Below are 55964 nucleotides of genomic sequence, written 5' to 3' on the forward strand. Positions count from 1 at the left end.
CGATCCCGGAAGCTAAGCCTGCCAGCGCCAATGATACTGCCCAACCCGGGCGGAAAAGTAGGACACCGCCGAACACAAATTAAGCCCTGTGGCCCCCAATTCGATTGGGGGCCACAGGCATTTGTACGGCACAACCCGTGTCCGGGCGCTTGCGAATTCGGATTGTGAGTTGGCGCCGGCGCTCGAAATTTGTGGTGGCCCGGCAGCCGGTTCAGTCGAACAAGGTCAACGCCGGCGAGACGCGACTCTTCTCCATGTCGAGTAGCGCCCGCTTCCTGTTGAGGCCGCCGCCGTATCCCGTGAGGCTGCCGTTGGCGCCGATGACCCGATGGCACGGCACGATGATGCCGATCGGGTTGTGTCCGTTGGCCAAACCCACCGCACGGAATGCACCGGCTGCGCCGATCTGGCGGGCGATCTCACCATACGAGCGGGTCTCACCGTAGGGAATGGTCAGCAGTGCCGACCAGACCTTCCGCTGGAACGGCGTACCGACCAATTCCAGGTCCAAGTCGAATTCGGTGAGCTCACCGGCGAAGTAGGCCTCGAGCTGCCCGACAGCCTCGGGGAAGGCGTCATCGTCGGGTATCCAGCCTTCGCGACTGGGCTCATATGTCTGGTCGACCATCCGTAGGTGCCTCAACCGCCTATCCGTACCCGCCAACGTGAGCGGGCCAACGGGGCTGTCGACGACACGGAAGTGTAGGGCTTTCATCGCTTCTCCTTCGGCAGCCGCCGTTCGTGTGGCATATGACCGCCGATGTTCGCCACGGGTCGTTGCCGAACCGGACAGGCTTGTCGTGGTCGACTCACCACCGCGGATCTCGTGCACTCTCTCACGATGGCACGCGTCCACCGATCGAGCTGGCGGAAATCCGACATCGTCGTCACGCCGGCTCGTGGAGTCACCGGGCGACGGTGTGGCGCCGCGATGAATTCTGCGGTCCGGTGCAGTCTGATCAGCGTGGGCAGACTCATCTATGGCTTCAACGTCTCGATAGACGGATACATCGCTGACGCGCACGGCAACATCGACTGGTCGGCTCCGAGCGATGAACTGCATCAGTACTGGAACGACTTCGAGCGCGAGACCGCCTTGTCGTTCTACGGGCGGCGGCTCTACGAACTGATGTCCGCCTACTGGCCGACCGCCGACGAGGCCCCGGATGCCACCCCGTTGATCGTCGACTACGCCCGCGTCTGGCGCGATATGCCCAAAGTCGTGTTCTCGCACACCCTGGAGTTCGTCGAATGGAACGCCCGACTGGAACGCGGCGACCCGGTCGAGGTCGTAAGGAAGCTGAAGGCCCAAACCGACGGCAATCTGGAGGTCGCCGGTGCCACGCTGGCCGCACCGATCGTGCAGGCCGGCTTGGTGGACGAGTATCGGCTCGTGGTGGCGCCCACCGCTGTCGGCGGCGGCACTCCGTTCTTTCCGAAGCTGCCGGGACGGATCTCGTTGCAGTTGTTGGAGAACCGCACCTTCCCATGCGGCACGGTCCTGCTGCGATACGGGGCCGAACGCGACTGACCGAAGGACAGCTCCGATCGGCGACACCCGTATCGCCACACGCGCCATCGCCCTGAAATCTGAAGTCGGCCAATCGAACACCCACCACTCACGTCCCGCGTGAGCGGCTAAACAGTTCGGCGCGGAGCTAGCCCGCGGCGACCGCATCCTTAGGAGGCCAGTCGTTGACCGCATGATCGAGCGCGGTCCACAGATGCTGCGTCACATACGACCGCCACGGTCGCCAACGGACGCTGTGTTCGGTGAGCGACCGCACATCAGCGGGCAGGCCCAGCTGCTCGGCCGCCACCCGCACGCCAAGGTCGGTCACCGGGAACGCGTCGGGGTCTCCCAACCCGCGCATGGCGATGATCTCCGCGGTCCACGGCCCGATTCCCGGCAACGTCTGCAGTTGCTCACGTGCGTTATTCCAATCGCAGCCCGCATCCAGCACCACGTCACCGTCGGCCAGCGCGCGGATCAGCGACGTCAGGGACCGTTGTCTGGATTTCGGAAATGCCAAATGGGCGGGGTCGATCTCGGCGAGATGCTCGACCGTTGGAAAGACATGCGTCAGACCGCCGTTGACATCGGCGATCGGTTGACCGTACGCGGACGCGAGGCGGCCGGCATGGGTGCGCGCCGCCTTTACCGACACCTGTTGGCCGAGTACCGCTCGCACGGCCAGTTCCTGTTCGTCGACGGTGCGGGGAATGCGCTGCCCCGGAGCCTTGGCGACCAGGGCGCTCAAGCCGGCGTCGGCGCAAAGCGCATCGATGACCGCTTCGGGGTCGGCATCGAGGTCGAGGAGCCGTCGGCAGCGGGCGATGGCCGTGGCGAGGTCGCGGAAATCCTCGAGTGCGACGCGGCACTGCACATGGTCCGGCTGCGGTGTGAGACAGACGATTCCGTTGCCGTTGGGCAATCGCAGTGTGCGCCGATAAGTGCCGTCGCGCACCTCTTCGACGCCCGGCACCGCACTGGCCGCCAAGTGGCCGAACAATCCCTCGTACGCAAACGGGGTGCGGACCGGCAGTCGCAGCGATATGGCTCCGACACCGTCGTCGTTGCGGCCCAGGCGTGTTCGCGCGCGCTGGCGGAGTGCGGTCGGAGGAAGGTCATACACCGTTCGGACGGTGTCGTTGAACTGACGGATGCTGGAGAAGCCTGATGCGAATGCGACGTCGCTGAAGGGCAATTCGGTAGTCTCGATGAGCACACGTGCCGTTTGCGAACGCTGTGCCCGCGCCAACGCGAGCGGATTGGCGCCGACCTCTGCCTGTAGGAGCCGCTCGACCTGGCGGGTCGTGTATCCGAGTCTGGCGGCCAGTCCGGTGACACCATCGCGGTCGACGACGCCATCGGCGATCAGCCGCATGGCCCGCGCGACGACATCGCCACGGACGTTCCATTCCGGTGACCCGGGGGAGGCGTCGGGTCGGCACCGCTTGCAGGCGCGAAATCCGGCCTTCTGCGCGGCTGCCGCGGTCGGATAGAACCGCATATTGCGGGCGTACGGCGGGCGGACCGGACAGCTCGGCCGGCAATAGATTCCGGTGGTGAGCACCGCGGTGACGAACCAACCGTCGAACCGAGCGTCCTTGGACTGGACGGCCCGGTAGCAGCGGTCGAAATCGTCGTACATGTCTCTCACCTTTACACGCGACCACCGACAGAACTGGCGGAAAACCGACATGGTCATTGGGGGCCGAAGTGGGTACCGGCCATGCGGTCGCGAAACGGGATGCTTGACGGTGGAGCCGCACCCGCCGTACGTTGATCCAAATAGTCGAACATTCGAGAACCGACGGAGACCGATGACGGGCGCGCAGCGGGTCGCAATGATCACGGGGGCGGCTCGCGGGCAGGGCAGGGCTCACGCCGTGCGCCTGGCCGCCGACGGCATCGACGTGATCGCGGTCGACATCTGCGCCGATATCGAGACCATTCCCTACCCCATGGGTACACGGGACGAACTCGAGGAAACCCGCCGACTGGTGGAGAAGGCCGGGCAGCGGGCCAGCCTCCAGATCGCCGATGTCCGCGAATTCGACCAAGTCCGACAAGCCTTTTCGGCCGGTACCCATGAACTCGGGGTCGACTGCGCCGACATCGTGATCGCCAACGCCGGCGGGTGCGCCTACCCCTCCGACGTCGACGAGGCCCGCGCCTTCAAGGACGCGATCGACATCATGCTTGCCGGCGTATGGAACACCGTGAAGGCCACCACCCCAGCACTCGTCGAGGCCGGTCGTCCCGGATCGGTGGTACTGACGAGCTCCACGGCCGCGGTCAAGGGTTTCACCGGCGGTTGGGGTGGCCTCGACGGCTACACCGCCGCGAAGTCGGGCATCCTCGGTTTGATGCGGGTGTTCGCGAACACACTTGGGCCGCACAACATTCGCGTCAACGCCATACTGCCCACCGGTGTTGACTCCGGGATGACCCGCAACGAGGCGTTCTCCAGTTGGATCGCAACCGTCGCCGAGCGGCCACTGGCCAACCTTCGCAACGTTCTGCCGGACGTCAACATCCTTCAGCCCGAGGACATCGCCGACGCGGTGGCCTGGTTGGTCTCCGAGCGGGGCCGCTACATCACCGGCGTGTGCCTGCCCGTCGATGCCGGATTCTGCAACGTGTGAAGCGCGGCCCGACCCACGGGCCCGTCACTGCCAGTCGACAAGGTTGTCGGCCAAGTCCGGCGCAACCTCGAAGATCGCCTGCGACGCAGTGGTCATGTGCTCACGCATGAGTTCGCGCGCCGCGTCCGGATCGCCGGCTTCGATGGCATCGGCAATGCGGATGTGATCGAAGTGCAGGCGGGTTCTCGTCATGTCACTGAAGAGGTTGGCGCCACCTTGCGCGGTGCGGCTGGAGAAGATGTGGCTCACCGACTCGGTGAGAAGGTCGAGCGCCGGGTTCGGGCAGATGTCGCGGACCACGATGTGGAAGCGGCTGCCCGAGTCCACGTAGTCGTGGCTGGACAGATTCTGCTCGGTCACTCGGGCCATCCCGCGGCGGCTCTCCTCGACCATCTGCGCGACGAGGTGCGGATCGGCCGAGCCCTCACGAACTCGCAGTGCGGCCCGTTCGGCCGCCAGCGGCTCGAGATAGATCATTGACTCGTTGACGTCGCGCATCGTCGCGTGGGCCAGCTGCAGATGCATCGTCATCGTCTCGCCGAAGCGTTGCGGGCCGCGGTGGCCGACAACCGGACCGCCGCCGTTGCCCCGGCGGATCTCGACGATTCCCTGTAATTCGAGCACCCGCAGGGCTTCGCGGATCGAGGCCCGGCCGACGCCGAACTCGGCGGCCATCGCCTGTTCGGTGGGAAGCGGGCTCCCGGCCGACAGCTGATCCAGTGCGATGCGCCGAACGATGTCCTGGGCGATACCCAACGAGAGCTTGCCGCGACGGATCCGGGCAACCAGCTCCTGACGGGGACCGTCGGCCCGCCAGTCGTCAACCGTCATCCCTCATACCGCCTTGCCCGCAAGAACGCGTGAATACTCGCACATTCAGCGTACTCGTCGCGGCTCGGAAAGCTTGTACGTAGACCAAATATAGGTATATTTGAGCAGTCGCCGTCACGACGGACATGGACGCCGTCGACGCCGGCATCAGGAGGATGCCATGCCGCTACAGGAACAGCACCAGATCATCTCCGTCGACGACCATCTGGTGGAGCACCCCCGTGTGTGGGTGGATCGCCTGCCCACGCGGTGGCACGAGGACGCACCGCAGATCAGGGACGTCAACGGCAGCCAGTTGTGGCATTACAACGGCGAGCGGTTCCCCACCATCGGACTCAACGCCGTGGCCGGTAAGCCTCGCGAGGAGTGGGGTGTGGACCCCGTGCGCTACGAGGACATGATCCCCGGGTGCTACGACCCCGCGATGCGGGTCAAGGACATGGACGTCGACGGCGTCCATGCCGCCCTGTGCTTCCCCTCATTTCCCGGTTTCGCGGGAAGCACGTTTTTTCGTGGCAAGGACAAAGAGCTTGCGCGGCTGTGTATTCAAGCGTGGAACGACTTCTACATCGACGAATGGTGCGCCACGGCGCCGGACCGGTACATCCCGCTGGGGATGGTGCCGTTCTGGGATATCGACGCGGCGGTGGCCGAAGCCGAACGCCTCGTCTCGAAGGGCGCGCGGACACTTTCGTTCCCCGACACCACATCGGTTTTCGGTCTCCCGTCATTCCACACCGATCACTGGGATCCGCTGTGGCAGCTGTGTTCGGACGCCGAGCTTCCGGTGTCGCTGCACTTCGGTGCCGGCGGCTATGTGCCCGGCTTCTCGTTTTCCGGTGCGCCGTTCGCGCCCAAGACCATGAAAAGCAAGGCGGCCCCCTTCGCTGTGGCGATCGCCGTGTTCGCCACGAACTCCTGGTGGACGACGGTCGATCTGCTGTTGTCCGGCAAGCTCCAGCAGTTCCCGAACCTGAAGTTCTCCCTGGCCGAGGGAGGCATCGGCTGGGTTCCCTACATGCTCGAACGAACCGATTTCACCTGGGAACGGCACCGCTACTACCAGGACATCGACTTCGACGCCCGCCCCTCGGAGTTGTTCCACCAACACTTCTGGACCTGCTTCATCGATGACGACCACGGTGTGGAAAGCCGGCACAAGATCGGGGTCGACCGCATCATGCTGGAAAGCGATTTCCCGCACTCGGATTCCAACTGGCCGAACTGCCGTAAACGCGCCGCTGAAGCCCTGGCCGCCGTGCCCGACGACGAGGTGGCGATGATTGCCGAAACCAACGCGCGCAACCTGTTTCACTTTCCGCGTTCGGCCTGAGCCGATACCACCGGGGTCAGGTGATGGCGCCGCCGATCTTCAGGTTCATGATCGTCTCATCGTCGTATCCGCACGCGCGGAGCAAATCGTCGGTGTGCTCCCCGTGTCCGGGTGCGGGGCGCAGATCTCCCGGCGCCTCGTCGAACTGGACGGGGGCGGGCACCAACGGCAACCGCGCGCCGTTGTCGTAGTTCACCATGGTGAAGAAGCCGTTGTCCCAAGCCTGCTGGTCGCTGAGCGTCTCGCGGGGTGACTGCACGACGCTCCACTGCCCTTCCTGGCTGTCGAGCACAGTCTTCCAATGCTCCAGTGGTTGTTCGGCGAACAACTCGTCCAGGAGTGCGACGCAGCGCTCGATGTTCTTGCGCCGGCACGAGGCGGTCGCGAATTGCGGATCGTCGATCCACTCGGGCCGACCGACGGCGCGGCAGAATCCCGGCCAGTACCGGTCGGCTTCGAGCATGGCGAGGAAGACGAAACGGCCATCAGCGGTCCGGTATACGTTGGCCAGGGGATTGCCGGGACGGCGCCGGTCACCCTTGACCAGTTGGTCGCGATCGGTGACATAGCTGCCAGCGATGCTGGATTGCATGGCCCACAGGCCCGCCGACAACAGCGACGCATCGACGACGGCACCCTCACCCGTGCGCTCACGGTGATACAGCGCCCCACAGATGCCGCCCGCCAGGTTCAGTCCGGCCTGGATGTCTCCAACGGCCGGGCCCGGCAGATTGATCGGGTAGTCGTAATCGGCCGGCATGGCCGCGGTCGCCAAACCGGCGCGCGCCCAGTAGGAAATACCGTCGAAGCCGCCGCGGTCGGCGTCGGGACCCCGGACGCCGTGACCGGTTCCCCTGGCGTAGATGATGCGCGGGTTTCGTGCCCGGATGTGTTCGGCGTCGATGTGCAGGCGCTGGCGGGCCGGCCCCAGGAAGTTCGTCAGGAAGACATCGGCCTGGTCGACGAGCGCCATCAGCGCTTCGTACCCGTCTGGATGGGCGATGTCGATTCCCGCGCAACGCTTTCCGCGATTGAGTACCTCCCACAGCATGGTCACCCCGCCGTCGCCGGGCTTGACCCCGAACGCTGCCAGGCCGCGAATCGGGTCACCGGTCTCGGGATGCTCGACCTTGATCACGTCGGCTCCCCAGTCGGACAACGCGCTGGCCGCCGCCGGTACGAAGCCGTACAGGGCCACCTCCAGCACCCGCACACCCTGCAGCACCTTGGTCACGTCAATCCCCTTCCCCGCTCTCGGTGATGGGCGCCCACTGCGGCAGCAGCGCTCCGCTGGTATCGGGGCGCGTGAAGAACCGCATGCGCTGCCCCTCGTGCAGGGGCGGTGCCCCGTCGAGGTGCGCGATGAGTCGGACCGCGGGGTGTGCGGCGAGAGCGACCAGCACGACGGTGTATGGAACCGAGAACGCGCGATGGACCGGATGATGTACCACCGCCCAGGAATACACGGTCGCCTCACCGTCGACCTCGCGCCAGGCCAGGGTCTCCGAAGCACACCGAGGGCACTGTGGCCGCGGAAGGTGGACCGGTTGATCGCATGCGTCACACCACTGGACCGCGAGTGTTCCGCGTTGTGCTGCTTGCCAGAATCCACCGGTGTCCGGGTCATCGACGACGGGGGAGGGTGCATCGGTCATGGAAGTCCTATCGGGCGGCGGTGAGCATCAGGGCGCCGGTGGCGGTCGGTAGTCCCGACGTCACCAGGCACACCTCGGCGCCGGGTACCTGACTGGTCGAATGCCCTCGGATTTGCCGCACTCCTTCGACCACGTGGTTGAGTCCGTGGATGTAACCCTCCGACAGGTTTCCGCCTGCCGTGTTGATGGGCAGGGTGCCTCCGGCGCGCAGTGCGCCGCTCGCGGCGAAATGACCCCCCTCACCCTTGGCGGCGAAGCCGTAGTCCTCCAACTGAAGCAGCACGGTGATGGTGAAGCAGTCGTACAGCTGCGCGACGTCGACCTCCTCCGGTCCCAAACCGGCTCTGCGATACAGGGTTTCGGCCGTCCGTCGCGACGGTTGCTCGACCAGGCTTTCTCGCATCAGCGCCGGGAAGACCAACCCGGGTTGTTGGTAGGCGTCGGCGCCCTGGGCCACCGCGCGGATCGACACCGGCGTGGAGGCGGTATCGCGCGCCCGTTCGCTGGAGGTCACCACGACGGCGCACGCACCGTCTGTTTCCAGGCAGTAGTCGTAGAGGCGCAGCGGTTCGGTCACCGGCCGGGAGTCCAGATAGTCGGCCATGGTCATCGGTTTGCCGTGCATCTGCGCGGCGGGATTGGCGTTGGCGTGCTCGCGACAGGCGAGTGCGATCGCACCCAGATGCTCGGGCTCGGTGCCGAATTCGATCATGTGCCGACGGGCGATCAACGCGAACATCTGACCGGGGGCCATCAGGCCGTAGGGCAGGAAGAACTCGTCGTACGAGCCGTTCCCGCCGACGGGTGCGTTCTGGCGCCGCCCCCGGCCGAAACGAGCGCCCGAACGCCCGTTGAGCGAGCGGAACACCAACACGGACCGCGCCAGCCCGGCGGCGATGGCCGCGCAAGCCTGCGCCACCATCCCGGCCGGGGCCGAACCCCCCGTGCCGGTCGATCCCCAGTAGGTCAACGAAGGCAGGCCCAGAACGTCGGCCACGTCGTTGTGGCGCACCGCGTCTTGTTCGCAGCGCACGATGCCGTCGACGTCGGCCGGTGCCAGGCCCGCGTCGGCGATCGCGGCGGTACACGCCTGCGCGGCCAGCGCCAGTTCGGTCCGTCCGGACTTCCTGCTGAAATCGGTGGCGCCGATCCCGACGATCGCGCAGCGGTCACGCAACGGGTGCGTTGACGGCGCGGACATGAAAAGCACCCTAGCGTCAAACACCTCAAATATGACAGTATTCGGGCTTGGCCGCCGGACGTGGGCGCGGTTCGCGACGCATGCCGGTGGCAGGTACAGACCCGGAGGTTGTAGATGACCGACACACTTGACGCCGCCGCGCCGGAGATCCCCATCGATCTGTACTCGGCGAAGTCGTTCAGCAACGGCCACCCCTTCGAGCAATACCGATGGCTGCGGGCCAATGCGCCCGTCTACAAGCACCCTGCCCCGGACGGCGGCTTTTTCTGGGCGGTGACGCGCAACGCCGATATCCGCCACATAGAGCACCATCCCGAGCTGTTCCAGTCCTCACCGTCGGTCGGCATCGTGGACGCGGAGATCGAGGTCGGGTTCCTGTCGATGGACGCACCACGACACGCACACTTTCGCAAAGTGATTGCGCCGCGCCTGATCCCGGCGCGGGTCAAACACATGATCCCGGACCTGCAGCGGTTGGCCTCCGGCATCGTCGACGAGGTGGCCGGTCTCGGCGAGTGCGACGTCGTCGAGCTGGCCGGTCAGATGGCCGGCTACACGGCGGCGGCCCTGCTTGGCATACCCCGCGAACACGGTCACCGCCTGCACGAGCTGTTCATGATCACGCACAGCTCCCCGGACATCGTGGGGGAGGAGGCGTTTCATGCGGCGTTCATCGAGATGGCGGGCATGGGCTTCGAGGCGTTCGCCGCGAAGAAGGCCAACCCTGCCGATGACGTGTTGAGCGCCTACGCGAACATGGAAGTCGACGGTCGCCCGATCACCGACATGGAGTTCATCGGCAACTTCATACTTCTCACCGACGGCAGCCTCGACACGTCGCGCAACCTCATCTCGGGCGGGATGAAGCTGTTGTTCGATCATCCTGACGTCCGTCGACGTCTGGTCGAGGATCTCGACGCGCTCCTGCCCGGTGCGATCGAGGAGATGCTGCGTCTGCTCTCGCCGGTCGTCTACATCCGCCGCCTGGCCACCGAGGACACCCAGCTAGCCGGCCAGCCGATCGCCAAGGGGGATCGCGTGGTCATGTACTACGGCTCCGGCAATCGCGACGAGCGGGTCTACGACGACCCCGAAGCCTTCGACATCGACCGCAAACGCAGCGAACACATCGCGTTCGGTGGCGGCGGCCCGCACTTCTGCGTCGGCTCGCATCTGGGCCGGGCGGAAGGCACGGTGATGATCCGTGAGTTGCTCACGCGCCTACCCGACATCGAGCAGGCCGGCCCGGAGACATGGGCGGCGACCAGTCTCACCTCCGGTCTGTCGTCCCTTCCGGTGCGGTTCACGCCGAGGTCCAGCTAACGGGCCGGTTGCGGCGTGCTAACGATTCGGGCCAGTCGGCCTTTGTCAGGTGCGCAGATGCCGATGTCGTGGTGTCGTGGAAGCAATGTCGAATCGAGGATGGTTTCTGATCGGTGCCGTGGCCGCATGCTCGGCCGCGGCCGCGTTCACCCTGCCGTCGGCCCTCGCGGCGCCGGCCAGCGACACCCGCGGCTACGTCGACTCGACCGCGCGGTGTGCGGCGCCCTACTCGGCGGTGGTGTTCGGCAGCACCGCCACGTCGCGCGTGGCGATCTGTGAGACACCCAACGGCGGTTACGAATACCGCGGAGTGCGGTTGCGCGACGGCGCGAAACTGATCAAAACCGCGCAGAAGTCGGGGAACACGTTCACGGTCGACAACAACGGGATCACCTACACCGTCTCCGAGGAGTCGCTGATCCTCGCGGAGGGCTCACGCGTCATCCGCGACGAGGCAATGCTGGATTTCCACGAGGTCTCCGCGTCGAGCCCCGGGATGTCGCCCCCGGCGGCGAGTTCGGCACCCACGACATCGCAAAAGCCGCTGCCGCCACCGCTGCCCGCGGAAGTGGGACACGACGAGAGCTGACGGGACCGACCGACACCCGCCGACTCGCTGCCGATCGACTCGAAACGCTCGGTTGAGATTTCGGTCCGTCCCGGCGTTGAAGGTCTACGGTCCGGACAGTGTCGCCATGGCGGTCGTCAGCGACTGCATCGTGCGGTCGCGCTCGTCGCCCATTCCGACGAGGGTGTCGACGATCAACGGTTCGAGTATCTGAGTCAGGCCGTGGCCCTCGTGCCCGAAGAATCCGGCGACCTCCAGCAGCACCGCACCGTGGCTGATGCTCCACAGCCGCCCCGCGACGGCCGCCTCCCCGTCGTCGCGGATGCGCCCGGCCGCGATCATCCGGCGCACGCCGGTCAGCAGTGCGTCGAATGACGCGGCCCACTCGCTTCGGGCGCTGGCGCTGCCGGTGGCGGTGAGATCGGCGTGGTACCTGTTCAATGACTCGGCCGCGGTGCCGAACATCATCTGGTAGCGCTGCGGGTTCTGCAGCGCGAATTCGCGGTAGCGCGCGCCCATCACAAAGAAGTCGGCGACCGGGTCATCGGTCGGTGTGACCTGGGTCAGGGCCCGCGTGAAGCGGAGGAACGACTCGCCGGCGATCGCGTCGATCAAACCCGACATGCCCCCGAAGTGGGTGTACACCGCCATCGTCGAGGTTCCGGTCTCGGCGGCGAGGTTGCGCGCGCTCAGCGCGGCCAGGCCGTCGCGCTCGAGGATGCGGATGCCGGCCTCGACCAGCTGTTCCCGAGCGGTGCTCACCCTTGCCATGGTGCCATAACGGTGTTATACAGAGGGGGTCATAACACTGTTATAGGGATGTCCGATGACGAACCGTTACCTCGAAGGCGCCTTCGCGCCGATCCACGACGAGCACACGCTGACCGACCTGGACGTCACCGGGACGATTCCCGAGCACCTCGACGGCCGTTATCTGCGCAACGGCCCAAACCCGATCGGAGAGCTCGACCCCGAGCTGTACCACTGGTTCATCGGAGACGGGATGGTGCACGGGATCCGGATTCGCGAGGGCAGGGCGGAGTGGTATCGCAACCGGTGGGTCCGTGGTCCGCAGACCGCGCGGGCTCTGGGAGAGCAGCCGCCAAAGGGGCACTTTCCGATCTCGGGAATCGGCGCCAACACCAACGTCATCGGACATGCCGGTAAGACGATCGCGCTGATCGAGTCCGGCGTCACCCACGTCGAACTCACCGACGAGCTCGACACCGTCGGTGCCTGTGATTTCGACGGGACGCTGACCGGTGGCTGCACCGCCCATCCCAAGCGCGACCCGGACAGCGGTGAGTTGCACGCCGTCTCCTACAGCATGTACCGCGGCAACACGGTGCAGTACTCGGTGATCGATGCCGACGGGCGCGCGCGACGCACGGTCGACATCGAGGTGGCGGGAAGCCCGATGATGCACGACTTCTCGCTGACCGAGAACCACGTCGTGTTCTACGACCTGCCGGTGACGTTCGACACCGGTATGGCGGTCCGGATGACGGTTCCGCGCGGTCTTCGTTCCGTGTCCCGGCTGGTGTTGTCGGCCCTCATCGGCCGGGTGCGCATTCCCGACCCGATCAGCGCGCGGCAACCGCGGGGTCAGACAACCGATCGCCGGTTCCCGTACTCGTGGAACCCTCGGTATCCGGCGCGGGTCGGGGTGATGCCACGCGAGGGCGGCAATGCCGATGTGCGCTGGTTCGACGTCGAGCCCTGCTACGTGTTCCATCCGATGAACGCCTACGACGACGGCGACACCATCGTGCTCGACGTGGTGCGGCACCCGAAGATGTTCGACACCAACCAGCTTGGCCCCGACGAGGGGCCCCCGACGCTCGACCGCTGGACGGTCGATCTCGCCGACGGGAAGGTCCGCGAATCGCGCATCGACGATCGCGGTCAGGAGTTTCCCCGTGTCGACGAACGCCGCGTCGGTAAGCGGCACCGCTACGGGTATGCGCCCAGCGTCGGCGAGGGCGAGGCCGCCGACGTCCTGCTCAAGCACGATCTCGTCGGCGGCAGAACCCAATCGCGGTCGTTCGGTGACGGAAAAGTGCTCGGGGAGTTCGTCTTCGAGCCCTCGTCACCGGACGCGGCCGAGGACGACGGCGTGTTGATGGGCTATGTCTACGACCGCCGGACCGACCGCAGTGAGCTGGCACTACTCGATGCGCAGACCTTGGAAGACGTCGCGACCATCCGGCTACCGCACCGCGTTCCCGCGGGGTTCCACGGAAACTGGGTACCGGCCTAGGATTGCGCCATGGCCGAACTGGTGCAGTCGCTCCTGGACCAGATTCGGGAGCGCCACGCCGACAACGACGAAGGGGCGCTGGCCGACTACATCCCCGAGCTGAGACGCGTGGATCCCAAGGGATTCGGCCTGTCGTTGTCGATGGCCGATGGCTATGTCTATGAATCCGGTGACACGGCAATCGAGTTCACCATCCAGTCGATATCGAAGCCGTTCACCTACGCGCTCGCGCTGGAGCGCATGGGCATGGACGCCGTCGACGCCAAGATCGGCGTTGAACCCTCCGGTGAGGCGTTCAACCAGATCAGCGTCGACGAAACCACCAAAACGCCGAAGAATCCCATGATCAACGCCGGTGCGATCGCCGCCGCCTCGCTGATACCCGGCGCCACGGCCGACGAGCGGTTCAACCAGATTCACGAGTTCTATTCGGCTTTTGCGGGCCGCGAGCTCGCAATCGATCACGACGTCTACGGTTCAGAGCAGGCCACCGGTAGTCGCAACCGCGCGATCGCCTACATGCTGCAGAGCTTCGGCGTACTCGACGGCGATCCCGACGAGACTCTCGACGTCTACTTCCGGCAGTGCTCGATCCAGGTGACGAGCACCGATCTGGCCGTCATGGCCGCCACGCTCGCCCGCGGTGGCGTCGAGCCGGTGGCTGGGCGGCGCGTGGCCAGTGCGGCGGTCGTGCAACGCACGCTGAGCGTGATGGTCACGTGCGGGATGTACGACGCGGCAGGGGATTGGGCGAGTGCCGTCGGCATGCCCGCCAAGAGCGGTGTCGGCGGCGGCATCGCGGCCGTGCTGCCCGGGCAGCTCGGAATCGGCGTCTACTCACCGCGGTTGGACGCCAAAGGCAACAGCGTGCGAGGGACCGAAGTGTGTCGCAGCATGTCTGCGGAGCTCGGCCTGCACTTCCTCGCGCACACCCGGGAATCCCGGTCGACGATCCGCAACGCGTACGACGTCGAACCGGGTGTGCGGGTTTTCGAACTGCACGGCGACCTGTTGTTCGCCGGTGCCGAGCAGGTGCTGCGCAGGGTCTATCGCGAGCGCGACGCATTCGACGTCGCGATTCTGGAACTGTCACGGGTCGACGACATCGACGACGCGGCGCGCCGCATGTTCGCGGGCATGCGCGAATCGCTCGTCGCGGCCGGCAAGGAGGGCTACGTGGTCGACCCCGACCGGGTCCTGACGGCGAGCCACACCGCGGGCTTCGATGCCAGGGTGTACGGCACACTCGAGGATGCGCTGAGCGCTACGGCGCACCTCGGCTCGGGTGATTCAGGCGGGTAGGGCCAACCTCGTCGGCTCGTCGTGCCCCCGCAACGTCACCTCATCACCCAATCGCCAGTGGGCACACTCGGTTTCGCTAGCGCCGCGCAGCGCGTCGGCGCTGGCGAGAATGTGTCCGGGAGTCTCCTTGGCCAGTTCGCACAGCCGTGCCGCCTCGTTGACGGGCTCGCCGATGACGGTGTACTCGAAACGTTCCCGGGCGCCGACATTGCCGGCCACCGCCTCACCGGCGGCCACCCCGATGCCGGCGTCGAACTCGGGCACCTCCTCGTGGATGCGCCGCGCGATCGACCGCGCGGCGGCCAGCGCCGAATCCTCCGGGTTCTCCAGACGCACCGGCGCCCCGAACACCGCGAGTGCGCCGTCGCCCTCGAACTTGTTGACGAAGCCGTGGTGACGATCCACCTCCTCGACGACCACGGCGAAGAACCGGTTGAGCAGGTCGACGACCTCGGTCGCGCGCTTGGCCGTGACCAGCTTCGTCGACCCGATGATGTCGACGAAGATCACTGCGACGTGACGTTCCTCGCCGCCGAGCTTGGGTCGCTGCTTCTCCGCCTCGGCGGCGACCTCCCGGCCGACATGGCGTCCGAAGATGTCCCGCAGGCGTTCGCGTTCCTTGAGCCCCTGCACCATCGAGTTGAACCCCCGCTGTAGCTCGCCGAGTTCGGTGCCGTCGAAAACGACGAGATTGCAGTCCAGGTCGCCCTCCTCGACGTGCTTGAGAGCCGTTCGCACGACGCGTACCGGGGTGGCGATGAGCCACGACAGCAGCCACATCAGGGTGAGCCCGAAGGCGAGGGCGATCACCGCGATGATCATCACGGCCACCGCGAATTGGGTGGCGGTGAGGTTCCGCAGCGCCAGGGCGAACACCGCAAGCAGAAGGATGCCCAGCACCGGCACTCCGGAACTGAGCAGCCAGACCGTCATCGTTCGCCCCATGACACCGTGCGCCAGCCGCCGCGGCGGGCGACCAGCCTCGAGTGCTTGAGCGGCGATCGGGCGCAGCGCGAACTCGGTGATCATGTAGCAGGCGGTCGCCACCACGATGCCGGGAAAGCCCACCGCGAGCAGGAACCGCGGAATGAACGCCGGGTCCTGCATGCCGTACAGCACGGTCAGCAGCACCGTGCCGATGCCCCACAGCAGGAGAAGCTTCTTGGCCACCCGCCACGGCGCCAGGAACACGTTTCGCTGGTCCTCGCGGGTCGGTGCCCGCTCCTCGATCGCCCACCGCAGCGAGCCAACGGTGCGCGACGTGATCCAGGTCGTGCCAAAGATCAGCGCGACCACCATGTAGGCCGGAACCACGCCCCAGGTCAGCCAGGCCGGTGCGTCGGTGAAGACACTGGGAACCGGGATGGCGACCCCGTTGAGCAGCAGCGAGACCGCGATGCCGAGGATGTTGGTGAACAGTATGAAGAACGTCAGGATCACCTGGATGCGGACGCGTCGCCGCCCCTGACTCTCTTGGGGCTTCCCGAGTAACCACGACCCGTATTCCGGGGTGTCGGTCAGCCGCGCGCTCTGGCGGGTCACCGTCTCCAGGACGCGACCCAGCCGCTGTGCGACGCTCCCGTTGGCGGTCATCGTCCCCTCAGCCTAAATCGCCGGGCGGCCGCCTAAGGTGGTCGGGTGCGTCTCGTGATCGCCCAGTGCACTGTCGACTACGTCGGACGCCTGACCGCACACCTGCCTTCGGCGCGGCGGCTGCTGCTGATCAAGGCGGATGGTTCGGTGAGCGTGCACGCCGACGACCGTGCCTACAAACCGCTGAACTGGATGACCCCGCCGTGTCGCCTCACCGAGGACACCTCCGGCCCGACGCCCGTGTGGGTGGTCGAGAACAAGGCCGGTGAGCAGCTGCGGATCTCCGTCGAAGACATCGAACACGACTCGAGCCACGAACTCGGCGTCGATCCCGGCCTGGTCAAGGACGGTGTCGAGGCGCATCTGCAGGAGCTGCTGGCCGAGCACGTCGAATTGCTGGGCGCGGGTTACACGTTGGTGCGGCGCGAGTACATGACCGCGATCGGCCCGGTCGACCTGCTGTGTCGCGACGCGAACGGCGGTTCGGTCGCGGTCGAGATCAAGCGCCGCGGCGAGATCGACGGGGTCGAGCAGCTCACCCGCTATCTCGAACTGCTCAACCGCGACAGCCTGTTGGCCCCGGTCGCCGGCGTCTTCGCCGCACAGCAGATCAAGCCGCAGGCCCGCACGCTGGCCACCGACCGCGGTATCCGCTGCGTCACGTTGGACTACGACAAGATGCGCGGTATGGACAGCGACGAGTTCCGGTTGTTCTGATGGCCCGCAAGCGGTCTCGTCGGCGTTCCGAGCGGCCGCCACCGCCGCTTCCTGCGTCCCGCCGTATCGAGACGGGGCCCGACGGCTACGACTACGAGGTGCGTCCGATCGCCGCCGCGCGTGCCACCAAGACGTACCGGTGTCCGGGGTGTGACCACGAAATCCGGCCCGGGACAGCACATGTCGTGGTGCTTCCGGCCGATATGGGGGAGCGGGCGGCCGACGACCGTCGCCACTGGCACACGCCGTGCTGGACGCACCGCGCCACGCGCGGCCCGACCCGCAGGTGGTCCTAGTGACCGCCGTCAGTGCTTGTCGGAAGCCGGCTCGACGAGCTCGACGAGGACCCCGCCGGCGTCCTTGGGATGAATGAAGTTGATCCGCGAGTTCGCGGTGCCGCGACGTGGGGCGTCGTAGAGCAGCCGAACGCCGTCGGCGCGCAGGCGCTCGCTGAGCGCGTCGATGTCGCTGACGCGGTAGGCCAGTTGCTGAAGACCGGGGCCGCGCTTGTCGATGAACTTGGCGATGGTCGAGGTCTCGTCCAGCGGCGCCATCAACTGAATCTGCGCGCTGCCGACCGGGGCGCCACGCACCGAGAGCATCGCCTCGCGCACACCCTGGTCCTCGTTGATCTCCTCGTGAAGGACGATCATGCCGAGGTGATCGTGGTACCACTTGATCGCGGCGTCGAGGTCCGGAACGGCGATCCCCACGTGATCGATCGCCGTCACGAGTGCGCTGGCGAGCGCTGGACGTGCGTCTACGTGTTCGGTGGTCATAACGTAACGGTAACCTTGAGACAGATGTTTGCGGAATGTGTCATGGAACACACATCGATATACCCACTTTTTGGAGGTAGTAAATGACCACGTCGGTGATCGTTGCCGGGGCCCGTACACCCGTCGGCAAGCTGATGGGCTCGCTGAAGGACTTCTCCGGCAGCGATCTCGGCGCGATCGCGATCAAGGGGGCGCTGGAGAAGGCCAAGGTCCCCGCCTCCGCCGTCGAATACGTGATCATGGGCCAGGTCCTCACCGCGGGCGCCGGGCAGATGCCGGCCCGGCAGGCGGCCGTCGCGGCAGGCATCGGCTGGGACGTGCCCTCGCTGACCATCAACAAGATGTGCCTGTCGGGTATCGACGCGATCGCGCTGGCCGACCAGTTGATCCGCGCGGGCGAGTTCGACGTCGTCGTGGCCGGCGGCCAGGAATCGATGACCCAGGCGCCGCACCTGCTGATGAACAGTCGGGCGGGTTACAAATACGGCGACGTCACCGTGCTCGACCACATGGCCTACGACGGTCTGCACGACGTGTTCACCGACCAGCCGATGGGCGCGCTCACCGAGCAGCGCAACGAGGTCGACCAGTTCACCCGCGCCGAGCAGGACGAGTTCGCGGCCCGTTCCCACCAGAAGGCCGCTGCCGCTTGGAAAGACGGCGTCTACGCCGATGAGGTGGTGCCGGTGCAGATCCCGCAGCGCAAGGGCGACCCCCTGGAGTTCTCCGAGGACGAAGGCATCCGCGCCAACACCACCGTCGAATCGCTGGCCGGTCTGAAGCCGGCATTCCGCAAGGACGGGACCATCACCGCCGGATCGGCCTCGCAGATCTCCGACGGTGCGTGCGCCGTCGTCGTGATGAACAAAGCCAAGGCCGAGGAACTGGGGCTGTCGTGGCTGTGTGAGATCGGCGCGCACGGTGTCGTCGCCGGCCCGGACTCCACGCTGCAGTCGCAACCGGCCAACGCCATCAAGAAGGCGGTTGCGCGCGAGGGTATCTCGGTCGATCAGCTCGACGTCATCGAGATCAACGAGGCGTTCTCCGCGGTCGCGCTGGCCTCGACGAAGGAGCTCGGAGTCGATCCGGACAAGGTCAACGTCAACGGCGGTGCGATCGCCATCGGACACCCGATCGGGATGTCGGGCGCCCGCATCACGCTGCATGCCGCACTCGAGCTGGCCAAGCGTGGTTCCGGTTACGCGGTGGCGGCGCTGTGCGGTGCGGGCGGTCAGGGTGATGCACTGATCCTGCGCGCGCGCTGAAGGCCTACGACGGCGTGTAGTAATCAACGCGTGTTTGGGGCACAATGGCGGCCATGACTCGCCTGCTGAACCAGCGCACCGTCGCGGGATGGTTTCGTTTCGTCGCCCTGCTCGAGGCGGTGAGCTGGGTCGGACTGCTGATCGGTATGTACTTCAAGTACCTCGGCGCCCCGCGCACCGAGATCGGCGTCAAGGTCTTCGGACCCGCCCACGGCGCCGTCTTCGTGGCGTTCGTCGTGCTGGGGCTGCTGGCGACCGTGATGTTCAGGTGGGGGACCGGTACGTGGTTGCTGGGGATCGTTGCGAGCATCGTGCCGCTCGGCAGCGTGGTCTTCCTCATATGGGTGGAGCGCACCGGCCGGTTGGGAGCGGAGTCCGTCGTCGCGCCCATCGCGCAACCGGGGCAGCCGGTTGCCGAAACGACGTGACAAACTTATGGGCGTGAGTCGTCCACGCCCTTCCATCGCGGCCTCGATGGCCGGTGCGGTTGATCTGTCCGCCCTCAAGCAGCGCCCCTCGACCGGCGACGGCGAATCGTCGGCCCCCTCCGGTGGAGTGGAAGTCACCGAGGCGAACCTCGAAGCCGAGGTGCTGGTCCGGTCCAGCCAGGTTCCCGTCGTGGTGCTGCTCTGGTCACCGCGCAGCGATGCCAGCGTCCAATTGGGCGATGCCCTCGGGCAACTGGCCGCAGCCGACGGCGGTAAGTGGTCGTTGGCGACGGTCAACGTCGACGTCGTGCCCCGTGTGGCGCAGATGTTCGGTGTGCAGGCGATCCCGACCGTGGTCGCACTGGCCGCCGGCCAACCCCTGTCGAGTTTCCAGGGCATGCAGCCCCCCGAGCAGTTGCGCAGGTGGATCGATTCGCTGCTGAACGCGGTCGCGGGCAAGTTGCCCGGCGGTGCTGAGGAGGGGGACCCCGAACAGGTCGATCCCGAACTCGCGCAGGCGCGTTCGCACCTGGACGCCGGCGACTTCGACGCCGCACGCACCGCATACCAGGCGATCCTCGACGCCAACCCCGGTCACGCCGAAGCCAAGGGCGCCGTGCGCCAGATCGATTTCCTGCAGCGCGCCACCTCCCGGACGCCCGACGCGATCGCCGCCGCCGACGCGGACCGCGGCGATATCGAGCTGGCGTTCGCCGCCGCCGACGTCGAGGTCCTCCAGCAGAACGTCGCCGCGGCCTTCGACCGGCTCATCGATCTCGTCAAGCGGACGTCGGGCGACGATCGCACCACCGTGCGTACTCGCCTCATCGAGCTGTTCGATCTGTTCGATCCGGCCGACCCCGAGGTCATCGCGGGCCGGCGCAAATTGGCCAACGCGCTGTACTAGCGCCCGGCGCTAGTGTGCGCACAGATCGACAATCGCCCCGAATCCGGCCGAAACGACGATCTGAGCGCACACTGGAGCGCCCCGGCACATCAGGCGGGCTCGTACTCGAACCACAGCGCCGACAGCGGTGGCAGCACCATGACCGCCGACGCCGGACGCCCGTGCCACGGCTCGTCGGTTGCCTCCACCGCGCCGTAGTTGCCGATGCCCGACCCGTTGTAGATGTCGGCGTCGGTGTTGAGCACCTCGCGCCAGGTGCCCGCGTGCGGTAGCCCCAGGCGATAGCGGGTGTGCTCGGCGCCGGAGAAGTTGAACACGCACGCCAGCACGGAGCCGTCGTCGCCGTAGCGCAGGAAACTCAGCACGTTGTTCGCCGAATCGTTGGCGTCGATCCAGCTGTAGCCCTCCGGGCGGGTGTCTTGGGACCACAGGGCCCGCCTGGTGCGGTAGACGGTGTTCATGTCGTGCACCATGCGCTGGATGCCCGTCGAGAAGCTGTTCTCATCGAGCTGGTACCAGTCGACGCCGCGCTCCTCGGACCATTCGGCACGCTGGCCGAACTCCTGGCCCATGAACAGCAACTGCTTGCCGGGATGCGCCCACTGGTAGGCCAACAGGCTGCGCAGTCCGGCGGCCTTGTTGTGGTCGTTGCCCGGCATCCGGCCCCACAGCGTGCCCTTGCCGTGCACGACCTCGTCGTGGCTGATCGGCAGCACATAATTCTCGCTGAACGCGTAGAGCATCGAGAACGTGATCTCGTGGTGGTGGTAGCTGCGGTGGATCGGATCGCGTTTGATGAACTCCAGCGTGTCGTTCATCCAGCCCATGTTCCACTTCATCGAAAAGCCAAGGCCGCCAAGGTTTGTCGGCCTCGTCACGCCCGGCCAGGACGTGGATTCCTCGGCGACCGTGACAATGCCCGGGGCGGCCTTGTGCACGGTCGCGTTCATCTCCTGCAGGAACTGCACGGCCTCGAGGTTCTCGCGACCGCCGTAGATGTTCGGGGTCCAACCGCCTTCGGGTCGGGAGTAGTCGAGGTAGAGCATCGAGGCGACCGCATCCACCCGCAGGCCGTCGATGTGGTACTCCTGCAGCCAGTACAACGCATTGGCCACCAGGAAGTTGCGCACCTCGGGCCGGCCGAAGTCGAAGACGTAAGTGCCCCAATCCAATTGTTCACCGCGGCGGGGGTCGGAGTGCTCGTAGAGCGCGGTGCCGTCGAAACGTCCGAGCGCCCACGCGTCCTTCGGGAAGTGGGCGGGAACCCAGTCCATGATCACACCTATGCCGGCCTGGTGAAGTGTGTCGACCAGATGGCGGAACTCGTCGGGGGAGCCCAGGCGCGACGTCGGTGCGTAGTACGAGGTCACCTGGTAGCCCCAGGAACCGCCGAACGGATGCTCGGCCACGGGCATCAACTCGACGTGGGTGAAACCGTTCTCGACGACGTATTCGGTGAGCTGGGTGGCCAGTTCGCGATAGCTCAGACCCGGGCGCCACGACATCAGATGCACCTCGAGGGTGCTCATCGGCTCGAACACCGGGTTCTGGGCCGCGCGGCGCGTCATCCACTCGTCGTCCGCCCACGTGTAATCGCTCTGGGTCACCTTCGAGGCGGTCTTCGGCGGCACCTCGGTGGCGAACGCCATCGGGTCGGCGCGCTCGCTGACCGAACCGTCGGCGCCGTGGATACGGAACTTGTACAACCCGCCGATCTCGAAGCCCGGCCAGAACACCTCCCACACGCCGGTCGAACCGAGCACGCGAAGCTGGGCTTCATTGCCGTCCCAATGGTTGAACTCGCCGATCAGGGCGACACCCTTGGCATTCGGGGCCCACACCGCAAACGAGACACCGTCGACGACACCGTCGGGGGTGGTGTAGCGGCGGGGATGCGCGCCCAGGATCTCCCACAGCCGCTCGTGGCGGCCCTCGGAGAACAGGTGCAGATCCATCTCGCCGAGCGTCGGCAGAAACCGGTACGCGTCGGCCACCGTGTGCACCTGGGTCGACCCGTCGCCCCCCGTGTAGTGCACCTCGAGTCGGTAGTCGGCCAGCCCGGTGAACGGCAGCGCCACCGCGAACAGCCCGGATTCGATGTGCTGGAACGCATACCGCTCCCCGCCGATGACCGCGACCACCTCGACGGCATGGGGTCGGTAGGCGCGGATCACGGTGTGGTCGTCGTACTCGTGCGCACCGAGCACCGAATGCGGGTCGTGGTGCTCGCCGGCCAGCAACCGGTTGAGGTCGGCGGTGTGCGGCCGCAGATGTGGGCTGCTCGCTTGTTTGGTCTGCGTCATGTTGTCACTCCCTACGCAGCAGATTGAGTCGTTGGTCGGCGGGCACCTGCGGCATGTTCAACACATGTGCCACCGCGCGCACCGGGTCAAGGCGGACGTAATTGGACTGCCCCCATTGGTATTCGTCGCCGGTGATCTCGTCGCGGACCCAGAACCGGTCGTAGGGCTCCATCCCGAGGGCGGGCATGTCCAGCCACAACGTGGCCTCTTCGGGTCCGAACGGGTTGAGCGTGACCACCACCAGCACCTGATCTCCCGTGGTGGGATCGAACTTGCTGTAGGCCAGCAGTGCGTCGTTGTCGACGTGGTGGAACGTGATGGTGCGCAACTGATGTAGCGCGGGATGCAGCCGGCGGATCTCGTTGAGTCGGGTGATGAACGGCTCCAGCGATTCACCGTCGGCCAGCGCTGCGTCGTAGTCACGGGGTCGCAACTCGTACTTCTCGGAGTTGAGGTACTCCTCGCTGCCTTCCCGGACGGCGCGGTGTTCGTAGAGTTCGAATCCGGAGTACACACCCCACGCCGAACTCATCGTCGACGCCAGCACCGCGCGGATCGCGAACATTCCAGGGCCCCCGTGCTGCAGGCTTTCATGCAGGATGTCGGGGGTGTTGACGAACAGGTTCGGGCAGGCGTAGTCGGCGTGCTCGGCGATCTGTTGGCCGAACTCGGTGAGCTCCCACTTCGCGGTGCGCCAGGTGAAGTACGAATACGACTGCGTGAAACCGAGTTTGGCCAGTCCGTACAGCCGCGCGGGACGGGTGAACGCCTCTGAGAGAAACAGCACATCGGGGTGCTCGTTCTTCACCCGGCCGATCAGCCAGGCCCAGAAGTTCGGCGGCTTGGTGTGGGGGTTGTCGACCCGGAAGATCTTGACGCCGTGCGAGATCCAGTGCCGAACCACCCGCAGCACCTCTTCGTAGAGCCCGGCCGGGTCGTTGTCGAAGTTCAGCGGGTAGATGTCCTGGTACTTCTTCGGCGGGTTCTCCGCGTAGGCGATGGTGCCGTCGGGCAGCACGGTGAACCACTCGGGATGTTCCCTGGCCCACGGATGGTCGGGGGCGCACTGCAACGCCAGATCGAGCGCCACCTCCATGCCGTCGTCGCGCGCCGCGGCGACGAAGTCGTCGAAGTCGTCGATCGTGCCCAGGTCTGGATGGACCGCGTCGTGGCCACCCTCGTCGCTGCCGATCGCCCACGGCGAGCCGACGTCGTCGGGCGCGGCGGTGACGCTGTTGTTGCGGCCCTTGCGGTGCACCTTGCCGATCGGATGGATCGGCGGGAGGTAGACGACGTCGAAGCCCATCCGGGCGATGCGGGGCAGCGCCTTGGTGGCGGTCGCGAAGGTGCCGTGCACCGGGTTGCCCTTGGCGTCCCAGCCGCCGGTCGAACGGGGGAAGAACTCGTACCAGGCGCTGAACCGCGCCTCGGGGCGGTCGACCCAGACGCCGTACTGCTTGCCGCGGGTCACCAACTCACGCAGCGGATACTCATCGAGCAGACGGGTGACCTCCGGTGCCAGCGCGGCGCCGGCGCGGGCGAACGGGTCGCCGGGTTGGCGCAGCCGCGCCGCGGCCTCGATGAGCGGATAGCGATGCTGACGCGGCACACCGGTGGAGGCGCGTTCCAGCAGATTGGCTCCGATCAACAGGTCGTTCGACAGCTCCGATTCGCTCTGACCGGCGTCGAGCTTGGCGGTCACGCTCTTACGCCAGGTCGCCACCGGGTCGCCCCAGCCGTCCACCCGATACGTCCACAGTCCGGCGCAGTCGGGGGTGAACACACCGTGGAAGACATCGGGAGTCCGCCCGGTCGACATGGGCAGATGCTGAGGCTTTTTGCGCGGCGTCGTGCCGAGCACGGTCTCGATCGGCACCGCTTCGGCGGACACCAGCCCCGGCGGATCGTCAGCAAGCTGGGGATATGCCGTGCCGCGATAGCGCACCACCAAGGTGGCCGCGACCGCGTCGTGGCCCTCTCGCCACACGGTGGCCGCGACCGGAACGATTTCTCCGACGACCGCCTTGGCTGGGTACCGCCCCCCGGAGACGACAGGCGCGACGTCATCGATCTCGATTCGACCGGCCACCTACCACTCCTTCTTCTGGTCCTTCTTCTGGCGCGGCCACCGAGGTGCTCGGCGGCACCGCCGACGGGACCGCTGCGTCGTCTTGGTCGCGTTCACAGTCAAGATGAATAAGCCTCGTCGCGCCCTATACCCACGTTAGTGCGCAGCCCAACCCGAAGCGGGCCAAGCAGTTCGACCAGCGCCCTGCGAGCCGCCGGATTGTCAGTAATGTTGTCTCGCGTGATAGCCCGATGAAAGCGCTGAGAAGGTTCACCGTCCGAGCGCATCTGCCCGACCGCCTGGCCGCGCTCGAACGGTTGTCGATCAACCTGCGCTGGTCCTGGGATCGGCCGACGCAGGATCTGTTCGAGACGATCGAACCCGAGCTGTGGAAGCGGGTCGGCTGTGATCCTGTGGGCCTGCTGGGGCAGGTCAGCCCGCAGCGCCTGGACGCCCTGGCAGGCGACGAGGAGTTCCTGCGCCGCCTCGACGGGCTGGCCGCCGATCTCGACGACTACCTCAACCGGCCGTTGTGGTACCAGCAGGAGGTCGAGCACGGCGCCCAGTTGCCCAACGGGATCGCGTACTTCTCGATGGAGTTCGGGGTGGCCGAGTCCCTCCCGAACTACTCGGGCGGTCTCGGCATCCTCGCCGGTGACCACCTCAAGGCGGCGTCGGATCTGGGCCTGCCGTTGATCGCCGTCGGGCTGCTCTACCGCTCGGGTTACTTCCGGCAGTCGCTGACCGCCGACGGCTGGCAGCATGAGAGCTATCCGGCGCTGGACCCGCAGGGCCTGCCGCTTCGGCTGCTCACCGACCATGACGGGCAACAGGTGCTCGTCTCGGTCGCGATGCCCAGCGAGAACGGCTATGACGCCCGGCTGCAGGCGCGGGTCTGGATCGCCCAGGTGGGCCGAATCCCGTTGCTGCTACTGGATTCCGACGTCCCGGAAAATGACCACGATCTGCGTGGCGTGACCGACCGACTCTACGGCGGGGATCAGGAGCACCGGATCAAGCAGGAGATCCTCGCCGGTATCGGTGGGGTGCGGGCGATCCGCGCTTTCATCGAGCTGGAGGGCAGACCCTCGCCCGAGGTGTTCCACATGAACGAGGGACATGCCGGCTTCCTCGGTGTCGAGCGCATCCGGGAACTCATCGACGCCGGGCTCGATTTCGACACCGCGCTGACGGTGGTGCGGTCTTCGACGGTGTTCACCACGCACACCCCGGTTCCCGCGGGTATCGACCGATTTCCGGTGGAGATGGTGCGGCGGTACTTCGGCGGTTTTGCCGACGGTCCATCGGGCGCGATGTCGCGGCTGCTGCCCGGCCTTCCGCTCGATCGCATCATCGCGTTCGGAGAAGAGGACGACCCGACCAAGTTCAACATGGCCCACATGGGTCTGCGCCTGGCGCAGCGCGCCAACGGCGTCTCGATGCTGCACGGCAACGTCAGCAGGCACATGTTCAACGAGCTGTGGCCGGGCTTCGATCCCGGCGAGGTGCCGATCGGGTCGATCACCAACGGTGTGCACGCGCCCACCTGGGCGGCACCACAGTGGATGGAACTCGGCCGCGAACTTCTCGGCAGCGAGGACCTCACCAGCGCGCGCGAACCCGCGGTGTGGGGCCGCCTGCAGCAGGTCGACACCGGCCACCTGTGGTGGATCCGCTCGCAGCTGCGCGAGCAACTCGTCGAGGACGTGCGCGCGAGGCTGCGTAGGTCCTATCTGGAACGCGGCGCGGCGGAAGCCGAGCTGGGTTGGATCGCAACGGCTTTCGATCCCGCCGTGCTGACCATCGGGTTCGCGCGGCGGGTGCCGACCTACAAGCGCCTGACGTTGATGCTGCGTGACCCCGAACGGTTGGAGCGGCTGCTGCTCAACGACGAAAGGCCGATCCAGCTCATCGTCGCGGGTAAGTCCCATCCGGCCGACGACGGCGGCAAGGCCCTGATCCAGCAGGTGGTCAAGTTCGCCGACCGGCCCGAGGTACGGCACCGGATCGCCTTTCTGCCCGATTACGACATGTCGATGGCCCGCCAGCTGTACTGGGGATGCGACGTGTGGCTGAACAATCCGCTGCGGCCGCTGGAAGCGTGCGGCACGTCGGGCATGAAGAGCGCGCTCAACGGCGGGCTGAACCTGTCCATCCGCGACGGGTGGTGGGACGAGTGGTACGACGGCGAGAACGGGTGGGAGATCCCGACCGCCGATGGTCTGGCCGATGAGGACCGGCGTGACGACCTCGAGGCGGCCGCCCTGTATGACCTGCTGGAGACCTCGGTGACGCCGAAGTTCTACGACCGCGACGAGCGCGGTGTCCCGGCGCGGTGGGTGGAGATGGTGCGGCACACGCTGATCGTGTTGGGGCCCAAGGTGCTGGCGTCGCGCATGGTGCGCGACTACACCGAGAAGTACTACGCACCGGCGGCGCAATCGCTGCGGCGGACCGTCGAGCCCGGTGGTGACGGTGAACCGTTCGGCGCCGCAAGGGATCTGGCCAACTACCGGCTGCGTGCCCAGGAATCGTGGCCGAAGATCCAGATCACCGACGTCGACAGCTACGGTCTGCCGGACACCCCGCTGCTTGGTTCGGAGCTCACGCTGACCGCCACCGTGTACCTGGCGGGTCTGCGGCCCGAAGAGGTTGCCGTGCAAGCGGTGCTGGGCCGCGTCGACACAAGCGATCAACTCGTCGAACCGGTCACGGTGCCGATGGTGCACACAGGAAGCGCCGACGCGGGCAGGGAAGTCTTCTCCGCGACCGCACCGTTGCCCGTCGCGGGGCCGGTGGGCTACACGGTGCGCGTGTTGCCGCACCACCCGCTGTTGGCGGGCGACAACGAGCTCGGCCTCGTCACGCTCGCGTGACACCCGCTCGAAAGGTCGCGCTCGACGGCGGGCCCTACGGGATCGCGGCGGGTCCGGACGCGGCGCTCTGGGTGACCCTCGTGCACGACGGCGCGATCGCGCGGGTGACCGACAGCGGTGAGGTTGCGGTTCATCCCGTGGCACCGGACTGTCGGCCCTCGATCATCACCGTCGGACCCGATGGGGCGTTGTGGTTCACCCGCAACGGCGACGACCACATCGGCCGCATCACCACCGCCGGCGAAGTGAGCGCATTCGAACTGCCTGGCGGAAGCGCTCCGTACGGCATCACGGCCGGCCCCGATGGGGCGCTGTGGTTCACGGCCATGGGCTCCGGCGTGGTCGCCCGGATGTCGGTGGACGGTGAAGTGACGGAGACCCATCCGATAGGCGGTGCGCCCTCGATGATCGTCACCTGCCCCGACGGCGCGCTGTGGTTCACGCTGAATCAGGCGAGCGCCGTGGGCCGTCTTACGCTGGCCGGCGACCTGACCGTTCGCGAAACACCCACCGCCGCTTCGGGTCCCGTCGGCATCACCGCAACCCACGACGATGCGCTGTGGTTCACCGAGATCCTCGCCGAACGTCTCGGCCGGATACCGATCGACGACGCCATCCAGGAGATCGAACTGCCCGGCAAGCCGCACGCGGTGATCGCCGATCCCAGCGACGGCGTCTGGGTGACGCTGTGGGGGTCGAGCCAGCTCGCCCGCGTCAGCGGTGACGGTGACATCGTGACGATCGACCTCCCGCCGGGTAGTGAACCGCATGGCCTCGCGGTCGACGCCGAAGGCGCCGTCTGGGTCGCCCTGGAATCGGGCCACGTCCTGCGAATGCCCACCTGAGCGGGGCAATCGCAACGATTCTGGGAGCATCCGCACGCGGCACACGGCGGGCGCGGTAGGTTCCGAAGCGTTGCTAACGACGGAGGGTGGCCAGTGACGATTGGGATTGTGCTGCAGCGAGGCATCACCGTGATCGCGGTCGCGGGGGTACTCGGCAGCTTGGGCGCCGCATCCGCGTCGGCCGATCCGGAGGCCGACCCGGTCGTGGCCGAGGTGCCCGCCGAAGGGGCGCCTCCGCCTCCTCCGCCGCCTCCCGACGGCGCCGTCGAATCCACCCCGCCCGCGGTGACCGAGACCCCCGACGGTTGGCGTCTGGAGATGGGCGCCGAGAAGGAGACCCAAGCGCCGACACCCCCCCTGACGACTGCACTGTCGTCGCGTGAATACGTCGTCGGCGGCACCTACAAGGGACGGCTGATCGGCCCGGGCGATGGTGAAGCGCCGGAGGGCAGCCTCGAAGTCGGTTACGAGATCGGCTGCGGCATCGACATGAGTACCTCGAACGGCGTCTCCCTGACCGGCACGGCGGGCATGAACCCGTCCATCGGACTCCTGGGGCTCACCGTCGTCGGTGGTGGAGAGGATTTCGGAATCCTGCCGAGCCTCGGCGGCAATGTCGGCGGCGGTATCACCGTCGGCCTCAAACCGGGCCTGGTCAACGTGGTCCCGGTGACGAAGAAGAAGTTCACCGGCGCGGAGCCGTGGGTGATGGTGAGCAACTTCCGGGTCAAGATCGACGGCTGCGTCGGTGAGTCCTTCATCCGCTCGTATGCCTACCTCAGCCACACGACGGACCAGTCGGAGGCGATCGTCGCCTGGTACGGCGTGACCAAGAAGATCTGAGCCGCGTTCAGTCGAAGCGTTTGAAGCAGCGTTCGGTGTCGCCGAGGACACCGACGCGGAACGCGTCGATGCGCGAGAAGCCGGAAGGCACCGATTCGCCGTTGACGTCGCTGGCCACCAGGCCGTTCATCAGGATGCCCGACACGGCTTCGTCGACGTCGCCCGCCGTCAGCGCCACGGTGTTGCCGTCGGGGGTGGTCACGCTTTTGGAGAGCTTGGTGGTGGCCACTCCGGTCAGGCACGCGGTGCGCAGCGCGGCCTCGGCGTTGTCGAGCGCGACGCGGCCGTGCTCGTTCTGGATCGCCTGCATGTACCGCGACACGAGTACCGAATAGGCGGTGTTGTCACCGGTGGCCAGGCTGACCGGGTCCTCGATGTCGGGCTGAGCGCCCATCACCGCCAGCTCATCGAGGTCGACGGCGATCGTGTTGGTCGCCGGGCAGTAGGACACCGGCGGACTCGGTCGCGCGTTCGTGCACTGCGGAGGGTCGAAGCTCAGCTGTGGCGGGTTGGCAGGTGTGAAGAGAATGTTCATCGCGTCCATGACGGCACGCACCGACTCTTCGGAGACGGGCCATTCACCTGTCTCGTCCTCTTCCAGGAGCACCGGCAGATCGCCCCGGCGTTGGCCGATCTCGCGTAGGTCGATGGCCGCGCAGGCCGACGGGCCATCGGTGAAGCCGAACTGGAAGGCCGATAGGCGCTCGAACGCCGAACCGTGTTCGTCGACACCGACTTCCGGGTCGTCCTCGCTCAACAACGGATCCCGGAACGCGATGACGGACGCCAACACGTTGTTGAGTCCTTCGCCGGTCGACAGCGTGAATCGCGGCGAATTGTCTTCTGCGACCCAGCGCATGTAGGCGCCCGCGAGGCAGTCGGCCTGCTGTTCGGATACCAGCGTCGGGGTTTCGTCGTCGACCAGGCCGGCCTGCCTCTGCACGGCGTGACCGTATTCGTGGGCGAGCACCATCGTCACACCCATGTCTCCGAACTCCTGGCGAAGGCTGGGCAGAAGCTCGCCGCGATCCCATCCGATGGTGTTGTCGGTGGTGCAGTAGCCGGCGTTGACCAGTCCGTAGGTGTCGGTGTCACAGAACCCGGTGCTGTCGAATCCGTTGGCGTCCCAGGAATAGACGCGGTCGACCGGCTCGAACCGGCCGTCGAAGGCGGTGCCGTAGGCGCCTTCCCAGAACTCCTCGATGTCGCTGATCGCCTGGCGGGCCAGTTCGTCGGAGTCGCTCCCGTCGGTGCCCAACACCACTCGCGCCGGACCCCGCGCGTCCGGTCGCAGACCGGTGGGGCCGTCGGTCGCCGGCATGCCCGCGACACGGAACGGATCGTTGAACACCGACACGGGTTCGCCGCGCAGCGTGGTGGTGCATCCGGTGACGACGAGCACCGCCGACAACGCGGTCACGGCGCCGACCAGGTGTCGCCGAGTCATGGACGCCGCCTTTCGCGTCGAGGCGGCCGCAGGGCGCGCACTGAACCGTTGTCAGAATAGAAAACAATCACCGTGCGCGGAGACGTTCGAGCGCCTGGCGCACGCGCTCGGAGTCGGTGGTCGCCCAGAACGGCGGCAGGGATGCTCGCAGGAATCCGCCGTAGCGCGCGGTGGCCATTCGCGAGTCCAGCACGGCGACCACGCCGCGGTCGTCGACGGTGCGCAGCAGCCGACCCGCCCCCTGGGCCAACAGCAGTGCCGCGTGGCTGGCGGCAACGGCCATGAAACCGTTCCCGCCTCGGGCGGCCACCGCCCGTTGCCGGGCCGTCAGTAACGGATCGTCGGGACGCGGGAACGGAATCCGGTCGATGAGCACCAGTGACAATGACGGGCCGGGCACGTCGACGCCCTGCCACAGCGACAGCGTGCCGAACAGCGACGTCTCGGGATCGTCGGCGAACCGCTTGACCAACGCCGACGTGGTGTCCTCGCCCTGGCACAGCACCGGGGTGTGCAGTCGCTCCCGCATGATTTCGGCGGCCGCCTTGGCCGCACGCATCGAGGAGAACAGCCCGAGCGTTCGGCCGCCCGCCGCGGTGATCAGCGCGGCGATCTCGTCGAGTTGCTCCGCGGATCCTGTGCCGTCTCGTCCCGGCGGCGGCAGATGCGCTGCGACATACAGGATGCCGGACTTCGCGTGCTCGAAGGGGGATCCGACGTCGATACCCTTCCACTCAGTCTCCCCGCCTGTCAGCCCCCACGCCGAAGCCATCGCGTCGAACGTGCCGCCGATCGTCAGCGTCGCCGACGTCAGAACGGTCGTGGTGTGCTCAAAAAGCCTGGTGCGCAACAGACCCGACACCGAAAGCGGAGCGACACGCAGTATCGTCCGCACCGATCCGCGCGTGTCCTCGCGGTCGATCCACACCACGTCCGTGCGGTCGGGGATGGCAGGCAGGAAGGAGTCGAGGACTCGCGAGGCGGTGTCACCGATATCGGTCAACGCGGTGACGGCTTCGGTGCGCGCGGATGCGGCCGCCGGGTCGCTGGGTGCGGTGTCGATCGCCGACCGGGCCCGGAACGCGGCGTCGCGCACCGCGGTGAGGTAGGTCGCCAATTCGTCGTCGAGGACGTCGATGCGGCCCGGTTCCGTGTCGTGGATGGCCGACGACAGCGTCGCCGTCGCGGCTTCCAGCCGTTGCGCCAGTTCCTGGTCGACCAGCCGAGCGGCCCTGCGGTGGGCGATGCCGAGCGATGTCGCGGACAGCTCGCCGGTGGCCACCGAGGTCACGCGGTCGACCAACTCGTGCGCCTCGTCCACGACGAGCAGGTGGTGTTCGGGAAGTACGGCGGCGTCGGAGATCGCGTCGATGGCCAGCAGCGCATGGTTGGTGACGACGACATCTGCACTGCCGGCGCGACTTCTGGCCTTCTCGGCGAAACAGTCGGTGCCGAACGGGCATCGGGCCACCCCGATGCATTCACGCGCCGACACGCTGACCTGTGACCAGGACCGGTCCGGGACGCCCGGGGTCAGCTCGTCACGGTCGCCGGTGTCGGTGTCCGACGACCACGCGATGAGCCGCTTCACGTCTCGACCCAGGGCACTGGTCGCAACCGGTTCGAACAGATCTTGCTGGGAGCGGTCGTCGGGTTCGGTCGCTGCACCGTTGTGAATCTTGTTCAGGCACAGGTAATTTCCCCGGCCCTTCAACAGGGCGAACTCGGGTGCGCGCGGTAGCGCGTCGGCCAGTGATTCCGCCAGCCGCGGAAGGTCGCGGTCGACGAGCTGGCGCTGCAGCGCGATGGTCGCCGTCGACACCACGACGGGTTCGTCGGCCTCGACGGCACGTGCGAGTGCCGGCACGAGGTAAGCCAGCGACTTGCCGGTGCCCGTCCCGGCTTGGACGGCGAGGTGCTCACCGGTGTCGAAGGCATGGGTGACGGCCTTGGCCATTTCGACCTGGCCCGCGCGTTCGCGGCCGCCGAGGGCCGCCACGGCGGTGGCCAGCAGCTGGGTGGTGTCCGGCGTGTCCGACGTGGTGACCACCTACGCGCCGGGAGGAATCAGCCGCGTCGGCACGGCGGGTTCGCCGCGGGACAGTTTCAACCCGTCCCACGGAAGGCTCGTCAGGCCGTCCCTGACCCGGGCGCGGGCCGCGTCGAGGCCCAGATCGGCGACCGGTTCACCCTGCTGTACCAGTGGAACGGTCAGAACCCGCGCGGTGAAGCCGTTGGGATCAGTGGGCGGGCGCTCGAAGGGGAAGACGACCTCTTCGACGATCGTGCCGGTCGCCTTGGCCACCCGCATCGCCTGCTTACGTCCGCCGTGGGATTGCTTGTGGCTGCTGCGTTTCTCCACCGGGAGCCCGTCCACTTCGGTCAGCTTGTAGACCATCCCGGCGGTCGGGGCACCGGAACCGGTGACCAGGGACGTGCCGACGCCGTAGATGTCGACCGGTTCGGCGCGCAGCGCGGCGATCGCGAACTCGTCGAGATCGCCGGAGACGACGATCTTTGTTCCGGTGGCGCCGAGGTCGTCGAGTTGAGCGCGCACTTGGCGCGCGAGCACCCCGAGGTCTCCGGAATCGATGCGCACCGCACCGAGTTCCGGACCGGCGACCTCCACGGCCGTCGCCACGCCCGCGGTGATGTCGTAGGTGTCCACCAGCAGCGTCGTGCTCACCCCGAGCACCTCGACCTGCGCCCGGAACGCCGCGCGCTCGTCGGGGCCGTCGTGGGTGGTGTGGAGCAGGGTGAACGCGTGCGCGCTGGTGCCCAGCGCCGGAACCCCGTAGTCGCGCTGCGCCGCCAGATTGGACGACCCGGAGAAGCCGGCCAGGTAAGCGGCACGAGCGGCGGCGACTGCGGCGTGCTCGTGGGTGCGTCGCGAGCCCATCTCGATCAGGGGTCGCCCTTCGGCCGCGCTGACCATGCGGGCGGCCGCGGATGCGATCGCGGTGTCGTGGTTGAAGATCGACAACGCCAGGGTTTCGAGTACTACACATTCGCCGAACGTGCCGTGCACCGAGAGCACCGGTGAACCCGGGAAGTAGAGCTCGCCCTCGGGGTATCCGTCGACATCGCCTGCGAACCGGTAGTCGGCGAGGTACGCGAGCGTTTCGGCGTCGAGGAAATCCGCGAGCGACGATAGCGCCTCGTCGTCGAATTCGAACTGCGCCAAAGCATCCACAAACCGTGCGGTGCCGGCCACCACCCCATAGCGGCGTCCTTCGGGCAGTCGGCGCGCAAAGATCTCGAACGTAGTGCGACGGTGCGCGGTGCCGTCGCGCAGCGCGGCCGCGAGCATCGTCAGCTCATACTTGTCGGTGAGCAGGGCCGGGGATGCGGCGGTCACAGGTGTCACCGTAGTAGCTCGAAGCGCCGGTAATGCGTTGGCTATCCTGAACGACATGGTTACGCCGGCGAAGGCTCGACCGGGGACTCGCGAAGAGCGGGGCGCCAAGTCCGTCGCGACGGAAGACGCCGCCGTCGACACACCCTGGGTGACCATCGTGTGGGACGACCCGGTGAACCTGATGACCTACGTGACCTACGTCTTCCAGAAGCTGTTCGGCTACCCCGAGGCGCACGCGACCAAATTGATGCTCCAGGTGCACAACGAGGGCAAGGCGGTGGTGTCGGCGGGCAGCCGCGAGGCGATGGAGATCGACGTGACCAAGCTCCACGCCGCCGGGCTGTGGGCCACCATGCAGCAGGACCGCTGACAGACACGTGCGTAAGTGGAAGCGGGTGGAGACTGCCGATGGAGCGCGCTTCCGGTCGGCCATCGCACCGCACGAGGCCGCCCTGTTGCGAAGCCTGGCCACCTCGGTGGTTGGCATGTTGGAGGAGCGCGAATCATCTGCGCCCGCAGATGAACTCGAAGCGATCACCGGTATGCGTACCGGCAATTCGACGCCACCCGAAGACGACACGATGAAACGCCTGCTGCCGGACTTCTACCGGCCGCAGACAGAGCACCCCGCCGGCTCCAGCGCCACCGAGAGCCTCAACAGCGCGCTGCGCGGCCTGCATGAGCCCGACATCATCGATGCCAAACGTGAAGCGGCGCAAACACTTCTGGACACCATGCCGGCGCAGGGCGGCAAGTTCGAGCTGAGCGAGGACGATGCGCACGCCTGGGCCGCCGCCGTCAACGACATGCGCTTGGCGCTGGGCACCATGCTCGCGATCTCGCCGGACGGGCCCGACGAACTGCCGCCCGACCATCCGATGGCCGGACACCTCGACGTCTACCAGTGGTTGACCGTGCTGCAGGAGTACCTGGTGCTGGGACTGATGGGTAAGTCGAGATGAGTTCGATCACCGATGTGGCCGGTATCCGGGTGGGACAACACCATCGGCTGGATGCGGACGTGACGTTGGGATCGGGCTGGGCCAGCGGCACCACGGTCGTGTTGACGCCGCCGGGAACCGTGGGCGGTGTCGACGGCAGGGGCGGGGCCCCCGGGACACGGGAGACCGACCTGCTCGACCCGATCAATTCCGTTCAGCACGTCGACGCCGTGGTCTTGAGCGGCGGCAGCGCCTACGGGCTGGCAACCGCCGATGGGGTGATGCGGTACCTCGAGGAGCAGGGCCGCGGCGTCGCGCTGGACGGCGGCGTGGTGCCGATCGTGCCCGCCGCGGTGGTGTTCGACCTTCCGGTCGGCGGTTGGCAGTGCAGGCCGACCGCCGAGTTCGGCTACGCCGCGGCTGCAGCCGCGGGGAGCGAGGTGGCGATCGGCACCGTGGGAGCGGGCACGGGAGCGCGCGCCGGGGTGCTCAAGGGCGGGGTCGGCACGGCGTCGATGCAACTGGACTGCGGCGTCACGGTGGGCGCCCTGGTGATCGTGAACTCCGCGGGCGAGGTGTTCGACACGGCGACCGGTCTGCCCTGGCTGGCGTACCAGATCGAGGAGTTCGGGTTGATCCCGCCGCCGGCCGACCAGATCGCGGCCTACGCCGACCGTCATCGCGAATTCAGCCCGCTCAACACGACGATCGCGGTGGTGGCCACCGATGCCGCGATGAGCCCCGCGGCCTGCCGCCGGGTGGCCGTCGCCGCACACGACGGGTTGGCGCGCACCATCCGGCCGTGCCACACGCCGCACGACGGCGACACGGTGTTCGCTCTGGCCACCGGCGCCGTGGAGGTGCCGCTCGATCCCACCACGCCGGCGTCGATGACGCCCGAGATGCCGCTGATCACGCAGGTGGGCGCCGCTGCGGCGGACTGTCTGGCCCGCGCGGTGATGGTCGGGGTGCTGGCCGCCGAGTCGGTGGCCGGAATACCGGCGTACCGCGACATGTTGCCTGGAGCGTTCGAGTAACCGCGAAACTGCGTTCCAGCAGCCGTTTACTCGATTTTTCGCTGCTGGAATACAGTTTCGTGCAGAAAGGGGTAGCTGCTGTGTTGGTGATCCGAGCGGATCTGGTCGACGCCATGGTCGCCCACGCCCGCGCCGACCATCCCGACGAGGCCTGCGGAGTGATCGCGGGACCCGAAGGCTCGGACCGGCCGGAGCGCTTCATCGCGATGACCAACGCCGAGCGGTCGCCGACGTTCTACCGGTTCGACTCGATGGAGCAGCTGCGGGTGTGGCGGGAAATGGACGACGCCGACGAGGTCCCGGTCGTGATCTACCACTCCCACACCGCGACCGAGGCCTATCCCAGCCGTACCGACATCTCATTGGCCCAGGAACCCGACGCCCACTACGTGCTGGTGTCGACCCGCGACCCCGGGGAGCACGAGCTGCGGAGCTACCGCATCGTCGACGGTGTCGTCACCGAGGAACCCGTCAAGATCGTCGAGCAGTACCAGACTTAAAGGAGCCCTTCGCATGTCCGTTTCAGTGTCCATCCCGACCATCCTGCGCACCCACACCGGAGGGGAGAAACGCGTCACCGCATCCGGCGACACCCTCGCGGCGGTGATCAGCGACCTGGAGGCCAACTACAACGGCATCTCGGAGCGCCTGATGGACAAGGACAACCCCGGCAAGCTGAACCGGTTCGTCAACATCTACGTCAACGACGAGGACGTGCGGTTCTCGGGCGGGCTCGACACCACGGTCGCCGACGGCGATTCGGTGACGATCCTGCCCGCAGTGGCTGGAGGGTAGCGGGCGTCTGATGGCGCGATACGACTCGCTGCTCGAAGCTCTGGGCGGTACACCGCTGGTAGGCCTGCGCCGCCTCTCGCCCGGCTGGGACACCGAGCCCCATGTGCGGCTGTGGGCCAAGCTCGAGGACCGCAATCCCACCGGCTCCATCAAGGACCGTCCGGCGCTGCGGATGATCGAGGAGGCCGAACGGCAGGGCCTGCTGCAGCCCGGTGCGACGATCCTGGAGCCGACGAGCGGGAACACCGGCATCTCGCTGGCGATGGCGGCGCTGCTCAAGGGCTACCAGATGATCTGCGTGATGCCGGAGAACACCTCGATAGAGCGCCGCCAGCTGCTCGAGTTGTACGGTGCGCGGATCATTTACTCGCCCGCGGAGGGCGGCTCGAACACCGCCGTCGCCCACGCGAAAGAGCTTGCGTTGCAGAACCCTTCGTGGGTGATGCTCTACCAGTACGGCAATGAGGCCAACTCGTTGTCGCACTACGAGGGCACGGGCCCGGAGTTGCTGGCGGATCTGCCGGAGATCACCCATTTCGTCGCGGGCCTGGGCACCACCGGCACCCTGATGGGAACCGGGCGGTTCCTGCGCGAGCGCAAGCCGGACGTCAAGATCGTCGCCGCCGAACCCCGGTACGGCGAGGGCGTTTACGCGCTGCGCAACATCGACGAGGGGTTCATCCCCGAGTTGTACGACCCCGACGTGCTCACCACGCGGTTCTCGGTCGGTTCGTACGACGCGATCCGGCGCACCCGCGATCTGGTTCAGGTGGAGGGGATCTTCGCGGGCATCTCCACCGGCGCGGTGCTGCACGCGGCGCTGGGCATGGCGGCCAAGGCGGTCAAGGCCGGCGAGCAGGCCGACATCGCGTTCGTGGTCGCCGACGCGGGTTGGAAGTATCTGTCGACCGGTGCGTACGCCGGTAGCCTGGATGACGCTGAAGACGCGCTTGAAGGGCAGCTATGGGCATGACCGGGTATCCGGGGACCACACCGTCGCAACCGCGCAAACGACCCGCGTGGGTGATCGGCGCCGTCACGGTCTTCAGCTTCGTCGTGCTGCTGTGGGTCATCGAACTGTTCGACTCGCTGTCGAACCATCGCCTCGACGACAACGGCATTCGGCCGATGGAGTCCGACGGCCTGGTGGGCATCCTGTTCGCGCCGCTGTTGCACTCGAACTGGGATCACCTGATCGCCAACACCGTTCCGGCTCTGGTGCTGGGTTTTCTGATGACGCTGGCGGGGATGTCGCGGTTCATCTTCGCCACCGCCATCGTGTGGATCCTCGGCGGTCTGGGCACGTGGCTCATCGGCAACGTCGGCATGCACTGCCCGTATGTGGGGGTGCGCTGCGAGGCCAACCACATCGGAGCTTCCGGGCTGATCTTCGGGTGGCTGGCGTTTCTCATCGTGTTCGGGTTCTTCACCCGCAAGGCCTGGGAGATCATCGTCGGCGTCATCGTGCTGCTCGTCTACGGCAGCGTCCTGCTCGGCGTGCTGCCCGGCACACCGGGGGTGTCGTGGCAGGGCCATCTGAGTGGGGCGGTCGCGGGCGTCATCGCGGCCTATCTGCTGTCCGGCCCGGAGCGCAAGGCTCGCGAGAAGCGCAGAAGTGTGGCGTCGAACCCGTACCTAACGTCGTGACATCGGCGGTGTCCGCCGACGCGCCCGTCGGCATCTTCGATTCGGGTGTCGGCGGGCTCACGGTCGCCCGCGCGATCATCGACCAGTTGCCCTCCGAGAACATCGTCTACGTCGGCGACACCGCCAATGGCCCGTACGGGCCGCTGACCATCCCGGACGTTCGCGCACACGCCCTGGCGATCGGTGACGATCTCGTCTCGCGCGGCGTCAAGGCGCTCGTCATCGCCTGCAACACGGCGTCGTCGGCATGCCTGCGCGACGCCCGCGAACGCTACGCGCCGGTGCCCGTGATCGAGGTGATCCTGCCCGCGGTGCGCCGCGCGGTCGCGACCACCCGCAACGGTCGCATCGGTGTCATCGGCACCGCGGCCACGATCTCCTCGGGTGCGTACCAGGACGCGTTCGCGGCGGCCCGCGACACCGAGGTGTTCGGGGTGGCCTGCCCCCGGTTCGTCGACTTCGTCGAGCGCGGGGTGACCAGTGGGCGCCAGGTGCTCGGCCTCGCCGAGGGGTATCTCGAACCGCTTCAACGCGCACAGGTGGACACCCTCGTGCTGGGCTGCACCCACTACCCGATGCTGTCGGGACTGATCCAGTTGGCGATGGGCGAGAACGTCACGTTGGTGTCGAGCGCCGAGGAGACCGCCAAGGACTTGCTGAGGGTGCTCACCGAACTCGATTTGCTGCGCCCGCACGACTCCCCGGCGCCGCAGCGGATCTTCGAGGCGACGGGCGACCCGGACGCCTTCACCGCCCTTGCCGCACGGTTTCTCGGGCCGACGCTCGACGGCGTTCGACCTGTTCAACGTCACGTCGGCGCGCCGAGATGATTTCGGTCGCTCAAACCGGCCATGTTTTCGTCAAGCGGGGACCGGGCATGGCAAGCTAGTGAGCGTGCGAATCACCGTACTCGGTTGCTCCGGCAGTGTTGTCGGGCCTGATTCGCCGGCGTCCGGATATCTCGTCACCGCACCCGATACCCCGCCGTTGGTGCTCGACTTCGGCGGTGGCGTGCTCGGTGCGCTGCAACGCCACGCCGATCCCAACGACGTGTACGTGTTGCTGTCGCATCTGCATGCCGACCACTGCCTGGACCTGCCGGGCCTGTTCGTGTGGCGGCGCTACCACCCGTCGCCGGCTCAGGAGCGCGGCATCATGTACGGCCCCGCCAACACCTGGGCCCGCCTTGGTGCGGCGTCATCGCCCGAGGGCGGCGAGATCGACGATTTCTCCGACGTGTTCGAGATCCGCCACTGGGTCGACAACGACACGGTCACCATCGGTTCGCTGAGCGTGACGCCGAAACTGGTTTGCCATCCGACCGAGTCCTACGGCATGCGCATCACCGGCCAGGACGGTGCGACGCTCGTCTACAGCGGCGACACCGGCTACTGCGATCAACTCATCGACCTCGCCCGCGACGCCGACGTCTTCTTGTGTGAGGCGTCATGGACACACTCGCCGGATCGGCCGCCCAGGCTGCATCTGTCAGGTACCGAGGCGGGCCGGGCCGCCGCCGAGGCCGGAGTCGGCGAACTGTTGCTGACCCACATTCCGCCGTGGACATCGCGCGAGGACGTCATCAGCGAGGCCAAGGCCGAATTCGACGGCCCGGTGCACGCGGTGGTGTGCAACGAGACGTTCGACATCGCGCGTGCGGCGGCCTGATGGTCTCGAGCGATGGGGTCGGAGCCAGCCGATAGGGTTGGCTGGTGTCCCGAAGAGAAGACGGCCGGCTTGACGACGAGCTGAGGCCGGTCCGCATCACCCGTGGTTTCACCACCCATCCCGCCGGTTCGGTGCTGGTGGAGTTCGGCGAAACGCGCGTCATGTGCACCGCAAGCGTCACCGAAGGTGTGCCGCGCTGGCGCAAGGGCTCCGGAAAGGGCTGGCTGACAGCCGAATACGCGATGCTGCCCGCCGCCACGCACGATCGGTCCGATCGCGAGTCGGTCAAGGGGCGCGTCGGTGGCCGCACCCAGGAGATCAGCCGGCTCGTCGGCCGGTCGTTGCGGGCGTGCATCGACCTCGCGGCGCTGGGCGAGAACACGATTGCGATCGACTGTGACGTGCTGCAGGCCGACGGGGGTACGCGAACGGCCGCGATCACCGGGGCCTACGTCGCACTGGCCGATGCGGTGACCTACCTGTCGGCCGCGGGCAAGCTGTCGGACCCGCGGCCGCTGTCGTGCGCGATCGCCGCGGTCAGCGTCGGCGTCGTCGACGGGCGCATTCGCACCGACCTGCCGTACACCGAGGACTCGCGCGCCGAGGTGGACATGAACGTCGTGGCCACCGACACCGGCACCCTCGTCGAGATCCAGGGCACCGGCGAGGGCGCGACGTTCCCACGCTCCACACTGGACAAGATGCTCGACGCGGCGATGGCGGCGTGTGAGCAGATCTTCGAGATTCAACGCGAGGCATTGGCGCTGCCCTATCCCGGGGTGCTGCCCGAGCCGAAAGACCCGCCCAAGAAGGCGTTCGGAAGCTGACCGAGCTGCTGGTTGCCAGCCGCAACCCGAAGAAGCTGGCCGAGTTGCACCGGGTGCTCGCCGCGGCGGGGGTGTCGGGGCTGAGGCTGCTCTCCCTCGACGACGCGCCCGCCTTCGACGAGGCCCCCGAAACCGGGGCGACGTTCGAAGAGAACGCGTTGGCCAAGGCGCGCGATGCTCATCGCGCGACGGGCCTGGCGACGGTCGCCGACGACTCCGGTCTGGAAGTCGCGGCGTTGAACGGAATGCCCGGCGTGCTCTCGGCGCGGTGGGCCGGCCGGCACGGAGACGACGCCGCGAATACGGCGCTGCTGCTGGCGCAACTGGCCGATGTACCCGACGAGCGGCGCGGCGCGGCGTTCGTGTCGGCCTGCGCGCTGGTGCACGAGGGGGGCGAAATAGTGGTGCGAGGGGAGTGGCCGGGCAGCATCACCCGCGCGCCACGTGGCGACGGCGGGTTCGGCTACGACCCGGTGTTCCTGCCCGCCGGATCGGAGCGGACCGCGGCCGAACTCGACGCGGCCGAGAAGGATGCGGCCTCGCACCGGGGGCGGGCGCTGACGGCGCTGCTTCCCGCGTTGCGTGAGTTGGCCGCGCGAACCTGAGCGCGAATTTTGTATAGATCAACTAAGCGGTAGCATCCCCGGGGTGCGCCGCGCCCCCGCCCAAGCCGATGTCGGCAGAACGCGGCACCCGGCGATCGTCGTGGCGGTGCTCGCGGCGGCGGGCATCAGCGTGTCCCTGATGCAGACGCTGGTCATCCCGCTCATTCCCGAACTGCCCACGCTGCTGGACGCCAGCGCGTCCAACGCGTCGTGGGTGATCACCGCGACGTTGCTCACGGCGGCCGTCGCCACACCGATGTTCGGCAGGCTCGGCGACATGTACGGGCCCAAGCCCATTTTGATCATCTGCGCCGTACTGCTCACGGTCGGATCGTTGATCGCGGCGACGACGACGGCGCTGGTCCCGGTGATCATCGGTCGCGGGCTGCAGGGCTTCGGGATGCCGATCATCCCGCTGGGCATCAGCGTGATGCGCGCATCGGTGCCGGCTCATCGGGTCGGCACCGCGATGGGACTGATGAGCGCATCGCTGGGTGTGGGTGGGGCGCTTGGTCTTCCGCTGTCGGCGATGATCGCCGATCGCTTCGACTGGAGCGCGTTGTTCTGGTTCGGCGCCGCACTGGGGGTGATGTCGGCGGTGTCGTTCGCCGCGCTGGTACCGCGGCTGCCCTCGGTGTCGGCCGACCGCTTCGACGCGCTGGGCGCGATCGGTCTCGCCGGCGGGCTCGTCACGCTGCTGCTGGGCATCTCCAAGGGCGGAAGCTGGGGTTGGACCAGCGCGATCACCGTGACGATGTTCGGCTCGTCGGTGGTGATCTTCGGGTTGTTCGCGCTGTGGCAGTTCCGGACGGCTGCCCCGATCGTCGATCTTCGCACCACGCTGAAACGGCCGGTGCTGACGACGAATCTGGCGTCGATCGCGGTGGGCTTCTCGCTGTTCGCGATGTCGTTGATCGCGCCGCAGATCCTCGAGCTACCGGCGGGCTCGGGCTACGGACTCGGCCAGTCGCTGCTGCAGACGGGTCTGTGGATGGCGCCCGGCGGGTTGGCGATGATGTTGACGTCGCCGGTGGCGGCTCGGATCGCCGATGTGCGCGGGCCTCGGTTCACCTTGTTCGTCGGGTCGACCGTGGTGGCCGCCGGGTACCTGTCGGGGCTGGTGCTGATGAACAGTGCGTGGCAGCTGTGCGTGTTCAACGTGATGGTCAGCATCGGCGTGGGTTTCGCGTTCTCGTCGTTACCCGCGTTGATCAATGCCGCCGTGCCGGTGTCGGAAACGGCCGCTGCCAACGGAATCAACGCGCTCGCGCGCTCGCTGGGCACATCGATCTCCAGCGCGGTGATCGGTGCGGTGCTGACGGTGATGACCACGACGGTGGCCGGGCACGAGGTGCCGTCGTTGGCCGGTTTGCGGGTCGCGCTGCTGATCGCAGCGGGTGCGGCCGTCGTGGCCGCGCTCACTGCGCTCGCGATCCCGAAACTCGGTGAAATGAACGAATCAGAACCGGATCTGGCGCTGGCTACAGACCGTAGCGGTCTTTGATCTCCCTGGTCTGGACCTGCTCGACGATGATGCCGACGAGCGGAATGGTGCCCGCGAGCAGGACGCCGATGGTCTTTCCGATCGGCCAGCGCACCTTGACCGCGAGGTTGGCGGTGAAGAGCAGGTACACGAAGTAGACCCAGCCGTGGACCACCGCGATCCAGTTCAGGCCTTCGACGTGGTAGACGTACTTCATCACCATCTCGTAGCAGAGCGCGATGAGCCAGATGCCCGTCGTCCAGGCCAGCACCCGGTAGCCCAGGAGTGCCTTGCGGACGTTTTCGGCGGAGGTGATCGGCGGTTCGGTCATGTGGCCGGGTGTTCCTTGTCCTTCTCGGCGAGCTCAGCCAGGTAGGCGTTGTACTCGCGCAGTGCGGGGTCGTCGACATCGTCGTCGAATCGGCTTGTCGCTGAGGGCTTTTGCGGGAGCAGATCCTCGGGGATCTCGGTGAGATCGCGTTCCGCGGGCTCGGGGGGAGCTTCCTCGTAGCGCACGAATTTGTAGTAGGCGTACACGACGAAGCCGGCGAACAGCGGCCACTGCATCGCGTAGCCGAGATTCTGGAAGCTGCCCGAGGCCGACTCGAAGCGGGTCCACTGCCACCACGCCAGCGCAAGGCAGCCGACGGCCCCGACGATCACCAAAGCGATGAGCGCCGGCCTCCTACGCCGTGTAGTGGACACCTTCCAACGGTACCGCGACGTCCTTGGGGCCGACGAACTCGTCGAGGCGGTCCGACAGGTGTGGGGGAGGCGCGGGGTAGCATCAACTCTCGCCGCGGGCGTGGCGAAATTGGCGATACGCGCGGGCTTTAGGTGCCCGTGTTCGAAAGAACGTGTGGGTTCGAGTCCCACCGCCCGCACGAACTCACCTAGCGGCGAAGTACTTCTGCCCGTCGCTGGGAATGCGCCCGAAGCCTGCCTTGAGTAGCGGCGCCAATACTTTGACGGGCAGGGTCATCGCGTTCTTCGGTTCGATCGCGACGACCCAGGTGAACCGTGTCTGCTCGCCGTCGGCCTCGACGATGTAATCCTCGGCGAAGCGTTTGAACAGCGGCAACGTCGACTCGTAGACGTAGAAGGACTTCTGATGGCCCTCGTCCCATTCGAAGAAGCGTTCACGTAGGACGGCGCCGCCGAGGGCGGTCACGTCACGGGTGGTCCCGACTCCGAACGGACGCGGTGAGGTCCAGGTGACGTTCTTGACCGCGGGCCCCCACGCCGCCAGCGACTCGTCCGAAGTCAGCGATTTCCACACCTGCTCCGGGGCCGCGGCGTAGCGCTTCTCGTAGCGGAAGACGTGGGGAGCCGACGCCAAGAAGTCAGCGTCAGCGGATACCAGGGGATACCAGCGGGCCATAACCGGCCATCATCGCAGGCGTGTACCGGCGCGCGTCAGTCGTCTGCGCTCTGCTTGCCGAAGCACAGCAGGCTGGCAGTGAAGCTGACCACGGCGACGAGCCCCGCGGCGGCGGCCAACGGTGCGTCGGAGGCACCCCAACTCGACAGGCTCACGGCGACCGCGATGATTGCGGTGAAGATCAAAAAGAGGCCGGTGGTGGCGATCGCCTCGGCGGTCGGGTTGTCGGCGGGGGCGAGAGCGCGCTCGCGCATCGGGGTCTCCTGGTGGCTCACGGAATCGGTTGCGCTGAGGTTGCCCGCTGGCAACGCCAGTGAAACCCGCGGCCTGAAAGATGCGGTTCAGCCCGCCTTTCGGACGGTGAATCGATTGCGTTCGGCCAGCGACTGTAGTTGCCGCAACGCGAACTGGCGTGCCCGGCCGGTGTCGGGAATGTAGATGCCGGCCCACACCCCGACCGCTCCGGGTGTCTGACACGCCTCCTGGGCGCAGAGCCAACGGCGAGGACATGTCCGGCACAGCTCCTTGGCGCCCTCGTCGGCCCCGAGGGCCCACCGGTCGGGGTCCTGAATGCAGGCGCCGAGCGCCGTGTCCTGGGGCGCGTTGACCGCAACGGGGCGCGTCGTCCGGCCATTCAGCCGCGCGTCGACGGGCATCTGCGTTTCCTTTCGGTCGGGACGGTCCTCCGCCACGAGGGTGACAATACACGCGTATCGGTTTCCGACAATACACGCGTATTGGCTACTGTGTGGGGGTGAGCACTCAGACCTGCGGGTATCGATGACGGCGGCGTCGACGGGGCAACACGCCTCCGAGAAGCATCAGCGTTCGAGCGTCGAACGGATTCGCGATGCGGCGCTTCAGTGCTTTGCGGCTCGCGGCACGTCGGCGACGTCGCTTCGCGCAGTCGCGGCGGAAGCCGGCGTCTCGCTGGGGTTGGTCCAGCACCACTTCGAAACGAAAGCCAACCTGATCAAGGCCGTCGACGACCACGTGCTCGGGGTGATGAATACCGCACTCATGCAGCGCATGCCCGAATCAACGGTGGACTCCATCACCGACGTGGGGGACCGCGTGACGTCCCTGGTGGCCGACGAACCCGATGTGGTCGCATATGTCGTACGTGCGCTGACCGACGGGAGTTCGCTCGGCACGCAGGTGTTCGACTCGCTCGCCGCCGTCGGCGCTCAGCGCTGGCAGGCGCGCAGGGAAGCCGGGCTGACCCGCCCCGACCTCGACCCGACGTGGGGTGCACTCAACCCGCTGGTGTTGGCCCTGGGCGCCTGGATCCTGCGCGACCACATCGAGCGTCACCTCACCGAACCGTTCGACACCCCCGCCCAACTTCAGCGATGGGGGAGCGCGGTGAACGCGCTGCTTCGCGATGGCCAGATGCGCGACGAGTCGTGACGCTGCCTTTTACAGCGATGTGCCGCCCACCCGCTTGCGGTAGCTCGTCGGCGTCTCCCCGCAGAAATGAGTGAAGGCCCGGGTGAAGGAACTGAGGCTGTCAAAGCCGACCGCCGACGACGTCTCCTGCACCGACTGACCCGGCGCGGCCAGCAATGCCATGGCCTTCAGCATGCGGGCGTGCAGAAGGTATGTGCGCCAGGACAACCCGACCGAATCCTGGAACAGCCGCCGGAGCGTGCGTTCGGACACCGAAACGGCCCGGCTCACCTCTTCGGCGGTGACACCGTCGAGATGCTCCTTGGTGTAGGCCATGGCAGCGGCGACGATCGGATGCTCGGACGTGGGCAGGCTCAACGGCGCCTCGTGGTCGAGTGCCTCGGTCACGAGATTGGCCAGCGTGCGGAAGAACGCGTCGGAGATCTCGTCGCCTTCGGCGCGGTCGATGGGCCAGCGCAGCGCGTAGATCATCATTTCGCGGATCAGTGGGGACACCGCCAGGATGCGCGCCCGGTCGCCGGCATGCGGGATCAACTGCGGGTCGAACATCACCGCGACGGTCCGGACGTCGGGGTTCATGGTCGCCTGATGGTCGAGACCGACGGGAATCCATGCGGCCTGCTGCGGCGGCAGAAGGTAGTGCGCCGAGTCGGTTTCCACCTCGACGACACCGCCGAGCGCGTACTCGATCTGGTGCACGTCGTGCGAGTGCCAACCGGTGATCAGCGCATCGCCCTCATATAGATAGCTGCCGCCCAGCGCTCGACCGCCTCGCCGCAGGTCGATGACGCGTCGGTTCGCGCCGGCTGCCATGTTGGCCGGTTGGGCAAAACCTCTGTCCGATAGCGCAGAGACGGTCATGGGGCTAGACGGTACTACTGGGGTATGAACGTTGACGACCTGATCCTGGTGAGCATCGATGACCACGTCGTGGAACCGCCCGACATGTTCCTGCGACATGTCCCGGCGAAGTACAAGGACGAGGCGCCGATCGTGGTGACCGACGACAAGGGCGTCGATCAGTGGATGTATCAGGGCCGCCCGCAGGGTGTCAGCGGGCTGAACGCGGTGGTGTCGTGGCCGGCCGAGGAGTGGGGTCGGGATCCGGCCGGGTTCGCCGAGATGCGGCCGGGTGTGTACGACGTGCACGAGCGGGTCCGCGACATGAACCGCAACGGCATCCTGGCCTCGATGTGCTTCCCGACGTTCACCGGGTTTTCCGCACGCCATCTCAACATGACCCGCGAAGACGTCACCCTGGTGATGGTGTCGGCCTACAACGACTGGCACATCGACGAGTGGGCCGGGTCCTATCCGGACCGCTTCATCCCGATCGCGATCCTGCCGACGTGGACGCCGGAGGGGATGTGCAACGAGATCCGCAGGGTCGCGGCCAAGGGGTGTCGAGCGGTGACCATGCCGGAACTGCCCCACCTCGAAGGCCTTCCGAGCTATCACGACGCAGAGTACTGGGGCCCGGTGTTCCGTACGCTCTCCGAGGAGAACGTGGTGATGTGCCTGCACATCGGGACCGGCTTCGGCGCGATCAGCATGGCGCCCAACGCCCCGATCGACAACCTGATCATCCTGGCCACCCAGGTCTCGGCGATGTGCGCACAGGACCTGTTGTGGGGTCCGGCGATGCGCAACTATCCGGACCTCAAATTCGCCTTCTCCGAAGGCGGAATCGGCTGGATCCCGTTCTACCTGGACCGTAGCGACCGCCACTACACCAACCAGAAGTGGCTGCGACGCGACTTCGGGGACAAGCTGCCGTCCGACGTGTTCCGCGAGCACTCGCTGGCCTGCTACGTCACCGACAAGACATCGTTGAAGCTGCGCCACGAGATCGGCATCGACATCATCGCGTGGGAGTGCGATTACCCGCACTCAGACTGCTTCTGGCCCGACGCGCCCGAGCAGGTGCTGGCCGAGCTCGACGCCGTGGGGGCATCGGATTCCGACATCAACAAGATCACCTGGGAGAACTCCTGCCGGTTCTTCAGTTGGGACCCGTTCAAACTCACTCCCAAGGAGCAGGCGACCGCGGGTGCGTTGCGCGCCAAGGCAACCGACGTCGACGTCTCGATCCGGCCGCGCAAGGAGTGGGCGCGGCTCTACGAGCAAAAGCAGCTCGCCCGGGCGTGAGACCTGACGTGCGCGTCGTTGGCTGACGCGCACTCAGGGGCGGCCGGCCGCGTCGCCACGCGGTGGGTCTCCGAGCCGGAGTCGTTGCACCGAGGCAAGAATCGATGCCACGCCGATGCTCAGGAAAAGCACACCCAGCACGAGGAAAATCAGGCCGCCGTGCGCGAAGAAGGTGTAGCCGCGCACGATGCCGAGCGCGATGGCGACGACTCCGCCGAGGATCAGCCAGCGGGCCTGGCGGACGGTGGTCGGAACGAGACTGTTCATCACTGGTGGCTGCGACCCTGCGCTCACCACACCAGTCCGCGGACCATTTCGGCCGGCGGAATGTCCTCGACGGCGATGATGCCCTGCGGGGCGCGGCACACCCAGTCGATGACGTTGACGACGCGGGCCGCGGTTGAGACGCATCCGGCCTCGGTGACATCGAGTACTGGATGAGACAGCAGCGTATTCACTTCGATGCGCGGCTCGCCTTCCACGATCACCTTGTGGACGCCGGAGTGACCCTCGGGTGGGTACTCCCAGTCCGGCGCGGCCGCCGGTGTGAGCCGGGTGGTGTGCTCGACGGTGATCAGGGGCGCGCCGCCGCGGATTCCCTCGGCGGCGAACCGCACCCCGGCGAGCCCCCCGGGTTCGACGGTCATCATCTTGCATTCGATGCGCCGGTCGGCGTACCAGGGCTCGAATCGCTGCGTGACATCGTCGAGTTCGACACCGAGGTGGTGGGCGATATTGCGCACCAGCCCACCGAACATCGTGGTGATGACCCCGGGCTGGAATGCCATCGCGAGCTCGTCGTCGGCAGTGGTGCCGAATCCCATTGCGGTACCGGTGTACTCGTAGTCGTCGTAGTTCCCGTAGTCGAAGACTTCCTGCACCGTGACCGATTCGGCACGGGTCACCAGGCTCAACGCGGCCAGTACCGCGGTGTCACCGGAGTATCCCGGATCGATGCCGTTGACGTAGAGCGACGAATTGCCCGCCGCGCAAGCCTCTTCCAGTGGCACCCGCAGCCAGTCGTCGATCTGCCGAGGTGTCACCAGCCATACCATCGATGTGCCGACCACGTTGATCCCGGCGGCCAGGAAGCGCGACATCTCCTCGATCGCCTCCATCGGCCGCGTCTCGCCCAAAGCGGTGTAGACGACGCAATCCGGCTTCAGCGCGATCAACGCGTCGATGTCGTCGGTCGCGGTGACGCCGGTGGGATCGCTCAGTCCGCACAACTCGGCGGCGTCGCGGCCGATCTTGTCCGGGTTGGCGGCGTGCACCCCGACAAGCTCGAGATCGGGCCGCCCGATGAGCGCCCGCAACGAGTGCTGCCCGACGTTGCCGGTGGAAAATTGGACCACTCTGCGCATCTCGCGTCCATTTCTATCAGTAGTCGGGTATGGGCAGTGGCAGGTTGTTCGAGTCGATTCCGCCGTCGACGTGGAAGATGGCGTTGGTCGCGTAGCAGTCCTTGGTCGATAGGTAGACACAGAGCCGACCGAGATCCTCGACGTCGCCGAGTCGATGCAGCGGCGTGAGCGAGAGCATCGTGTCCAATGCCCCCGGCATCATATCGAGGCCGGATTGCAGTCCCTCGGTGGCGAACGAGCCGAGTGCGATGGCATTGACGCGGATCTTCGGCGCCAACTCCTGGGCCATCGCCCGGGTGAGCGCTTCGAGCCCACCCTTCGCGACGCAGTACGCGGTAAGCGCGCGGATACCGAAACGTGCTGAGCCCGAGGAGATGTTGACAATGTTGCCGTGGCCGGCCTCGATCATGTGACGGGCGGCGAGTTGACTCATGATGAACGCCGACGTGACACACCAGTCGAAGGTGTGCCGGAAGTCCTCGTCGGTGATGTCGAGAAACGACCCGAACGTCGAACCGCCCACATTGTTGATGAGGATGTCGATGCGCCCGAACTCTTTCATTGCCGTGTTCACCACGCGCTCACCGTCCGGTCGGCTCATCGCGTCGGCCACCAGGGCCAGCCCCTTGCCACCCGAATCCTCGATGCCCTTGATTGTTTCCACGATGTCTGATTCGGTACGTGCCGTGCCGACGACCGTGGCGCCCGCTTCCGCGAGCACCCTCGCGATACCCTCGCCGACTCCCTTGCCGGCTCCGGTGACGATCGCGACCTGCCCGGCGAGGTTGAACTGTTCCAGCGCCATCGCAGACTCCTTCCGAAATTGACTGCAGTCAATCACACGTGTCAATACCCGACCGGTATTGCTATCGTCGGGTCATGGCCGTGGTGGACAAACCCTCAGCGCGCGAGGCGAAACGCCTGCAAACCCGCGAGCGGCTGATGGGAGCCGCCATCGCCGAGTTCAAGCGGTCGGGGATGGCCGAGGCCGACGTGGGAGCGATCGTGGCCGCCGCCGGGGTCGCGCACGGCACCTTTTTCTTCCACTTTCCCACCAAACAGCACGTACTGCTCGAGTTGGAGCGCAGGGAAGAGGAGCGCATCGCCAAGCAGCTCGGTCGGTATGCCGATTCCGCTCGCAGCCTGTCCGCTGTGCTCCAGGAGGCCGTTCGACTGGTGCTGGGACTCGAGCGCCGTCTGGGCGCGATGCTGTTCAAAGATTTTTTGGCGCTGCACTTTTCCCAGACGCGACCCACTGACGAGAGCGATGAGCACCCGGTCATCGTCAGGGTCGCTCAGGAGATCGAACGTGCGCAGAAAGCGGGTCGGGTCGCACCCGACGTCAGCCCGATGAACAGCGCGGTGTTCTTCCTGCTCGGTCTCTATGCGCTGTTGACCACCACGCATGAGTGGCCGACGCAGGGCTCGATGCTCGACGACTATGTGGCAAGGACATTGCGCGGCATCGAAGCCCGATGATGGTTGACTAAAGTCAGCCACACTGCAAAGCTCATGCGCTGAGCGATGCAGGAGGTGGCCCTTGACCATGCCCGCGAATGCTGCGACCACAAGCGGCCTCGACGAGCACATGGAGCGATCGCGCCAGGTGCAACGACAGGCCGACAAGTGGCTGATCGCGGGCAGCATTCTCATCGGCACGGCCGCACTCGGCGTGTTCGGCCTGCCGCTCTTCTTACGCGGTGTGTGGATTCTGCGTAACGCGGCACGGGAGGGCCTGACCGTTCGGCCGATGTTGGTGACGCTGCTCGGCTATTGCGTCATCGTCGACGCCGCGATCAACGTCTTCGGATGGGCGCTGGATCTGGTGGCCCACCACACGTTGTTGGCCCGAGTCCTGTTGAACGGCTGGGGCGCGATGTTCGACGCCGGGTATTTCTGGCACTACAACGAACTGTGGCTCGGCGGTGCGGCGGGTCCCGGCGAAAAGGCGCTCGAGGTCGGTCTCATCCTCACCGTCTTCTGCATGCGGATCGCCGCGGCGATCGGCTTCCTGCAGATGAAGCGGTGGGGGCACCAGTGGATGATCATCACCTGCTGGATGGGTGTGGTGATCTGGTGCGTGTACGTGTTCAACATGACCATGTACGCCGACGTGCGTTATGCCGGGGTGATCCTGCCGGTGGTCGGCTGGTGGATCTACGACATCTTCTACATCACGCCATTCCTGGCCATTCCCTACTTGCACTCGGTCAATCGCGAGATCTTCTCCGATTGACGTCTCGACTGACTTCACTCATTGACTTGGGTCAGTAACTACGTTACAAATAGCGAATCATGACGGCACAGGCGAACGCGTCGACGCGTGAAGCGCGGCGGCTGCAGACGCGGGAGCGCATCCTCGCCGCGGCGATCACCGAGTTCACGCGTGCCGGTATGGCCGGGGCGGACGTCAACTCGATCGCGAGGGCCGCAGAGGTCGCACACGGGACGTTCTTCTTCCATTTCCCGAGCAAGGAACATGTGCTCCTGGAGTTGGAGCGCCGTGAGGAATCGCGGATCGCGGACGAGTTCGCCGGTTTCCTGCAGCAGCGTCATGATCTGGCCGCCACCCTGACCGAGCTGGTGGATCTGGTCACCGGCCTGGAGCAGCGGTTCGGCCCGATACTGTTCAAAGAGATACTGGCGCTGCACTTCTCACCTACCCGTCCACACAAGGACGAGTGGACCGACCACCCGGTCATCGTCTTGCTCGTCCGCGAGCTGGAGCGGGCGCGCGGCGATGGTGAGGTGCATCTAGAGGTCGACGCGTTCTACAGCGCAACGTTCTTCCTGCTCGGCATCTACGGGGTGCTCACCACCACGGACAACCCCGGTACGCGCGACACGATGCTCACCAAGCTCGTGGCGACCGCCGTTCATGGGCTGGAGGTGCGATGACCCGATCGCACAAACGACGACACGACAGAGGAGTGCACAGTGTGGGCCTGGATCTGGGAGATATTGCGATACGTCGGCGCCTGGGGCGGAGCCGCCCTCGTCATCTGGTTCTGGTACTGGATGTTCTCGAGTCTGGGCACGTTCTAGGGCCACGATGACCGAACTGTCCGACGCGCACGCGATGGCGATCGAACGCAGCTGCGCCGTGACCGCCGTCGCGCTGAGCGACAAACGTCGCGAGGGTGTGCGCCTGGTGACCGGCGAGCACCGCCAGTTCAGCCTGAGCGGATCGTTGGACTACGTGCAGGTGCCGTACCCGTCACTGGGCCGCGACTGGACGCGCAGAACACTGACCTGCGGTGTGGCTCTGCAATGTTCGCCGTCCAAGGATCGGGTCGTCGAGTTCCGGATCAACGAATTGTCCGCACGCGAGCTCCGGGCACTGACGCTCGTCGAGGCCGGCGTCGCGCTCGGGTGGGTTGGCGCCAACTGGCCGGGGCTGCTGGCAGAGATGCGGCGCCTGTTGCCGAATGTTGAAGCGCTGCCGCAGGACACCACCGTCGAGTCCATGCTCAACCGCGCAATCTCGTTGGCGCGCACGAGCGATCCGCTGTCGGTGCCGTCGGTGGTCGGCAGGTTGCCGTCGGCCTACACGGTGCCGCAGAGCCTGTCCGACAAGATGCGACGCACCTTCGGCCGGATGCCGTGGACCACGACGCAGAAACGCCTGCCGCGCCCGTACTCCGTTCCTGTCGGCGGCGACGGCGGTGTGCGCAACCCGAACCTGCCCCCGCCGAGCCGGCCGCAGGACAACGATATGGACGTCACTCCCGAGCACCGGCCCGGCATTCCGTATCCAGAGTGGAACGCATGGACCAAGAGCTTCATGCGAGACCACGTGGCGGTCCTGGAACGCCCCCATCCCAGCCGGGACCGCCAGCCGGGCGCGGCGTCGGCGGACCTGCGGAAGTGGTTCACCGAGCACACCCATCGCGCGATGACGAACCGTCTCGAGGACGGTTCCGATCTGGACGTCGAACAGTACGTGCGCCACTACATCGACCTGACCACCGGTGAGGCCGTCGAACCGCGTATCTTCCGCGAACTCCTGCCCAGCAGCCGCGACGTCGCGACCGCGCTTCTGCTGGACGGCAGTTCGTCGCTCGGTGTGCACGGGGGCCGGGTCTTCAAGCTGGAGCTGGCATGTGCTGACGCGCTGTCGCGGGCGATGACGCATGCGCGGGAGCGTCACGGCATCTTCATGTTCACCGGCAACACCCGCCACCGTGTCGAGGTGAACTGCCTCAAGGACTTCGAGGACCGGCGGTTCGTGCCGCCGAGCCGGCTGGGACTGTCCGCCGGCGGCTACACCAGGCTCGGCGCACCCCTGAGGCACCTCACGAGCCGGTTGCTCGCGCAGCCCTCCGAGCGGCGACTGCTCATCGTCATAGGAGATGGCCTGATCTCCGACGAGGGCTACGAAGGCCGCTACGCATGGGCCGACGCCGCCCACGCGGTCGAAGAAGCCGCCGAAGCCGGAGTGTCCATCTACTACGTCGGCGTCGGGCCCACCCGGGTGGACCCGCTGCCAGAGGTCTTCGGACCGCGGCGATCCCAACGCATACGACGGGTCGAGGACCTCCCGCGCGTCCTTGCACACGTGCACCGCGAACTGGTCGCCGCATGAACCATCACCACCCGAAGGAGCTGCATCCATCGTGACAACCGACACCTACTACTCGAACGGCAACGAGGTTCAGCTGTTCGAGCAGGCATACCACCAGCGGCTGCCGGTGATGCTGACCGGTCCGACCGGGTGCGGTAAGACGCGCTTGGTCGAACACATGGGGGCGCTGCTGCGTAGGCCCGTCGTCACCATCAGTTGCCATGACGACCTGACCAGCTCGGACCTCGTCGGCCGGTTCATGGTGACCGGAGGCGACGTCGTGTGGACCGACGGGCCGCTCACCCGGGGTGTGAAGGCCGGCGCGATCTGCTATCTCGACGAGGTGGTGGAGGCCCGCCACGACTCGCTGGCCATCCTGCACTCTCTGACCGATCATCGCCGCGCCCTCTATCTCGACCGCGCCGGCGAGGTGGTCCGAGCGCCCGACACCTTCATGCTGGTGTGCTCCTACAACCCGGCCTACCGCAGTTCGCTCAAGGAGCTCAAACCGTCGTTCCGCCAGCGCTTTGTCACGCTTCCGATGACCTACCTTCCACCGGACCGTGAGGCCGAGGTGATCGTCGCGGAGGCGGGCATCGAGTTGGCGACCGCTCGACGACTGGTCGCCTGCGCCACCGCGATCCGCACCGCCGATGAGGCGTTCCACTTCGAGCCGCCGTCAACGCGTGTCCTCGTCACCGCCGCGCAGTTGGTCGCCGCCGGCGCAACGGAATTAGATGCCGCCGAAGCGTGCATCCTTGCGCCGCTCTCCAGTGACGGCGCGGTCACCGACGGCTTACGTGAAGTGGCAGTGGCCAGCCTGACCACGGCTGACAACCCGAATTCCACACGCTAGGAAGGAGTCCCGCGTGGACCCGAAGGAGAAGCAGCGCAAGAAGGCGCTCATCATCCTGCAGATCGTCATCTACGGCTATCTGCTGGCAATGTTCCTGATCCAGCTCTATATGTCCTTCGACCGCGGATGGTGGTCGCTGTGACCACCACGGCGACAGTCAGTCTCGAGGACCACCACGAAGAATCCCGGCTCGCGCAACGCCGGGCCGACAAGTGGATGATCATCGGTGCCGCACTGATGGGCATGTGGGCGCCCGGCCTCATCGGGTTCCCGATCTTCATGCGCGGAGTCTGGCTGCAACGCCAGGCCGCGCGCGCCGGGCTGTCGGTGCGGCCGATGATCGTCACCCTCATCGGCTACCTGGTGTTGATCGACGGCATGCTCAACAGCCTGGGCTGGGCGCTGGATCTGGTGGCCAACCACACGCTGATCAACCGCGTGCTGATGATCGGCTGGGGCCACATGTTCGACGCCGCGTACTTCTGGCACTACAACGAACCCTGGGTCGGCGGATCCGCGGTGCCCGGCGAGAAGGCGTATGTCGCGGGCCTGATCCTCACCGTCTTCGCCATGCGGTGCGCGGCGGCGATCGGCTTTCTGCAGATGAAGCGGTGGGGTCACCAGTGGATGATCATCACCTGCTGGATGGGCGTGGTGATCTGGTGTGCCTACGTGTTCAACATGACGATGTACGCCGACGCCCGCTACGCCGGTGTGCTGTTCCCCGTCATCGGCTGGTGGATCTACGACATCTTCTACATCACCCCGTTCCTCGCGATCCCGTATCTGCACACGGTCAATCGCGAAATCTTCTCCGACTGAACGCCAGGAGCACACCATGACGCCTTCACCGTCCTCGTCCACCGACGAAAAAGACCCCGCAGAGGATCTGCCCCCGGGCACCACGCCCTACTACGCGCGCATGCACAAGTACATCAAGCGCGCGGTGCTCGTCTGCCTCATCGCCCTTGTCATCGAGGGAGCGTTCACACTGCCGTTCATGGCGGTGTGGTACGGCTACCCGACCCTGAGCCTGACCGAGATCTGCAGCGGTTTGCTCAAGGTCCGCTATTCCGACGACACGCTCGAGTGCAAGGTCCCGTACCCGATGCTCGGGCCCCCGGAAGGCGCCGAAGGCAAGGACACCGCGCGCGACGAGTGGGGCATCCAACCGGTTCCCAAGT

Annotated in this window: 60 protein-coding genes and 1 tRNA gene (1 of these 61 running past the window's edge); 38 read left to right on the plus strand and 23 right to left on the minus strand. The window is 66.7% G+C overall.

What is annotated here, in order from left to right:
* Positions 1 to 211: 211 nt before the first annotated feature.
* Positions 212 to 715 carry a methylated-DNA--[protein]-cysteine S-methyltransferase gene (locus AU072_RS05440; RefSeq protein ID WP_064412959.1) on the minus strand — a complete coding sequence of 168 codons (504 nt, stop codon included), beginning with the start codon at positions 713 to 715 and terminating at the stop codon, positions 212 to 214.
* 249 nt (positions 716 to 964) lie between these two features.
* Between AU072_RS05440 and AU072_RS05445 the strand changes: the two genes are divergently transcribed.
* Positions 965 to 1531 (plus strand): dihydrofolate reductase family protein, encoded by a 567-nt coding sequence (locus AU072_RS05445; RefSeq protein ID WP_064412960.1) that lies wholly within the window; start codon positions 965 to 967, stop codon positions 1529 to 1531.
* A gap of 127 nt (positions 1532 to 1658) precedes the next feature.
* On the opposite strand, the gene AU072_RS05450 is transcribed toward AU072_RS05445, so the two are convergent.
* Positions 1659 to 3155 carry a DNA-3-methyladenine glycosylase 2 family protein gene (locus AU072_RS05450; RefSeq protein WP_064412848.1) on the minus strand — a complete coding sequence of 499 codons (1497 nt, stop codon included), beginning with the start codon at positions 3153 to 3155 and terminating at the stop codon, positions 1659 to 1661.
* Positions 3156 to 3327: 172 nt separating this feature from the next.
* On the opposite strand from AU072_RS05450, the gene AU072_RS05455 reads away from it, so the two are divergent.
* A complete protein-coding gene (locus tag AU072_RS05455) occupies positions 3328 to 4152 on the plus strand; it encodes a mycofactocin-coupled SDR family oxidoreductase (protein WP_064412849.1) in 825 nt (274 codons plus the stop codon).
* A gap of 24 nt (positions 4153 to 4176) precedes the next feature.
* On the opposite strand, the gene AU072_RS05460 is transcribed toward AU072_RS05455, so the two are convergent.
* Positions 4177 to 4983, minus strand: a complete 807-nt coding sequence (locus AU072_RS05460; protein WP_064412850.1) for a FadR/GntR family transcriptional regulator — start codon at positions 4981 to 4983, stop codon at positions 4177 to 4179.
* Positions 4984 to 5143: 160 nt separating this feature from the next.
* Between AU072_RS05460 and AU072_RS05465 the strand changes: the two genes are divergently transcribed.
* Entirely contained in the window at positions 5144 to 6316 is a 1173-nt protein-coding gene (locus tag AU072_RS05465; protein WP_064412851.1) for an amidohydrolase family protein, read from the plus strand.
* A gap of 16 nt (positions 6317 to 6332) precedes the next feature.
* Here AU072_RS05465 and AU072_RS05470 read toward each other — a convergent pair whose 3' ends face one another.
* From AU072_RS05470 to AU072_RS05480, 3 genes are read right to left on the minus strand one after another with little or no spacing between them, the layout of a single operon-like run.
* Positions 6333 to 7550, minus strand: a complete 1218-nt coding sequence (locus AU072_RS05470; protein ID WP_064412852.1) for a CaiB/BaiF CoA transferase family protein — start codon at positions 7548 to 7550, stop codon at positions 6333 to 6335.
* A gap of 1 nt (position 7551) precedes the next feature.
* Positions 7552 to 7971: a Zn-ribbon domain-containing OB-fold protein gene (locus tag AU072_RS05475; protein ID WP_064412853.1), complete on the minus strand. Its 420-nt coding sequence runs from the start codon at positions 7969 to 7971 to the stop codon at positions 7552 to 7554.
* Between the two features lie 7 nt (positions 7972 to 7978).
* Positions 7979 to 9172 (minus strand): thiolase C-terminal domain-containing protein, encoded by a 1194-nt coding sequence (locus AU072_RS05480; RefSeq protein ID WP_064412854.1) that lies wholly within the window; start codon positions 9170 to 9172, stop codon positions 7979 to 7981.
* Between the two features lie 114 nt (positions 9173 to 9286).
* On the opposite strand from AU072_RS05480, the gene AU072_RS05485 reads away from it, so the two are divergent.
* Together AU072_RS05485 and AU072_RS05490 are read left to right on the plus strand one after the other, a co-directional pair.
* Positions 9287 to 10495, plus strand: coding sequence for a cytochrome P450 (locus tag AU072_RS05485; RefSeq protein ID WP_064412855.1), 1209 nt, complete (start codon positions 9287 to 9289; stop codon positions 10493 to 10495).
* 85 nt (positions 10496 to 10580) lie between these two features.
* The gene (locus tag AU072_RS05490; RefSeq protein WP_064412856.1) at positions 10581 to 11084 is read left to right on the plus strand and encodes a hypothetical protein; all 504 of its coding nucleotides are present in this window, start codon (positions 10581 to 10583) and stop codon (positions 11082 to 11084) included.
* Between the two features lie 84 nt (positions 11085 to 11168).
* On the opposite strand, the gene AU072_RS05495 is transcribed toward AU072_RS05490, so the two are convergent.
* A complete protein-coding gene (locus AU072_RS05495; protein ID WP_235629929.1) occupies positions 11169 to 11825 on the minus strand; it encodes a TetR/AcrR family transcriptional regulator in 657 nt (218 codons plus the stop codon).
* A gap of 64 nt (positions 11826 to 11889) precedes the next feature.
* On the opposite strand from AU072_RS05495, the gene AU072_RS05500 reads away from it, so the two are divergent.
* Positions 11890 to 13323, plus strand: a complete 1434-nt coding sequence (locus AU072_RS05500) for a carotenoid oxygenase family protein (RefSeq protein ID WP_064412858.1) — start codon at positions 11890 to 11892, stop codon at positions 13321 to 13323.
* 9 nt (positions 13324 to 13332) lie between these two features.
* Positions 13333 to 14625: a glutaminase A gene (gene glsA, locus AU072_RS05505; protein WP_064412859.1), complete on the plus strand. Its 1293-nt coding sequence runs from the start codon at positions 13333 to 13335 to the stop codon at positions 14623 to 14625.
* Here the strand turns inward: glsA and AU072_RS05510 are convergent.
* Positions 14614 to 16218: an adenylate/guanylate cyclase domain-containing protein gene (locus tag AU072_RS05510; protein WP_064412860.1), complete on the minus strand. Its 1605-nt coding sequence runs from the start codon at positions 16216 to 16218 to the stop codon at positions 14614 to 14616. The genes glsA and AU072_RS05510 overlap by 12 nt on opposite strands.
* Before the next feature lie 45 nt (positions 16219 to 16263).
* On the opposite strand from AU072_RS05510, the gene nucS reads away from it, so the two are divergent.
* Positions 16264 to 16935, plus strand: coding sequence for an endonuclease NucS (gene nucS, locus AU072_RS05515; protein WP_064412861.1), 672 nt, complete (start codon positions 16264 to 16266; stop codon positions 16933 to 16935).
* Positions 16935 to 17231, plus strand: a complete 297-nt coding sequence (locus AU072_RS27500; RefSeq protein ID WP_082680956.1) for an Rv1322 family protein — start codon at positions 16935 to 16937, stop codon at positions 17229 to 17231. The genes nucS and AU072_RS27500 overlap by 1 nt, the downstream gene beginning before the upstream one ends.
* Positions 17232 to 17240: 9 nt before the next feature.
* Here AU072_RS27500 and mce read toward each other — a convergent pair whose 3' ends face one another.
* A complete protein-coding gene (gene mce / locus AU072_RS05520; RefSeq protein WP_064412961.1) occupies positions 17241 to 17714 on the minus strand; it encodes a methylmalonyl-CoA epimerase in 474 nt (157 codons plus the stop codon).
* 83 nt (positions 17715 to 17797) lie between these two features.
* On the opposite strand from mce, the gene AU072_RS05525 reads away from it, so the two are divergent.
* The 3 genes from AU072_RS05525 to AU072_RS05535 are packed head-to-tail and all read left to right on the plus strand — an operon-like array spanning position 17798 to position 20314.
* Positions 17798 to 18979, plus strand: a complete 1182-nt coding sequence (locus AU072_RS05525; RefSeq protein ID WP_064412862.1) for an acetyl-CoA C-acetyltransferase — start codon at positions 17798 to 17800, stop codon at positions 18977 to 18979.
* Positions 18980 to 19023: 44 nt separating this feature from the next.
* Positions 19024 to 19407, plus strand: a complete 384-nt coding sequence (locus AU072_RS05530; RefSeq protein ID WP_082680957.1) for a DUF3817 domain-containing protein — start codon at positions 19024 to 19026, stop codon at positions 19405 to 19407.
* Positions 19408 to 19420: 13 nt separating this feature from the next.
* Positions 19421 to 20314 (plus strand): tetratricopeptide repeat protein, encoded by an 894-nt coding sequence (locus tag AU072_RS05535; protein WP_174523793.1) that lies wholly within the window; start codon positions 19421 to 19423, stop codon positions 20312 to 20314.
* An 89-nt stretch (positions 20315 to 20403) separates the two neighbouring features.
* Here the strand turns inward: AU072_RS05535 and glgB are convergent, their stop codons facing one another.
* Together glgB and AU072_RS05545 are read right to left on the minus strand one after the other, a co-directional pair.
* Positions 20404 to 22617, minus strand: a complete 2214-nt coding sequence (glgB, locus tag AU072_RS05540; protein WP_064412864.1) for a 1,4-alpha-glucan branching protein GlgB — start codon at positions 22615 to 22617, stop codon at positions 20404 to 20406.
* A gap of 4 nt (positions 22618 to 22621) precedes the next feature.
* Complete coding sequence (locus AU072_RS05545) at positions 22622 to 24706, minus strand: alpha-1,4-glucan--maltose-1-phosphate maltosyltransferase (protein WP_064412865.1); 2085 nt, start codon at positions 24704 to 24706, stop codon at positions 22622 to 22624.
* 230 nt (positions 24707 to 24936) lie between these two features.
* On the opposite strand from AU072_RS05545, the gene glgP reads away from it, so the two are divergent.
* The 3 genes from glgP to AU072_RS05560 all read left to right on the plus strand — a co-directional run bounded on the left by glgP (position 24937) and on the right by AU072_RS05560 (position 29249).
* Positions 24937 to 27561: an alpha-glucan family phosphorylase gene (glgP, locus tag AU072_RS05550; protein WP_064412866.1), complete on the plus strand. Its 2625-nt coding sequence runs from the start codon at positions 24937 to 24939 to the stop codon at positions 27559 to 27561.
* Positions 27558 to 28406, plus strand: a complete 849-nt coding sequence (locus AU072_RS05555) for a virginiamycin B lyase family protein (RefSeq protein ID WP_064412867.1) — start codon at positions 27558 to 27560, stop codon at positions 28404 to 28406. Before glgP ends, AU072_RS05555 begins: the two co-directional genes overlap by 4 nt.
* Positions 28407 to 28511: 105 nt before the next feature.
* Positions 28512 to 29249 carry an MspA family porin gene (locus tag AU072_RS05560; protein WP_407937588.1) on the plus strand — a complete coding sequence of 246 codons (738 nt, stop codon included), beginning with the start codon at positions 28512 to 28514 and terminating at the stop codon, positions 29247 to 29249.
* Between the two features lie 7 nt (positions 29250 to 29256).
* Here the strand turns inward: AU072_RS05560 and AU072_RS05565 are convergent, their stop codons facing one another.
* The 3 genes from AU072_RS05565 to AU072_RS05575 form a co-directional block, all read right to left on the minus strand.
* Complete coding sequence (locus AU072_RS05565) at positions 29257 to 30696, minus strand: neutral zinc metallopeptidase (protein WP_064412869.1); 1440 nt, start codon at positions 30694 to 30696, stop codon at positions 29257 to 29259.
* A 67-nt stretch (positions 30697 to 30763) separates the two neighbouring features.
* Positions 30764 to 32746: an ATP-dependent DNA helicase gene (locus AU072_RS05570; protein ID WP_064412870.1), complete on the minus strand. Its 1983-nt coding sequence runs from the start codon at positions 32744 to 32746 to the stop codon at positions 30764 to 30766.
* Positions 32747 to 34006 (minus strand): nicotinate phosphoribosyltransferase, encoded by a 1260-nt coding sequence (locus AU072_RS05575; protein ID WP_235629936.1) that lies wholly within the window; start codon positions 34004 to 34006, stop codon positions 32747 to 32749.
* Between the two features lie 103 nt (positions 34007 to 34109).
* Here AU072_RS05575 and clpS point away from each other — a divergent pair, with 103 nt between their 5' ends.
* Genes clpS through AU072_RS05635 form a run of 12 tightly spaced genes read left to right on the plus strand, consistent with a single transcriptional unit; the run spans position 34110 to position 43078 of the window.
* On the plus strand, positions 34110 to 34424 hold the full coding sequence (gene clpS, locus AU072_RS05580) for an ATP-dependent Clp protease adapter ClpS (protein WP_064405504.1): 315 nt from the start codon (positions 34110 to 34112) through the stop codon (positions 34422 to 34424).
* Positions 34425 to 34431: 7 nt separating this feature from the next.
* Positions 34432 to 35016, plus strand: coding sequence for an oxidative stress transcriptional regulator AosR (gene aosR, locus AU072_RS05585; protein ID WP_064412872.1), 585 nt, complete (start codon positions 34432 to 34434; stop codon positions 35014 to 35016).
* Positions 35013 to 36032, plus strand: coding sequence for a P1 family peptidase (locus AU072_RS05590; protein ID WP_064412873.1), 1020 nt, complete (start codon positions 35013 to 35015; stop codon positions 36030 to 36032). Before aosR ends, AU072_RS05590 begins: the two co-directional genes overlap by 4 nt.
* A gap of 59 nt (positions 36033 to 36091) precedes the next feature.
* The gene (locus AU072_RS05595) at positions 36092 to 36532 is read left to right on the plus strand and encodes a M67 family metallopeptidase (RefSeq protein WP_263987533.1); all 441 of its coding nucleotides are present in this window, start codon (positions 36092 to 36094) and stop codon (positions 36530 to 36532) included.
* Between the two features lie 13 nt (positions 36533 to 36545).
* Positions 36546 to 36827, plus strand: a complete 282-nt coding sequence (locus AU072_RS05600; RefSeq protein WP_064412875.1) for a MoaD/ThiS family protein — start codon at positions 36546 to 36548, stop codon at positions 36825 to 36827.
* Between the two features lie 10 nt (positions 36828 to 36837).
* Positions 36838 to 37800, plus strand: coding sequence for a cysteine synthase (locus tag AU072_RS05605; protein ID WP_064346457.1), 963 nt, complete (start codon positions 36838 to 36840; stop codon positions 37798 to 37800).
* Positions 37791 to 38474 (plus strand): rhomboid family intramembrane serine protease, encoded by a 684-nt coding sequence (locus AU072_RS05610; RefSeq protein ID WP_064346458.1) that lies wholly within the window; start codon positions 37791 to 37793, stop codon positions 38472 to 38474. The genes AU072_RS05605 and AU072_RS05610 overlap by 10 nt, the downstream gene beginning before the upstream one ends.
* An 8-nt stretch (positions 38475 to 38482) precedes the next feature.
* Positions 38483 to 39304 carry a glutamate racemase gene (gene murI / locus AU072_RS05615; RefSeq protein WP_064412963.1) on the plus strand — a complete coding sequence of 274 codons (822 nt, stop codon included), beginning with the start codon at positions 38483 to 38485 and terminating at the stop codon, positions 39302 to 39304.
* Between the two features lie 58 nt (positions 39305 to 39362).
* Complete coding sequence (locus AU072_RS05620) at positions 39363 to 40142, plus strand: cyclic nucleotide-degrading phosphodiesterase (protein WP_064412876.1); 780 nt, start codon at positions 39363 to 39365, stop codon at positions 40140 to 40142.
* A gap of 44 nt (positions 40143 to 40186) precedes the next feature.
* Positions 40187 to 40969: a ribonuclease PH gene (rph, locus tag AU072_RS05625; RefSeq protein WP_064405490.1), complete on the plus strand. Its 783-nt coding sequence runs from the start codon at positions 40187 to 40189 to the stop codon at positions 40967 to 40969.
* On the plus strand, positions 40966 to 41574 hold the full coding sequence (gene rdgB / locus AU072_RS05630; RefSeq protein WP_064412877.1) for an RdgB/HAM1 family non-canonical purine NTP pyrophosphatase: 609 nt from the start codon (positions 40966 to 40968) through the stop codon (positions 41572 to 41574). The genes rph and rdgB overlap by 4 nt, the downstream gene beginning before the upstream one ends.
* Positions 41575 to 41617: 43 nt before the next feature.
* On the plus strand, positions 41618 to 43078 hold the full coding sequence (locus AU072_RS05635; protein WP_064412878.1) for an MFS transporter: 1461 nt from the start codon (positions 41618 to 41620) through the stop codon (positions 43076 to 43078).
* Here the strand turns inward: AU072_RS05635 and AU072_RS05640 are convergent.
* Together AU072_RS05640 and AU072_RS05645 are read right to left on the minus strand one after the other, a co-directional pair.
* Positions 43056 to 43388: a DUF3817 domain-containing protein gene (locus AU072_RS05640; protein ID WP_064346463.1), complete on the minus strand. Its 333-nt coding sequence runs from the start codon at positions 43386 to 43388 to the stop codon at positions 43056 to 43058. The two genes, AU072_RS05635 and AU072_RS05640, sit on opposite strands and share 23 nt — an antisense overlap.
* Complete coding sequence (locus AU072_RS05645) at positions 43385 to 43762, minus strand: hypothetical protein (RefSeq protein WP_064412879.1); 378 nt, start codon at positions 43760 to 43762, stop codon at positions 43385 to 43387. The genes AU072_RS05640 and AU072_RS05645 overlap by 4 nt, the downstream gene beginning before the upstream one ends.
* A gap of 94 nt (positions 43763 to 43856) precedes the next feature.
* On the opposite strand from AU072_RS05645, the gene AU072_RS05650 reads away from it, so the two are divergent.
* A tRNA-Leu gene (locus AU072_RS05650) sits at positions 43857 to 43941 on the plus strand.
* A gap of 5 nt (positions 43942 to 43946) precedes the next feature.
* Here the strand turns inward: AU072_RS05650 and AU072_RS05655 are convergent.
* From AU072_RS05655 to AU072_RS05665, 3 genes are all read right to left on the minus strand, one after another.
* Positions 43947 to 44438, minus strand: coding sequence for an SRPBCC family protein (locus AU072_RS05655; protein WP_064412880.1), 492 nt, complete (start codon positions 44436 to 44438; stop codon positions 43947 to 43949).
* A 35-nt stretch (positions 44439 to 44473) separates the two neighbouring features.
* Positions 44474 to 44692, minus strand: coding sequence for a hypothetical protein (locus tag AU072_RS05660; protein WP_064346466.1), 219 nt, complete (start codon positions 44690 to 44692; stop codon positions 44474 to 44476).
* Positions 44693 to 44779: 87 nt separating this feature from the next.
* Positions 44780 to 45094, minus strand: coding sequence for a WhiB family transcriptional regulator (locus AU072_RS05665; RefSeq protein WP_064412964.1), 315 nt, complete (start codon positions 45092 to 45094; stop codon positions 44780 to 44782).
* Between the two features lie 124 nt (positions 45095 to 45218).
* On the opposite strand from AU072_RS05665, the gene AU072_RS05670 reads away from it, so the two are divergent.
* Positions 45219 to 45848 (plus strand): TetR/AcrR family transcriptional regulator, encoded by a 630-nt coding sequence (locus AU072_RS05670; RefSeq protein ID WP_064405480.1) that lies wholly within the window; start codon positions 45219 to 45221, stop codon positions 45846 to 45848.
* A gap of 9 nt (positions 45849 to 45857) precedes the next feature.
* On the opposite strand, the gene AU072_RS05675 is transcribed toward AU072_RS05670, so the two are convergent.
* A complete protein-coding gene (locus tag AU072_RS05675) occupies positions 45858 to 46709 on the minus strand; it encodes an AraC family transcriptional regulator (RefSeq protein WP_064412881.1) in 852 nt (283 codons plus the stop codon).
* A gap of 24 nt (positions 46710 to 46733) precedes the next feature.
* Here AU072_RS05675 and AU072_RS05680 point away from each other — a divergent pair, with 24 nt between their 5' ends.
* The gene (locus AU072_RS05680) at positions 46734 to 47996 is read left to right on the plus strand and encodes an amidohydrolase family protein (protein WP_064412882.1); all 1263 of its coding nucleotides are present in this window, start codon (positions 46734 to 46736) and stop codon (positions 47994 to 47996) included.
* Between the two features lie 33 nt (positions 47997 to 48029).
* Here the strand turns inward: AU072_RS05680 and AU072_RS05685 are convergent, their stop codons facing one another.
* The 3 genes from AU072_RS05685 to AU072_RS05695 are packed head-to-tail and all read right to left on the minus strand — an operon-like array spanning position 48030 to position 50165.
* Positions 48030 to 48263: a hypothetical protein gene (locus tag AU072_RS05685; protein ID WP_064412883.1), complete on the minus strand. Its 234-nt coding sequence runs from the start codon at positions 48261 to 48263 to the stop codon at positions 48030 to 48032.
* Between the two features lie 23 nt (positions 48264 to 48286).
* Positions 48287 to 49360 carry an NAD(P)H-dependent amine dehydrogenase family protein gene (locus AU072_RS05690; RefSeq protein WP_064346471.1) on the minus strand — a complete coding sequence of 358 codons (1074 nt, stop codon included), beginning with the start codon at positions 49358 to 49360 and terminating at the stop codon, positions 48287 to 48289.
* Positions 49361 to 49376: 16 nt separating this feature from the next.
* Positions 49377 to 50165: an SDR family NAD(P)-dependent oxidoreductase gene (locus AU072_RS05695; RefSeq protein ID WP_064405471.1), complete on the minus strand. Its 789-nt coding sequence runs from the start codon at positions 50163 to 50165 to the stop codon at positions 49377 to 49379.
* A 74-nt stretch (positions 50166 to 50239) separates the two neighbouring features.
* On the opposite strand from AU072_RS05695, the gene AU072_RS05700 reads away from it, so the two are divergent.
* The 8 genes from AU072_RS05700 to AU072_RS05730 form a co-directional block, all read left to right on the plus strand.
* On the plus strand, positions 50240 to 50839 hold the full coding sequence (locus AU072_RS05700; RefSeq protein WP_064346473.1) for a TetR family transcriptional regulator: 600 nt from the start codon (positions 50240 to 50242) through the stop codon (positions 50837 to 50839).
* Positions 50840 to 50948: 109 nt separating this feature from the next.
* Positions 50949 to 51596, plus strand: coding sequence for a hypothetical protein (locus AU072_RS05705; protein ID WP_231745160.1), 648 nt, complete (start codon positions 50949 to 50951; stop codon positions 51594 to 51596).
* A gap of 59 nt (positions 51597 to 51655) precedes the next feature.
* Positions 51656 to 52258 carry a TetR/AcrR family transcriptional regulator gene (locus tag AU072_RS05710; protein WP_064412884.1) on the plus strand — a complete coding sequence of 201 codons (603 nt, stop codon included), beginning with the start codon at positions 51656 to 51658 and terminating at the stop codon, positions 52256 to 52258.
* 154 nt (positions 52259 to 52412) lie between these two features.
* Positions 52413 to 53945 carry a nitric oxide reductase activation protein NorD gene (locus AU072_RS05715; RefSeq protein ID WP_064412885.1) on the plus strand — a complete coding sequence of 511 codons (1533 nt, stop codon included), beginning with the start codon at positions 52413 to 52415 and terminating at the stop codon, positions 53943 to 53945.
* Positions 53946 to 53976: 31 nt separating this feature from the next.
* Positions 53977 to 54780, plus strand: coding sequence for a CbbQ/NirQ/NorQ/GpvN family protein (locus tag AU072_RS05720; RefSeq protein WP_064346477.1), 804 nt, complete (start codon positions 53977 to 53979; stop codon positions 54778 to 54780).
* 13 nt (positions 54781 to 54793) lie between these two features.
* On the plus strand, positions 54794 to 54922 hold the full coding sequence (locus tag AU072_RS28755) for a hypothetical protein (protein ID WP_255361544.1): 129 nt from the start codon (positions 54794 to 54796) through the stop codon (positions 54920 to 54922).
* Positions 54907 to 55602 (plus strand): hypothetical protein, encoded by a 696-nt coding sequence (locus tag AU072_RS05725; RefSeq protein WP_064346478.1) that lies wholly within the window; start codon positions 54907 to 54909, stop codon positions 55600 to 55602. Before AU072_RS28755 ends, AU072_RS05725 begins: the two co-directional genes overlap by 16 nt.
* 16 nt (positions 55603 to 55618) lie before the next feature.
* Positions 55619 to 55964, plus strand: partial view of a hypothetical protein gene (locus AU072_RS05730; RefSeq protein ID WP_064412886.1) — the 5' portion only. It continues 92 nt past the right edge of the window; only the first 346 of its 438 coding nucleotides appear in the window; it begins with the start codon at positions 55619 to 55621; its stop codon lies beyond the right edge, outside the window.

Source organism: Mycolicibacterium novocastrense, assembly GCF_001499835.1.
Taxonomy (GTDB): Bacteria; Actinomycetota; Actinomycetes; order Mycobacteriales; family Mycobacteriaceae; genus Mycobacterium; species Mycobacterium novocastrense.

What these genes read in the sequence shown, in the direction of transcription:
- AU072_RS05440 (WP_064412959.1), bottom strand. Translation starts at nt 715, where the DNA reads ATGAAAGCCCTACACTTCCGTGTCGTCGACAGCCCCGTTGGCCCGCTC.
- AU072_RS05450 (WP_064412848.1), bottom strand. Translation starts at nt 3,155, where the DNA reads ATGTACGACGATTTCGACCGCTGCTACCGGGCCGTCCAGTCCAAGGAC.
- AU072_RS05455 (WP_064412849.1), top strand. Translation starts at nt 3,328, where the DNA reads ATGACGGGCGCGCAGCGGGTCGCAATGATCACGGGGGCGGCTCGCGGG.
- AU072_RS05460 (WP_064412850.1), bottom strand. Translation starts at nt 4,983, where the DNA reads ATGACGGTTGACGACTGGCGGGCCGACGGTCCCCGTCAGGAGCTGGTT.
- AU072_RS05465 (WP_064412851.1), top strand. Translation starts at nt 5,144, where the DNA reads ATGCCGCTACAGGAACAGCACCAGATCATCTCCGTCGACGACCATCTG.
- AU072_RS05475 (WP_064412853.1), bottom strand. Translation starts at nt 7,971, where the DNA reads ATGACCGATGCACCCTCCCCCGTCGTCGATGACCCGGACACCGGTGGA.
- AU072_RS05480 (WP_064412854.1), bottom strand. Translation starts at nt 9,172, where the DNA reads ATGTCCGCGCCGTCAACGCACCCGTTGCGTGACCGCTGCGCGATCGTC.
- AU072_RS05485 (WP_064412855.1), top strand. Translation starts at nt 9,287, where the DNA reads ATGACCGACACACTTGACGCCGCCGCGCCGGAGATCCCCATCGATCTG.
- AU072_RS05490 (WP_064412856.1), top strand. Translation starts at nt 10,581, where the DNA reads ATGTCGAATCGAGGATGGTTTCTGATCGGTGCCGTGGCCGCATGCTCG.
- AU072_RS05500 (WP_064412858.1), top strand. Translation starts at nt 11,890, where the DNA reads ATGACGAACCGTTACCTCGAAGGCGCCTTCGCGCCGATCCACGACGAG.
- glsA (WP_064412859.1), top strand. Translation starts at nt 13,333, where the DNA reads ATGGCCGAACTGGTGCAGTCGCTCCTGGACCAGATTCGGGAGCGCCAC.
- AU072_RS05510 (WP_064412860.1), bottom strand. Translation starts at nt 16,218, where the DNA reads ATGACCGCCAACGGGAGCGTCGCACAGCGGCTGGGTCGCGTCCTGGAG.
- AU072_RS27500 (WP_082680956.1), top strand. Translation starts at nt 16,935, where the DNA reads ATGGCCCGCAAGCGGTCTCGTCGGCGTTCCGAGCGGCCGCCACCGCCG.
- mce (WP_064412961.1), bottom strand. Translation starts at nt 17,714, where the DNA reads ATGACCACCGAACACGTAGACGCACGTCCAGCGCTCGCCAGCGCACTC.
- AU072_RS05525 (WP_064412862.1), top strand. Translation starts at nt 17,798, where the DNA reads ATGACCACGTCGGTGATCGTTGCCGGGGCCCGTACACCCGTCGGCAAG.
- AU072_RS05530 (WP_082680957.1), top strand. Translation starts at nt 19,024, where the DNA reads ATGGCGGCCATGACTCGCCTGCTGAACCAGCGCACCGTCGCGGGATGG.
- glgB (WP_064412864.1), bottom strand. Translation starts at nt 22,617, where the DNA reads ATGACGCAGACCAAACAAGCGAGCAGCCCACATCTGCGGCCGCACACC.
- glgP (WP_064412866.1), top strand. Translation starts at nt 24,937, where the DNA reads ATGAAAGCGCTGAGAAGGTTCACCGTCCGAGCGCATCTGCCCGACCGC.
- AU072_RS05565 (WP_064412869.1), bottom strand. Translation starts at nt 30,696, where the DNA reads ATGACTCGGCGACACCTGGTCGGCGCCGTGACCGCGTTGTCGGCGGTG.
- AU072_RS05575 (WP_235629936.1), bottom strand. Translation starts at nt 34,006, where the DNA reads ATGCTCGCGGCCGCGCTGCGCGACGGCACCGCGCACCGTCGCACTACG.
- clpS (WP_064405504.1), top strand. Translation starts at nt 34,110, where the DNA reads ATGGTTACGCCGGCGAAGGCTCGACCGGGGACTCGCGAAGAGCGGGGC.
- AU072_RS05590 (WP_064412873.1), top strand. Translation starts at nt 35,013, where the DNA reads ATGAGTTCGATCACCGATGTGGCCGGTATCCGGGTGGGACAACACCAT.
- AU072_RS05600 (WP_064412875.1), top strand. Translation starts at nt 36,546, where the DNA reads ATGTCCGTTTCAGTGTCCATCCCGACCATCCTGCGCACCCACACCGGA.
- AU072_RS05605 (WP_064346457.1), top strand. Translation starts at nt 36,838, where the DNA reads ATGGCGCGATACGACTCGCTGCTCGAAGCTCTGGGCGGTACACCGCTG.
- AU072_RS05610 (WP_064346458.1), top strand. Translation starts at nt 37,791, where the DNA reads ATGGGCATGACCGGGTATCCGGGGACCACACCGTCGCAACCGCGCAAA.
- AU072_RS05640 (WP_064346463.1), bottom strand. Translation starts at nt 43,388, where the DNA reads ATGACCGAACCGCCGATCACCTCCGCCGAAAACGTCCGCAAGGCACTC.
- AU072_RS05655 (WP_064412880.1), bottom strand. Translation starts at nt 44,438, where the DNA reads ATGGCCCGCTGGTATCCCCTGGTATCCGCTGACGCTGACTTCTTGGCG.
- AU072_RS05660 (WP_064346466.1), bottom strand. Translation starts at nt 44,692, where the DNA reads ATGCGCGAGCGCGCTCTCGCCCCCGCCGACAACCCGACCGCCGAGGCG.
- AU072_RS05665 (WP_064412964.1), bottom strand. Translation starts at nt 45,094, where the DNA reads ATGCCCGTCGACGCGCGGCTGAATGGCCGGACGACGCGCCCCGTTGCG.
- AU072_RS05670 (WP_064405480.1), top strand. Translation starts at nt 45,219, where the DNA reads ATGACGGCGGCGTCGACGGGGCAACACGCCTCCGAGAAGCATCAGCGT.
- AU072_RS05675 (WP_064412881.1), bottom strand. Translation starts at nt 46,709, where the DNA reads ATGACCGTCTCTGCGCTATCGGACAGAGGTTTTGCCCAACCGGCCAAC.
- AU072_RS05680 (WP_064412882.1), top strand. Translation starts at nt 46,734, where the DNA reads ATGAACGTTGACGACCTGATCCTGGTGAGCATCGATGACCACGTCGTG.
- AU072_RS05685 (WP_064412883.1), bottom strand. Translation starts at nt 48,263, where the DNA reads ATGAACAGTCTCGTTCCGACCACCGTCCGCCAGGCCCGCTGGCTGATC.
- AU072_RS05690 (WP_064346471.1), bottom strand. Translation starts at nt 49,360, where the DNA reads ATGCGCAGAGTGGTCCAATTTTCCACCGGCAACGTCGGGCAGCACTCG.
- AU072_RS05695 (WP_064405471.1), bottom strand. Translation starts at nt 50,165, where the DNA reads ATGGCGCTGGAACAGTTCAACCTCGCCGGGCAGGTCGCGATCGTCACC.
- AU072_RS05700 (WP_064346473.1), top strand. Translation starts at nt 50,240, where the DNA reads ATGGCCGTGGTGGACAAACCCTCAGCGCGCGAGGCGAAACGCCTGCAA.
- AU072_RS05705 (WP_231745160.1), top strand. Translation starts at nt 50,949, where the DNA reads ATGGAGCGATCGCGCCAGGTGCAACGACAGGCCGACAAGTGGCTGATC.
- AU072_RS05710 (WP_064412884.1), top strand. Translation starts at nt 51,656, where the DNA reads ATGACGGCACAGGCGAACGCGTCGACGCGTGAAGCGCGGCGGCTGCAG.
- AU072_RS05715 (WP_064412885.1), top strand. Translation starts at nt 52,413, where the DNA reads ATGACCGAACTGTCCGACGCGCACGCGATGGCGATCGAACGCAGCTGC.
- AU072_RS05725 (WP_064346478.1), top strand. Translation starts at nt 54,907, where the DNA reads ATGGTGGTCGCTGTGACCACCACGGCGACAGTCAGTCTCGAGGACCAC.